Consider the following 57,671-nt stretch of genomic DNA (forward strand, 5'->3'; position numbering starts at 1 on the left):
GCGGCCGCTTTCTGGCCAATTTATGATGAGTTTCAGGAAGAGATATTTGAACTTGATCAGCAACGCTATCAAATTCTTACTCAATACACCCAGAATTACAAAACATTGACGGACGAGCAAGCCGATAGAATTCTGGACAGCATGTTCGAGATCAAGGATCAGCGTCAGTCCGTTTTAAAAAGGGTTTCTTTGTCCCTTGAAGAGGTCCTGCCGGCAAAAATAGTGTTCAGGTACCTGCAAATAGAAAACAACATGGCGACCCTGGAAGCCTATAGCCTGATTGAAAAAATTCCTTTATTGGAATAGCTCAAAACAATCCTCAAGAAGAACTTAACAGCTTTTTGTCAACCCGATAGATAACTCAATCTAGCGTAAACGTCTCTGCTGTTCCTTACGACAAATTCGTTAATCCACTCACAGATTAACGGCATATCCATAGCATCTTTACCCCCATACGGGCTCATCTATGATGAGCCCGTATTCCAGCAAGATAATCTGACCAGCATCTAAGTGAAACAGGACAATCTGCCATAAAAGGGAGAATGCCTCGTTATTAAACAAACTTTTGAATCGAAACCTTGAAGATCTCTGAACCTGACTTTTTAGTTGCGACCAGGTACAGCAAATAGTGCTGTGTTTATCTGTCATCATAACTTTAGGCTTGAAATGAAACGATCTGTATAAATCGTTAGCTGAAATCGACTTAAATCGTTACATATCAAACACTACAAATACAAAACGACTATATAAAGTCGCAGGGTAAAGACGATAAGAACAACAGCCGGATAACCATTGCTAATATTCTATTTATTTTGTGGAGGTCACTTTGAAAACGTTCTTATTCCTTTCAACTATTCTGATGCTTACGGCTGGATGTTCGTTAAAACTACCAACACCCCCATGGGTTGAAACCTCTTTGGAAATAAACCCTGTCACTAGGACAGACTACGATTCATCAGTTGACGCCCAACTGGCGACATTGGTCCGTCAAGTCACAAAACAATTATCCGGTCTTTCATGTAAAGACATTGGCATCCTGCAAATCGTCAATCTGCAAGGCGAAGAAGGGAACTTTGAAAAGTATGTTAAAGACGAACTCACCAACAGGCTTTCCAGAACCTATAAGTTCAGAGTGTTTCCGATTGATGAATTGACAGATGACCTAATTGATAGCAATCAATCTATTCTGGATGAAATCATCTATTTTTTCAAAAGAGAGCCAGTATATCTAACGGGAACGACCGTTGATCTTCCCAAAGGAATTAAAGTCGGTATTCAGATTACTTCAATAAAATCAGGACAAGTATTAGGGACAGCTTCAATGTTGTTCAGTAAAGACAGAAGCCTCCTAACCCTCATAGGAAAGGGAGACACTATCATAAAGGACACGATGAGAAACAGTTCATCAAGAATAAGCCATTATGAAGATCGGATGACCGGTAGAATCATTAAAGTCAGTGACAATGATTATGTCGAACTTATCCATGGGACATACACTCTCTATGTAAAACGAATCAATTTTGAATACAGCTTATTTACTGATGAAGAATCAACGGTTGAGATATTTTTAAATGAAGATTACCGCGTGATGAGTGCGGGGGATATGGTGAACTTTTCCTACGGCAGTCATCAGTTTGTTTTATCGTTACAAAGAGTGACAAATCACAAAGCCCTTTTCACCTTTGCCAACCTGAATGAAACAGAAAACGATGATGACAGTGAGACAACGACCAGCATTGACCTGAAGCAAATGGACGATCAACCTATCAGCCAGAACCTTTTATTGAGTGGCTTCGTAACCCCGATCAACACAACGGACAGATCAAAGCTATTCGAGTTTCCGCTTGAATACAGATTGCTCTTCATTGCCGGTATGAGCTTGCCTCGCAGACGAAGGAATTCACATAAAACGCTGACGAAAAACCTCGCATAAAACTTATCTCAAGGTAGAGATCTCAAAAGAGCAGAATCATCAAAACGCTTATAACTCGACATGGAGGTAGCACCGATGGACATAAGCAGTGTAAGCAGCAACCCTTTTCGTCAATATGTTTCTGCGTACAAGGAAAAAACTGAAGTCGTTTCTGAAAAGACTGTCGACCTGAGCAGTGACGTTAACAATGCCGTAAACGATGTCAGTAATGTTGTAACCGATGGCATAAGCGATGGCATAAGCGGTACAGAAAAAATAATTGATTTCACCTACGGACTTCTAGGGATCGATCAGGTAGAAAATGATCCTCAGGAGGTCTCCAGCAATGACGAACAAGGGGATGGATTATATAAACTGGGCCAATATATTAAAGCTGCCGGAACTGTCGGCACTTTTGTCTCGTTTTTAATTTAACGTAAACAGCTCAACCGCAATGAGTCAGCCCAGGATAGAAAAGGTTTCTGTCCTGGGCATGACATCCATTATTTCAACCAATCGCAGACCAACTGAATAGCCGTAAGCACTTTTTCACAGTGCAACGTTAAAAACTCATCATCCAAAGGATGATCGGCCGGAATTTGTCTTGCAGCCGCAAGCACTTTGGCGCCGTCAAAATCGACAAAAGCCAGCCGTGCTGTCAACTCCTCAACTGGCCGTCCGAAACAATTCCCCGGCAGAATCGCCACTCCAGTATCTTCGAGCAACCGGTTACATAACTCTTCACCGGTGTTTATGCCGCGTTCAGCCAGCTTTTTTCGTAACGGTTCGAAATCTGGGAACATGTAGAAAGCCCCATCTGGCAGTGCGACTGAGACTCCGGCACTATCCAGACGGCTCCAGATCCAATCGTTCAAGGCTTTGAGGACCCGTCTCGATTGTTGCAGATAACCTTCCAGATCAGCTCCCCCTTGGAAAGCTCTGACCGCAGCATATTGAATCGGAGCGCTGGTCGCGGTAAAGGTTTCACTGGCGACGACCGCCATTGCATCCAACAACCATTTCAACTCGGTGGGGAAAGCAAAGGTCCCAAGACGCCACCCACCGGCGCCAGCCCACTTACTCAGACCACTGGCAATAATGGTTCCCTCAGGATAATAACGGGCAATCGAACGATGAGCACCAGAAAAGTTCAGTTCACCATAGATCTCATCCGAGAGCATAATGATGTGATATTTTCGAGCCACAACAGCGAGTTCCTGTAATTGTTGCTCAGAGTATGAACAACCCGTTGGATTGTTGGGATAGTTGAGGATTACAATCCTCGGCTTTGAGGGATCGTCTTGACAGTGTCTTTCCAGTTCTTCTGGCGTCAGTAACCATTTGTTCGCTGCTGAAGTTTGCAGCCAATGGACATGGCGGCCAATAATATGCGCCTGCGGCGCGTACGAAACCCAGCTGGGTGTCGGGATCACCAAATCACCATAATAGACCAGCTGCAAAATAAACATCAGCTCTTTTGAACCCGGTCCTATGAGGATATTTTCCTCCAGAAAGGCAAGATCCTGGGTCCGTCGATAGTATTTAGCAACAGCATCACGCAGCGCTGCAAGCCCGCGAACCGGAAGATAGTCTTTTTGGTGAGCATTATTCTGCAATTCACGGACGACAGATTCTGGAACTGGAAAAGGTGACTGCCCTAGACCTAGCTTATAAATCTTTTTTCCTTCAGCAAGTAATTGATTGCTCTTCTCATTGATCCCCAGTGTTGCCGAAACCGGCAAACCGCGAATATTGAGGTTTAAGTTAATTTCATGCTGCCCATTGACCATTGTGAATCTCCTTCCCTGTGTCTTTGAGGGTCGTAAATCATGCTTGCAAAAAATGCCTTATTGAAGGGCAGCGATCTTGGCCCCGGTTTCGGCATAGTGTTGGCGAATAACCGTCTCTATTAACGGACGATCCTGTAACTTGACGCTCTCCAGGATGGTCCTATGCCGCTGACCAATTTCAATTGGGCTGTAAAGTTTGCTCCAGTTTTTAAAAAATAAAACGTGCAACTTAAGACTGAGTCGATCTGTATATTCAAGCAATTGAATATTATCGGATTTACTGATTAATAGATCGTGAAATTCTCCACCGGTCTCGACCACCATTTTATGATTGTTCTTATGGGCATAGATCTCCATTTGGTCAAGAAAATGGTCCAACCGATCAATCTCTTCAGGAGAAAATTTTGTGCATGACTCCATGACAGCATATCCTTCAAGGACACCTCGAGTCGTATAGCTATCCACGATCTGTTTGGGAGAAAGGATGGGGACAAAGTTTCCCACCTGAGGCCGGTAATCGACCAAACCGTTCATAATCAACTCTTTCATCGCTTCACGAATCGGAGCCCTGCTAATCCCCATCTGTTCAGCAAGAAGAGTCTCTTTTAACTGATCACCCGGACTTAAAACGCCATCCAGCAATAACCCGTAAACATAGTCAACGACTTGATCTTTATATGTTGTTTTAACAATAGGCATAAAAATTGTCCTCAAATCCAAACAGATGTCGACATTAGACATTTAACGGCAAAGTGAAGTCAAGAACAAAAGATGATCGGCTAAAAAGATATCGTTACCGATATATATAAAAATCAGAATTTATCTATTGACAATAAAAGTGATCCTCCTATAGTGTGCCATTGCACAAAACAGGATGGGTTTCGACCTTGTTATTTTGCCGATATAAAAAATAACGACAACATGATTCAGGAGGCAAGCGAAGTGAAAACATATGATGTACTAATTATCGGTGGCGGACCAGCGGCCATCACAATCGCGAAGATTCTAGGGAAAATCAAGAAAGTGGGTGTCATTCGGCCTGAAAATTATTCAATGATTTATTGCGCCATGCCCTACGCCATTGAAAAAGTTGTTGCTCTGGAAAAAACCTTTAAACAAGATAGTATTGTCACTGAATCTGGAGCAGACTTAATTCGCGATAAGGTTGCGAGCGTCGACTTTGAAGCGAAAACGGTATTGACAGAGCAGGATCAATCTTTTGCTTATGACAAACTGGTTATCGCGACCGGTTCCGTCCCCTTCCTCCCGCCGATAGAGGGTATCGATTTCGAAGGAGTCTTTGTCTTCAAGTCAGAAGACGATCTCAAATGTTTAAACGAAGCAGTAAGAACGAAAAAAATTAAAAAAGCAGTTGTCGTCGGCGCTGGAGCAATTGGGGTTGAACTGGCGTTAGCTTTAAATAATTCCGGCCTGGAATGCCACTTGGTCGACATGGCAAAAACAGTGCTTCCAAACCTGCTTGACCCGGAAATGGCCGTTGAGGCAGAAGCTGAACTAAAAAATGCTGGCTTGAAATTACACCTGGGTAGCAAGACAGAAAAGATCGTCGGCAATCTACAGGCAGAAAAAATTATTTTAGATTCTGGCGAAACAATTGACCTGACCGATGCAGATAACTCTCATGGCATTGTTGTTTTTGCCGTAGGAATGCGCCCCAAAGTGAGAATTTTCGAAGGATCCCGATTGGAAATCGGAAAACTCGGAATCATTGTCAACAGTAAAATGCAGACCAACATTCCAGATGTCTATTCGGTTGGTGACTGCGCTCAATTTATCAGTGGGATCACGGGTGAGTTAACGGAAGGAAAACTGGCGACCAATGCGGTCCCAATGGCGCGACTTTTAGCCAAAAACATGCTCGGTGCCAACCGTGAATATTCGGGGTTCTTCAACGGTGCTGCCACCAAAGCAGGGAATTTATTTATTGGTGGAACAGGATTAAGTGAAGAGGCCGCCAAAAAGAAATACGATGTCATCACCTGTCACTCAGAACTCACCACGACCTTTCCCATCATGCCGGAAGCCAAGCCGGTGAAAATGAAACTTGTTGCGGACCGCAAGACCTTGAGAGTTTTGGGAGCACAAGTTGTCAGTGGCAACCCGGTGGCCGACAAAATTGACATTATCACTTTGGCGATCCAGAGTAAGTTAACCGTTGTCGATATGGCCAACTTCAGCTATTCAGCACAACCATATCAATCATTCTTCCCTGCAAATAACCTGATCGTCGCCTGTTCAGAGGGAATTCTCGACAAAGTTAACTCAGACAACTTAGTCTATTAGAGACAGACACGCCCCATTTATCTATCAAGACAAGATAAATGGGGCGATTTATTCCGCTTGGTTGCCCAAAACACAATTCATAAAATTTCAGTCGCTGCTGGCGACAACAGCCTCATCTTCCTCGAAGATCAAAACAGACTGACAAAATCCCCATAAGGTGGAACCTGCCCCCGTTGTAAGTGTTGCTGAAATTGGTCTCTTGAAATTTCCTCAGCACCCATACTGAGAAGATGATCCGTCGTCTGCTGACAGTCAAGAAGCTCGAACTTTTTCTCACCTAAGTACTCAAGAAGATGAACTAAAACCACTTTTGAAGCGTTCTGACTCCGACTGAACATGGACTCCCCAAAAAAACAACGACCGATACAGATACCATACAGGCCGCCAATAAGTTGATCACCATCCCAACACTCAACTGAATGGGCAAAACCAAGTTTGTGCAAGCGGATATAGGCCTGTTTCATTTCAGGGGTAATCCAGGTGCCACTGCCATCAAGACCGGCACGCAGGCGACGACACCAGTAAATAACTGCAGAAAAATCTTCATTAAAACTGATTCGATAAGAAGTACGGCGGATAAAGCGCTTTAGAGATCGAGAAATATGCAAGTTTTCGGGAAAAAGGACGCAGCGAGGGTCGGGAGACCACCAAAGAATGGGGTCACCCTGATTATACCAAGGAAAGATTCCTAGACTATAAGCCAGCAACAAACGCTCTGGCGACAAATCACCACCGACAGCCAGCAAACCACAATCCTCTGCTGTTTCTACAGGGGGAAACCAAAGGTCATCACTAAGTCGTGAGCAAGGCATTAATCAAATCGAAATGTAAACTTACCGGATTGGTAGCCAACCCGTACATGGCCGCCACCGCGTAAATCACCAAAAAGAATTTTTTCGGCCAAGGGGTCATTTAATTCCGCTTGGATTAAACGGCCAAGAGGTCTGGCTCCAAATAACGGGTCATAGCCTCGACGACTGAATTCTCGTCGTGCCGCGGCGGAGACTTTTATGCTGACATCTTGCTCTGCCAACTGCACAGAGAGTTCGGTCAAGAACTTATCAACAACCTTCAACATGACCTTTTCTTCAAGGGGAGAAAATTTGATCACCGCATCAAGACGATTGCGAAATTCTGGCGAAAAAACTTTTTCAATAAGATTCTTAGGCGCTTCAGCACTGCGACTGCCAAAACCAATAGGGACGATATTCATATCCCGTCCGCCAACATTACTGGTCATGATCAGGATAACATTACGGAAATCCACCTCTTTACCATTGTTATCAGTCAAGGTCCCGTGGTCCATAACCTGCAACAGGATATTGAATAAATCAGGATGGGCTTTTTCAATCTCATCAAGAAGTAACACCGACCAAGGGTTCTTACTTACTTCTTCAGTCAATAGTCCGCCCTGATCAAAACCGACATAGCCAGGGGGAGAACCAATCAGTCGCGAGACCGAGTGCTTCTCCATATATTCACTCATGTCAAAACGCAAGAATTTGATCCCAAGTTGCTGTGCAAGTTGCTTCGCTACTTCGGTTTTTCCAACCCCTGTCGGGCCAGTGAACAATAAAGAGCCCACAGGTTTATCCGGGTGCCCCAGCCCTGCCCGGGATCGATGTATCGACTTGACCAAGCATTCAATTGCCGGATTTTGACCAAAAACAACCCGCTTAAGATCCCGTTCAAGATATCTGAGACGATGACGGTCGCTGCCAGCAATGGTGCGTATTGGCACCCGGGCCATGCGCGCCACAACCCGTTCAATTTCATTGATCCCTATGGAATGCTTAGGATAGCCATCCAAACGGTGCTGTGCTCCAGCTTCATCAAGCACATCAATCGCTTTATCCGGCAGATTCCGCTGAGGTAAATGTTTGACCGCAAGCTGCACTGCAGATTCCAAAGCCTCTTCAGTGTAATGGGCATTATGATGTTGTTCGTAGTGGAGGCATAACCCTTTTAGAATCTCAATGGTCTCATCGTTGGTCGGTTCATGAAGGTCGATCCGCTGAAAGCGGCGTGACAAGGCGCGGTCCTTATCAAACAGATTGCGATATTCCTCATATGTCGTCGAACCGATACAGCGAAGCTCACCCGATCCAAGTGCCGGCTTAAGAATATTGGAAGCGTCTAAAGAACCGCCACTGGTTGCACCCGCACCGACAATGGTATGAATTTCATCAATAAAAAGAATAGCTTGCTCACGCTTCTGGAGGGCTTCGACAATGGCCTTAAGCCGTTCTTCAAAATCACCTCGAAACTTTGTTCCTGCCAGCAATGCCCCCATATCCAGAGTGAATATTTCAGCATTTTTGAGCAGATCAGGGACATCTCCTTCGGCAACTCGAAGGGCCAGACCTTCAGCCATCGCAGTCTTTCCAACCCCGGGTTCACCGACAAAAATAGGGTTGTTTTTACGCCGCCGGCAGAGAATCAAAATCGTCCTTTCAAGTTCTGCTGTACGCCCTATCAAGGGATCAATCTTGCCTTCTTTGGCCCGAGCAATGAGATTAATGGTAAAGGATTCGAGTGGATCTGAGGGTTGTTGTTTGGGCTTGCTCCGCTCTCCTGGCGCAGGCTCCACGGGTTGCTGCTTTGGATTCTCACTGGCATTTCCAGAGATGTTGCCATGCGAAATCCGATCCAGCAAATCGACCCTCTCAATCCCTTGTTGCTGTAAAAAGAAACAGGCATGGGAGTTCTCTTCTTGCAGTATCGCCGCAAGCAGATCTCCAACGCCGACCGCATCTTGCTGAGACGCCTGCATGTGCAGAACCGTCCGCTGTAACAGCCGTTGTAAGGCCAATGTCTGCCGCGGAACATCCTCAGCCCCGGAAATTTCAGTGTCGACAGGGAGAGATTCAAGATGATCCTCAAAGAAGGTTTCCAGATCTTTTTTTAAGGCGTCTATATCACCACCGCAAGAGGCTAAAATCTGTGAACCAACCCCTTCAAGTAGCAACGCATAGAGGACGTGCTCAGTCGTCAGATACTCGTGCCTGCGTCGTTGTGCCTCACGAACTGCTAAAGTAAAAGCAATCTGAACATCTTGTTTAAACATTTCTGCCACCGGTTATCAGGCCTCCTCAAGGGTGCATCGTAGTGGAAATCCAGCTTTACGCGCCTTTAAGCGTGCCCGTCCAGCTTTTGTTTCTGCTATCGCAAAAGGAAATGTTCCACAACATCCAACGCCTTGAAAGTGAATAGTTAACATAATTTTTTCTGCTTCATCTGCCGGCTTACGGAAGACTTCACGTAAAACTTCAATGACAAATTCCATCGTTGTATAATCGTCGTTATGCATCAACACTTTAAACAGTGGTGGTGTCGATACCTGCTCTTTGATTTTTTCACAGACCTTGGTTTTCTGTCCGCTATTGGTGTCTGACTTTTCCATCAATTTAATTTTTCCTGTTCCGAATAATTCAGGTTATAATAGCACAAATAAATATCAACTAACAGTCCCGCGCACCCTTAAGGGAGAGTGAATAATGAGTTTGAGGTTAAACAACCGACGCAAACAACCAGATCTCATTCTTCGTTGCCTTGCCTGGTCGAACGGCATCGCGGTCATATCCCTGTTTGTTGCCATCTGCCTTGTCGCCATAGCCAAACCCAAACAGATGAACTTCCTTGACCACTTCTATGGCGTCCAACGCTTGAGTCCCGCCTGGGATACAAGCTTGATCAGCTATATAGGGGCGATGCTTCTCATCAGTTTCTTCGCGAGCCTTATCGGGCTTTTCCTCAACAGCAACAGACTCAGACGCAAAAAGGATCACGTTCATGCAACCTTATTTTTAACTCTGGCGGCATCGACTATCAGTCTGTTTTTTTACCTCAGATTCACGTTAAGTTGAAAACATTATAATCTAAATTAAAAAATAGCTTCCTACCCCTTGAATTTGCACTTTTATGCCTGTAGTATCCAGCAAAAGAATGCTCAACCAACTTGATCTAAAGAGAGCGTGAGATGAAACCCTTCCGAAACTATATTCTTTGCACATTATTATTTGTACTTTTAGCTTCTTCGGCGTATGCAGCCACTGGCTATATTTCTGATCAACTCATAGTGACAGTTCGAAGTGGCAAAGGCAACGAATACAAAATCCTCGAAACTCTTCCGACAGCGACACCGGTAGAGATTCTAGAAGAGGACAACGCCTACGTCAAAGTGATCACCCCAAAAGGGACAGAGGGATATATCCAGCGTCACTATGTCAGCAAGACTTCACCAAAAAGTGTTCAAATCTCCCAGCTTAAAAACACAATCAAGACGTTAGAGGAAAAACTACAGGACGAGCAGCAACGCCTTCAAACCAATGAAGAGGACACCAATACCTATCAACAACAGATAATTGACCTCTCAACACAACGAGACCAGATCCGTAAAGAGCATGAAAAGGTGGCCAGTGAATATAAAAACCTTCTGAGTAAGTCTGATAATGTCCTTAACCTGAGTACAGAGAATGATAAATTAATCGAAGAAAACAATCGATTGAATAGTGAACTTCTGCTTTTACGCGAGGAAAACCAAAACTTTCATCGTTCAAATATGATTCAATGGTTTCTAGCGGGTGGCGGCGTCCTCTTTCTTGGTTGGATCATCGGCAAGTTTTCTCAAAAAAGACAACGACGATTTTAAGCCCATAAAACAATGACCAGAAGTGATCTTTTACCCCGTAACTTATTTATCGTCCCAAAAGAGCAACTACAGCTGTGGTCAGTGTTCGCCATAAGGCCGACTATTTTCAGCGCTCTCTTGTCCTATTCTGATTAAATATCCCAACCTAAAGACTCCGGTTTTACCCATCAGCTTCAATACGTCAACGCAAAGATAAAAAACGGTTAACAAATACTCCTATTTGTGACACAATGAGGGGCGTTGGTCACAGTTCCATAGTGCTCCAAGACCATTGGCATCTTGTTGTAGCGCAAGGAATTATACGGATGGATTTTGTTATATGAATCAAGGCATTCCCACAATACTGTTTGTCGATAAAAATCAACACATTCGTGACCAGTTACAACAGCTGCTGCACGAAGAAACGTGGGTTTGTCAATTCATCTCCAGTGCCCCAGAAGCCATGGTGTTTCTGGAAAACCATCGTGTTGATCTCATCGTCTGTGACACTCAAACAGGGAACGTGGATCAATTTCAACTGCTCACCAAAGTACATAAACAGTATCCCGCAGTTGTCCGCATTGCCATGAACGGGAACAACAAACAGGATAATTTGGTTCAGACATTATCTGAAGGACACCCCCAGCAAGTCATTCCAAAACCCTGGGTCGACCAGGAGTTCAAAGAAATCATCCGTAGCGCCATACGTCAAAGCTCTCTGCAAAAGCAACATAGCCCCAAATTTCAAGCCCTGATTAATTCGACCACATTGCTTCCAGCCCTTCCGGAAAGCTATACAAACGTGCGCTCCTGCATTGGTGAGGATGAGGTTGATATAGAAAGGATGGCTTTTTTCATCGGTCAGGACGTTGCCATTTCCAGCGCCCTATTGCACTGGGCGAACTCAGCCTTGTTTGGGCAGCGTTTTCAAGTCGACACAATCAAAAAGGCAATCATTGTCCTTGGAACTGATATCGTCGAAAACCTGGTTCTCGCAGAGGCCATTACTCAAGCGATAGCGCAGAAACTGCCCAAAATTGAAGGATTTGACCTAGGCCAATTCAAAAAACATGCAATGGCATCTGCAGTTCTCGCAAGGTTGCTCATTAAATCCCTGTTCCCCTCAGACATTGTCCAACAGGATCGCGCCTTTGTTGCTGGGCTTCTGCATGATCTGGGGAAATTGGCCGCAGTGAGTTTTTTTCCGACTCAGTTCGAAGCAGCGATAACCCTTGCTATTACAAGAGAATGCCCCTTACCGGATGCTGAAGTTGAAATTTATGGAACGCAGCATGCCGAGCTTGGTAGTTTTCTCGCTGAATGGTGGACATTACCACCGTTTATTGTCAGTGCGATTCTATGGCATCACTATCCTCACGAAACGCCGATGGACAAAGAGGTTATTATTGCTGCATATGTTGCCAACCTGCTCAGTTATCAGTTTGGCTATGGTTCAAATGGAGAGACCTGTCCGCGTGTCATTACTGAAAAGTATCGTGAGAAGTTCTATCTGTCTGAAGAGGAAAATGAAATCCTCCGTTCTGAAACTGAAAAAACCGTCAACGCGCTAGCATCATGATTTGTAACTTTTTTATTGATTCATCACAACCGACTGGTTAGGGACATTACTTATGGAACCACGCAAGAGCCCAACGATCCTGACAATTGACGATGAAGAAAACATTCGTGACGGTTTGCGGATGTTTTTAGAGGATTACGATTATCGAGTCATCGAGGCTAGAAACGGTCAAGAAGGTTTGGAAATTTTTGCCCGCGAAAAACCCGACCTGGTCCTCTGTGATTTACGGATGCCAGAAGTTGATGGACTGGAAGTCATAGAAAAAATTAAAAGCGCTTCCCCCGACACCCCGATCATTGTGGTTTCTGGAACAGGTGTCATCGGCGATGCCATAGAAGCTATCCGCTGTGGCGCGTGGAATTATCTGTTAAAACCAATACAGGACATGCCCGTCCTCCTCCACGCCATCAATCAGGCTCTGGAACGTTCCCGGTTGATCATCGAAAATCGTGTGTACCAAGAACACCTGGAGGAAGAAGTCACCAGACGGACACATGCGCTGCAAAAAGCAGTCAAAGACCTGAATCAATCCAATGTAAAATTAAAAAATAGCGAGCAGAAATATCGACTCATCTTTGATAACTTGCAGGACGTTTACCTGGAAATGCGTCTGGATGGGACCATCACCGAAATCAGCCCCTCAATTTCGCACATATCACAATACCATCGCGAAGAAATTATTAATCAGAATATCGATAAAATTTTTCCCAGCTTAAGAGACCGAGAGCGTCTGTTCGACCGCTTGAGAGCTGATAATAAAATTTATGATTACGAACTCCATTTGCAGGACAAAGACGCAACACTCATTCCCTGCTCACTCAATGCCAGCTACCAACAAGGGTCAGAGCAGACCGGTGACAAGCTGTGTGCAACGCTGCGTGACGTCACCGATCGCAAGCTCGCTGAAGCTAAAATTCAACATCTCGCCTTTTATGACGCCTTAACCGAACTGCCCAACCGCCGCTTGCTTCTGGATCGCTTGGAACAAAATATTTCTCGCGCACGACGTTATGGCCATTATGGTGCGATGCTTTTCCTCGATCTGGATCGGTTCAAAAATATTAATGATTCACTGGGACACCCGGTTGGAGATTCACTATTAAAAGCGGTCTCCGCGCAACTACTCAAAGATCTGCGCAGTGACGATACGGTTTCGCGACTCGGTGGAGATGAATTTGTCATGCTTCTCTCCGACCTTGGCAACGATCCAACCGTCGCAGCGGCACGTGCACAACAAAAAGCGGAACATATCAAAGTTAAACTCTCAGAGAAGAATATGATTGACGGTCATGAGCTCCATATCACGCCAAGTATCGGTGTGGCCATGTTCCCAGCAGGAAAAAACAGCCAAGAAACCGGTGATGATATTCTCCGTTATGCCGACACGGCTATGTACCGGGCCAAAGATGATGGCCGCGATACAATCAGGTTTTTTCTCCCCAGCATGCAGGCGGCAGCAGACAACCGTCTCGCCATTGAAAAAGAATTACGTCACGCCTTGGACCGGGGAGAGCTCTCTCTTAATTTTCAACCCCAGGTCAATAGCCGTGGGACAATCCTCGGAGCAGAGACGCTGGTACGCTGGAAACACCCGGAAAAAGGCTATATTTCCCCGGCAACATTCATCCCGATTGCAGAGGCAACAGGTCTGATTCTGCCTATAGGTGAGTGGGTTTTACAGACCGCCTGCGAACATTTAAAGGATTGGAACAATCAGGGTTTATCGGTCCATCACCTTGCCGTCAATGTCAGTCCCCGGCAGTTTCGTCAGCCCAATTTTATCAGCCAGGTGCAAACCATTCTTGATAAGACGGGCGCGGACCCACGGCAACTCGGTCTTGAGTTGACCGAAGGGATGGTCATTGACAACATTCTGGACACTATTGAAAAAATGGAAGCACTTAAAAAGATGGGGATCGAGCTCTCAATTGATGACTTTGGAACAGGCTACTCATCATTGACTTATCTGAAAAAAATGCCCTTGGACATCCTCAAAATTGATCAATCATTTGTTCACGATATTGAAACAGACAGCAACGATGCAGCAATTGTCGATACAATCATCTCCATGGCAACCCATTTAGATCTTAAAGTCATTGCTGAAGGGGTAGAAACCAAATATGAGCTTGAGTTCCTGGAAGGAAAAGGTTGCCCCCTCTTTCAGGGATATCTGTTCAGCAAACCTGTGGCAAATGAGACATTCGTCGAATTGCTAAAAACCGGCAAGACACAGGGTTGAGCTCGACAGACTACGTCTTATACCGAGAATACAATTCTAAATCCCCTTATATTTCTTATCCATCATTCAACAAAATATGGTATCAACTGCATTCTATAAGAGTCTGTCTATTGAGCTAGCGTCCAAACAGGATTCTAAGTGACCACGATTTTAAAGGGAGGTACACATGAGCACGCAACCAATTGTAGAAATGCAAACCAACAAAGGGCTGATTATTATTGAATTAGACGCAGAGAAAGCCCCCATCACCACTGAGAATTTTCTTAGTTATGTTCGCGATAACTTCTTCGACCAAACTATTTTTCATCGCGTTATCCCCAATTTCATGATTCAAGGTGGAGGGTTCACCCCCGAAATGGGGCAGAAGAAAACCAAAACAGAAATCAAAAACGAAGCACACAACGGGTTGAAAAATCTGCGGGGGTCGATTGCCATGGCTCGGACTCAAGTTGTCGACAGTGCCAGCAGTCAGTTTTTTATTAATTTAGCCGACAACGACTTCCTTAACCATCAGGGGAAAACACCCAACGGTTACGGTTATGCCGTTTTCGGGCAAGTGATAAAAGGAATGGATGTTGTCGATGAGATCGCCAAAGTCAGTACTGGCAATAACGGACACCATCAGGATGTTCCCACAGAAGCAATCATTATTGAAAGTGTATCAATTCAGGAAGCGGCGGAAACGAAGTAAGTCGTTTTTTTGGAGCAAGAGCAAAATGAACTTTCCCCCGGTAACGACGCCTCGGCTCCCCGCTGAATGGGAGCCGCAGGATGCAGTGCTACTGGCCTGGCCACATGTGCAGACAGACTGGCGACCTATTCTTGATCAAGTGACAAAGGTTTATATCGAGCTTATCCGTCAGATCAGCCGATTTGAAACAGTCATTGTGATTGCGCCAGAACTGCAGATTGTTCGTGATGCGGTCAAACAAGCCGGAATTGACCACTCCCGTCTTATTCTCATCCAAATTGATACCAACGACACCTGGACGCGTGATTTCGGGCCAATCACCATATACACAGGCAACAAACCCCAACTCCTTGACTTTACTTTTAACGGTTGGGGCTTGAAGTTTCCGGCAACCAAGGACAACCAGGCGACCTCACAATTATACAATACGGGGAGATTCAGCAACGCCTTGAAAACCACCATCGACTTCGTTCTTGAAGGTGGCAGTATTGAAACCAACGGTTCGGGAACGATGCTGACAACATCGGCATGCCTTCTCAACCCGAACCGCAATCCACACATGGATAAAAAAGCCCTGGAATTAACCCTTTCACAATATTTTGGATGTGATCACGTTCTCTGGCTCGAACACGGCTGGCTCGCAGGAGATGATACCGATTCACACATTGACACCTTAGCCCGCCTTTGTCCTGATGATGTCATTCTCTATGTCCGTTGTAACGACAGCGAAGACGAGCATTATTCAGAACTTAAATCCATGGAACAACAACTGCAAACATTTAAAACCCCCGATGGACGCCCTTACCAGTTAGTGCCCCTTCCCTGGCCACACGCATGCTATGACGACGGTGACCGTTTACCAGCATCCTACGCCAACTATCTGCTTATCAATGCGGCAGTGCTGGTTCCGACCTATAATGACCCTGCGGACTCCCAGGCCATAAACATTATCGGCAAAGTCTTCCCAGATCGAGAGATTATCGGCGTTGATTGCCGCGCTCTGATCAAACAGCATGGTTCCCTCCATTGTATTACGATGCAAATACCTCAAGGAGTTTTAGCGTGAGCCGTCTAAAGACCGCCTTGGTGCAACAGAGTTGCGCTGCGAATCAAGAGGAGAATGTCAGCAAAAGTTGTGAACAAATCCGGCTTGCAGCAGCAGCTGGGGCCGAACTTATTATATTGCCGGAGTTACACTGCACCCCTTATTTTTGCCAAACAGAAGATCTGGCTAATTTTGATTTAGCAGTAAATGTTCCTGGTCCTATCACCCATAAGTTTGCTCAACTGGCAGAAAAATTGGGCATCGTCCTCGTCATTTCACTGTTTGAGAAGCGTGCAGCGGGGCTGTACCACAACACTGCCGTTGTTTTGGAAAAGGACGGCTCCATTGCCGGCATCTATCGAAAGATGCATATCCCTGACGACCCTGGTTACTACGAAAAATTCTACTTCACCCCCGGGGATCTCGGCTTCACTCCGATTCAAACCTCTGTAGGGAAACTTGGTGTTCTTATCTGTTGGGACCAATGGTACCCCGAAGCAGCTCGATTAATGGCTTTAGCGGGCGCAGAAGTATTGATCTATCCAACCGCCATTGGCCACGACCAAAGAGACGACTGCGAAGAACAGCAACGGCAGACAACCGCCTGGATGACCGTACAGCAAGGACACGCTATAGCCAACGGGACCCCAACCATTGCGGTTAATCGAGTCGGTTATGAAGCTGATCCAAGTCAGGTCACGCCAGGGATACATTTTTGGGGAAACAGTTTTATTGCCGGTTGTCAGGGAGAAATACTGGCTCAGGCGAGTGCAAATAAGGAAGAAATTTTATACGGTGATATCGACCTGACCCAAAGCGAGAAAGTCAGGAAGATCTGGCCATTCTTCCGTGACCGGAGGATTGATCAATATCAAGAAATCTTAAAACTATATCGCGAGGAGTGATACGAAAGAAAAAAGGGCAAACCAGCAGGAGCTTGCCCTTTTTTCTTATCCTCGGTTGACGCTACGATCTGCTTAGATTCAGAGTCCAGCGCGAGAACGGAGTGAATCCACGCGGTCGGTTACTTCCCAGGTAAAACCAGGCAATTCTCGCCCAAAATGACCATAGGCTGCGGTCTGCCGATAAATAGGCCGGAGAAGATCAAGCTGTTGGATAATCGCAGCAGGTCGCATATCAAATTCTTCCCGAACAATTTTAGCAATTTTATCTGAGGGAACCTTTCCGGTGCCGAAAGCATTGATCATCACCGAAACGGGCTCAGCAACTCCGATGGCGTAAGCAAGTTGAACTTCACATTTACTGGCTAATCCAGCAGCGACAATATTCTTGGCAACATAACGTGCCATATAAGACGCACTGCGATCAACCTTTGAAGGGTCCTTGCCACTGAACGCCCCACCGCCATGAGACCCTTGACCACCATAAGTATCAACAATGATCTTCCGCCCCGTTAAGCCACAATCGCCCATTGGACCTCCGACAACAAAACGACCGGTCGGGTTGATGAGATAACGGGTTTGACTATCCAGAAGATCGGCTGGCAAAAGAGGCTTAATGACCTCCTCGATAATGGCATCTCTCAGATCTTCGTAGGCAACTTCGGGACTATGTTGAGTCGAAATGACAACTGTGTCAATGCGGGTTGGTTTGTCATCAACATACTCTATAGAAACTTGTGATTTACTGTCTGGACGCAAAAAATCAAGGGTATTGTTCTTGCGAACATCGGCCAGCTTTTTTGTTAATTTATGCGCGAGGGTAATCGGCATCGGCATGAGTTCTGGGGTTTCATCACAGGCAAAACCAAACATCAGCCCCTGATCACCAGCCCCTTGTTCGACAAAAAGACCTTCCCCCTCACTGACTCCTTGAGAGATGTCGGGAGATTGTTGATCAATTGAAGTCAACACTGCACAAGTTTTATAATCAAATCCAATCGCGGAATCGTTATAACCTATATCTTTAATAGTTTGGCGGACAATTGCCGGCAAATCAGCATAAGCTGTTGTCGTAATTTCACCAGCAATAACAGCCATACCGGTTGTAACTAATGTTTCACAGGCCACCCGGGCCTTTGGATCCTGTTCTAGAATAGCATCCAGAACAGCATCGGAAATCTGATCTGCAACCTTATCGGGGTGCCCCTCTCCAACAGATTCAGAAGTAAATAAAAAATCGGTCATTGCCATATCTCAGTACCCTTTCAATTTCACTTTATTATTCGCTTTATTGTATTGGTGGTTGCGCGAAAATCGCTGGCAACCGTCTACGCATTTCTGCTTCAATTATTGTAGAGACTTCTTTACTTGTCGACAACAATAATAATTGTTTGACTAGGGTGGCACCATCTTGCTTGGAAACTTGACGTAAAACCCGCTTTACCCTGGGAACACATGCTGGATTCATGGAAAGCTCATGAAACCCCAAACCAACAAGGACAAGAGCATAAAGCGGTTCTCCTGCCATCTCACCGCAAATACACACCTCTATCCCTGCTTCATTTGCAGCATCACAGGTCATTTTCAGAGCTCGCAATATTGCCGGATGCAAAGGGTCATACAGGTAGGCGACATGTTCATTACCACGATCTACAGCGAGGAAGTATTGGATCAAATCATTTGTCCCAACCGAGAAAAAATCGACCTCTTTGGCTAACAGCGGAGCAATCATCACTGCTGAGGGCGTTTCGATCATAATTCCAATAGCAAGATCGGGATCATAGCTGATCCCTTCCTTGTCCAACTGAGCCTGGATATCGCCAAGCATTTTCTTACAGGCACGAATTTCGGCAACGCCACTGATCATCGGAAATAAAATTCGAACACGTCCACAACTAGAGGCCCTCAATATGGCCCTTAACTGGATTTTAAACAGTTGTTCTTCATGAAGAGAGAAACGGATCGCTCGCAATCCCATGGCCGGGTTTGCCTCATCATCAAGATTAAGTTCAGGGACAAATTTATCACCACCGATATCGAGAGTTCTAATCGTAACGGGATCACCTTCAGCCTGTTTAAGAATTTCACAATACGATTGGAATTGCTCCTCTTCATCTGGCGGGGCACTACGGCCAAGATAGAGAAACTCTGTCCGATATAGACCGATCCCTTCGGCAGCATGTTTTTTAATCTGGATCACATCACTGCTAATCTCAAGATTTCCGCGCAAAGGGATATGAACCTGATCTTTAGTGATTGACGGAAGGTCTCGATATTGTTCAAGGTCTTGCTCCAAACAGTCATAAGACTGCTTGTGGATGAGGTATTCCTGCAGGGTCTTTTCCGAAGGTTTAAGAATAACGACGCCAGAAAAACCATCAACAATGGCTGTCATCCCATCGACGACCATTGCGGTTATCGACTCCAGACCGACGACGGCAGGAATGTCTAATGACCGTGCAAGAATTGCGGTATGAGAAGTTCGCCCTCCCTTACCGGTAATAAATCCGAGGACATGAGAGCGGTCCATCTGTATCGTTTCAGCCGGTGACAGGTCATGAGCAACGACGATAGACGAGCTCCCAATCTTGTCAATGTTCCGTTCGCTGACTCCCATCAATATTCGGAGTAGCCGATCACCGACCGCGTCAACATCTGAGCGTCTCTCGCGCAAATATTCATCATCAATACTATCAAACAGCGCACGCAGCTTCTCAAGGACCCGCGTCAACGCACCCTCAACATTGACCAATGCACGGATCTCTTTCTTTGTCCCTTCGACCAACATTTCATCTTCAAGAATAAGCAGATGGGTATCAAGAATATAGAGATGTTCACGTAAATGAGGTTGCTTCGAAACGGTTTTTTTAATTTTTTGTAACTGCTCACGGGCTTGATCGATCGCCTGTTGAAAGCGGGATATTTCCGCATCCACCTCAGATCCGTTGATGAGGGACTGGTCCACCAATGGGCGTTGGTCAATCAAGTTGACCTTGCCGATAGCAATTCCCGGTGAAACCCCCATGCCAACCAGGTATGTATCTGTTGCGACGTTAATCTTCCCCAAAACCATCCTCAATCAATTCTGTTATAATTTTCATTGCTTGCTCTTCGTCGGCACCTGTCACGGTCACAGAAATGTCGGTGCCCTGTGGTGCTGCAAGAAGTAAAATTCCCATAATACTCTTGCCATTTACTTCCACATCATCCTTAACCAGAGCGATCTCTGAATCAAATTTATTCGCCGCCTGCACCAGTTGAGCAGCAGCCCTAGCATGCAATCCAAGTCGATTTCTTATTGTAAAACTTTTATTTTGCATAATTATTTCAACCCCCAGGATTCCAGCAAACAAATCATGTCAGCCCCAAATAAACCAATCAAAAAAATGCTGCCTCCGGTGATAAGAATGAGCAATAAGGGAGACAAACCCTGTCGAGCCACAAGCACTAAGATCACCATCGGGATAAGAGTTAGCATCCCTAACCAACTCGGCAAACCCACTTGGTTTAAATGAGAATAGACCATAAAGGCACTCAGGCCACCAAGGACAACAACAGCAGCTTCTTTCGTATGGATGGCCCAATCAGGAAGCCTGTGTTGTTGGATAAATTCAACTGACCTCATCCCCTGACGGTAACCCCGCGCGAAAAAAACAGTACGAAACCACATCGGCAAAATATTGTACACAAGAAGAAAAATCAGGGGCGCCCACAATATCCCTTTAATGGCAAAGAACAGCGCAACACCCGCTGCGAGTGGACGCACTCCCCCCCAGAAAAGGGCATCACCAATCGCAGCGTATGGCGCTGCCACCATCTCTTTAAAATCATCAGCCTCAAGTGCCGGATCCACGATTCCTTGCGCACGATCTTCTTCTAACTTTAAAACAGCGCCTGCAACCATAGGGGCAAGATAGACATGGGTATTAAAATAACCGGCATATTTGCGACTGACAGTTAGCAGTTTTTCTCCACTATAGAGCTTTTTTAACCCCGGTAAGAGACAATAGAAAAAACCAATCCCCTGGAGACGCTCGAAGTTCCAACTCGCCTGCAATAGGAGCAAGCGAAACCAGATATAAATACGGGTCTTTCGAGGGATAGCCATCTCTACACCAACCACATCAGCAGAAAAGCCATACCAAACGAGGTACAAAACAGTGTCAACGCCCTACTGACATTAATTGTTCCAAGGATAACGGCGATACCAACCAGAGGAAAAGCTAACTGAATCCAACCCGATGAATGGCTCAAAGGGTGTTGCAGAAACGGCCACAGTAAAGGAATCGTCAATAATCCACCGAGCATAATGACCGCGTAAGTCCCGATTGCTGCGAGTGAAAAGCTTCCCAAGCCTCGCAAGTGCTGTAATTCTGCTGTTAACAATGAACCATTCTCAAGGGCCGAATCCACTTTTTTGGTTAAGCGAATATTGTATTGTCTGGCATAGTGATCGAAATATTGACCGACTTTTCCAAGCGGAATAGCTATCAACAAACATAAGAGAAACAACTCAGTCCCTGAAGCCGATAAGGTCTTTGCCATGATAATGGCCAAGACACTTGAAGAGATCGCAACTTGAGTATCATCGGGTGGAATAGCGGCCCCAACAGGTAACCGGGCTAACCATAATAATTCCACCATAACACCGATCTGTAAACCGATCAGAGGTTCGCCCAGCAACAAAGCCGTCAGCGGTGCGGCGACAATAGGTCTGGAAATCATAATCTGGAGGATCGCGACACGATCCAAGCCGCAAACTAAAGAGACCAGGGCACCAATAGTCAAGCTAGCAACCATTATTTTTTCCCTTTACAAGCAGGAATCAGCTTCCTCCAAGAGCGCTCACTCTCAGCAGGAACACAACGTGAGGTAATCTTGATACCGGCCTGATCCAGTATTTCCAAGTCATCCAGATCGCTTGGATTTAAGAACAAAGTACAACTGAACCGTTCCTTACCTTTGTCTGCCTGCAAATTACCAAGATTGAGGCGGCTATATACCAACCCTTCGCGATATGCAGAGACAGCATCTGCTGTGGTACCGAACAGCAAGAGAACCCGGCAGCAGTCAAGCTTGGTAGATTTCAATAAAGCAACAGACTCTGCTACGGTTCCTATTTCTACCCGTATCCGGCTGGGAACAGAGACTTGCATCATCATTTTTTTAAGAGGATTGCCAGCGATATCATCATTCGCGACAACAATACAGTCCGCCCTGACAAACGGGACCCAAGCCTCTAAAACTTGACCATGGATTAATCGGTTATCAATGCGAGTCAATACAAGATTCATCAATTCTCCAGGATGTTGACCTATCGAACCGAACGTAGAAGTTCAGAAGGACGCATAATTGCATTTTGAGCATAGTCTTTAAGGAGTGTCGCCAATCCATTTAAGTCGTGATCTTCGCGAGAACTGATCCCTTTGAGAAGCATGGGTAAATTAACCCCGGTCAGAATTTCTATATCACCGTCCTGCAAAAATTCAGCACTGAGATTCGTAGGGGTTCCACCGAACAGATCAGTCAAAATAATCACCCCGTCTTGATTGTTGTTCACCGCCTTTAAAGCCTGCTGGAGTTTCTCTTTGGCAACATCAATGGACATGTCACGACTGATGCTGACAGCTGCAATAGACCTGACTGGCCCGAGTATTAACTCTGCAGCGTGCAGGAGCTCATCAGCGATTCCAGCATGAGAAACCAAGACAATACCAATCATCGGCTATCCTTTTTCAATATCACGATGATTGATACGCAAGGCAACCTCTGGAGCAGGAAAACTTCGGTAAAGGTCCTCAACAATTGATACGCTTCTGTGCCGTCCACCGGTACAACCAATGGCAATAGTCAAATAACTCTTCCCTTCATCTCGGTAATGAGGCAGTAAAAAAGCCAACAAAGGGTCGAGATAATGGCGAAAATCACAGCAAGCCTGTTGGGACGTAACATATTGGCGTAACCGCGAATCCAACCCCGTAAGTGGCCTTAACTCTTCTATATAATGGGGGTTAGGTAAAAAACGGACATCAAAAACCAGATCTGCTGCAGGTGGAAGGCCGTAACGATAGCCAAAAGACTCCAGGTTGACAATGAGATGAGAGGTGTTTTTTTCACCGATAAAAGCCAGCATCAGATCGCGTAGCTGCCGGGAATTCAAGCTACTGGAGTCGATCACCTTGGTTGCGCTATCCCGCAACATCCGCAGTTGTTGCCGCTCTTTATCGATCCCCTTCTGAACAGTCTGTGACTCTGCCAGTGGATGGGCACGACGGGTCTCTGAATAACGCCGCTGCAGGACTTCATCTGCAGCTTCAAAAAACAAGATATCCAGTTTATATCCATTGTGGGTTAATTGCTTGAAGGTCTCTTGGTAATCGGTCAGGAAGCCTCGATTCCGGACATCAATAACAACGGCAACATCTGCGTTCGGGTTCAGCCCCTCACCAACCCGGTGCATAAAATCAGGGAGCATCACCAAAGGCAAATTGTCGACGACAAAAAAACCCTGGTCTTCAAAAACATGAGCGGCGGTACTTTTCCCAGAGCCAGACAGGCCGGTGATGATCAGAAGTCGCCGACTCATTCAAGATCCTCCCCAATGATGGAATGAGAATGAAGATGCGCCGCTGCTGCCATCCGTTTTTCTAAAAGTTCCTGAAACTCCCGCGCACTATGATAGCCCATCTCTTTCAAGAGTTGATTCCTTGCTGCCACCTCAACAATTGTACTGATATTCCGCCCTGGTGCGACAGGTATGCGGGCAAACGGGAGATCAACCCCATGGAGACTAAAAGTCTTTTCATCGACACCGAGTCGATCATATTCTTTCCCATCTTCCCATTTGACCAATTCGATAACCAGATCAATTTTTTTACGTTCCCTGATTGCCGCGACACCAAATAGATGCTTGATATTCAGAATCCCCAAGCCCCGTATTTCCATATGATAATTGAGCAGATCCATTCCTTCGCCAAAAACGACGGCAGGGAGTTTAAACCGCACCTTAATGATATCGTCAGCGACCAGACGGTAACCGCGTAAAATCAACTCCAGCGCACATTCACTTTTACCGACACCACTTTTCCCCTGTAACAAAACCCCAAGACCAAGGACATCCACCAACACGCCATGCAAGGTCGAAGTCGGTAGCAACCTCTCTTCCAAAAAACGGGTCAGCAACGCAATAAAGTTTGAACTGAGGTGCTTAGTCCGCAAGAGGGGAGTCCCTCCCACCTCTGAAAGTTCAATAATGTAGTCTGGAACTTGTTGATTTTTAGTGACAATCAGGCAGGAAAGATTGTTGCTGCAGAGGCTCCGCAACACTCCAATGGCTTTATCTTCCGGCATCATTTTCAGAAAACTCAATTCAGTTGAGCCAATGATCTGCACCCGTTCTGGATGCAAGCTATCGGTATACCCGGCGAGGGCAAGACCAAGTTTCTGAATTCGCGGAACAGAGACAGTCTTCGACAATCCAACAGCCCCTGACAACAGCTCAAGGTCAAGGCCTGCTTCTTTTTCATCAAGGATTTCCTGGATTGTCAGTTTTGTCATAATATTATGGGCTGATCACCATCGCATTGATATCAGGTCAGGCAATCAGTCTTATCCTTCGGCATCAAGAATAACCTGATAAATCGCTTTTTGGTCAGCAGCCTCTAGCAATTTTTTTCTAACAGCAGCGTCTTTCAAGAGTTTGGAGATTCTAGCCAAAGTCTTCAAATGAATGCCAACCGATTCTTCAGGTGCAATTAACAAAAAGAACAGATAAGCCGGTTGACCATCCATTGAATCAAAATCGACCCCAGAACGGCTACGGCCAAAGACTAACTTCAGCTCAGGAATGCCAGCGAGTTTGCCGTGGGGAATAGCCACACCATCGCCAATGCCAGTGCTACCGAGTCTCTCTCGTTCTTCGAGTACAGCAATAACGTCATCACGATTCAAGGTAGGTTCACAAGAGAGCAACGAGTCCGTCAGCTCACGAAGTGCATTGGGTTTATCTTTAGCCTGCAGATCGGCGACGATAGCCTTTGGGTCAAGAATCTCTGATATTTTCATAATCACAATCTTATTTGGACAGCAAATAAACTACGGGCCCCCTCCTGTTACGGAAAAGGCCCGTTCACAAATGATTAACTTCCCTGGGGAACAATTAATCCATAGTTTCCATCTTTACGACGATAAACAACATTCATCTCTTCAGAATTATCATCGGTAAAAGCGAGAAAATCTTTATCCAGAAGATCCATCTGCATCACCGCTTCTTCGACCGACATCGGCTTCACAGAAAATGAATGACTACGGATAATTTCTGGACTGCCATCTCCCTCATCAACGCTGGTTGCTGCAAATATCGTTTTTTCAAGTCGGCGTTGAGTGCCACTATCAACTTTATGTCGCTTTAATTTGTCTTTATAACGCTTCAACTGCCGCTCAATTTTATCAACCATTAAATCGATAGCAGCATACATATCTTCCCTGCTCTCAGTGCTTTTCATGGTCAGCCCTTTAGCGACCATAGTAACCTCTGCGCGGTGATTTATTTTTTTTTGCACCGACAGAACCACTTGTGCATCAATAGGTTCTTCAATGTACTTTTTAACTCGATCAAGCTTTTCTTCCACATAGTTGCGAATAGCATCACTGCTTTCCATGTGACGGAAGGTAACGGCAATTTGCATAAGGCAACCTCCTTGCTTCTACAGATTTCGGAATGAAATCTGGCTTAGTCTGATTATAACGCAAATTCATCCATGAAACATCTCTATCTCACGGAAAAATCAAAACAGCCTTTTTCGCTCTGTTGACGACCCTAAACCGAGCATCTCCCGATATTTGGTCACAGTACGACGAGCGATATTTATATCTTGTTCTGCTAAAAGATGAACGATTTTCTGATCAGAATAGGGCTTTTGGGGGTTTTCTTCAGCAATAATCTCTTTAATGCGACTTTTGACGCTCTCTGAAGCAATGGATTCACCATCGGCAGTATTGATGCCACTGTTGAAAAAATATTTTAGTTCAAACAGCCCTTGTGGGGTTTGCACATATTTGTTGGTTGTCACTCGACTCACGGTTGATTCATGCATTTCAATATCATCAGCAACATCGCGCAACACCAAAGGTTTCAAATGTTCAATCCCATGATCGAAAAATTCTCTTTGGAATTTAACAATACTTTTTGTAACTTTATAGATAGTTCGTTGGCGCTGATGAATACTCTTTATCAACCAGAGCGCACTCCGCATCTTGTCCTGAATATACTCTCCGGCTTTCTTGTCCACGACCTTTGAATCGGTTAACGCATTACGATAAAAAGAATTAATCCGTAAATTGGGTAAGCCATCATCGTTTTGCGTTACAACATATTCATCGCCGACCTTATGGACAAAAATATCGGGAGAGATGTAGTGAACATCCTCTTCATTATAAGCCCTACCCGGACGCGGATCTAAACCGGAAATCAGTTTGGCAGCACTCAAAATATCGGCTAAAGACACTTTTAACGCTTTGGCGATCACTGAGTACTTACGTCCTTCCAACTCTCCAATATAATCACGCAAAATGGTTGCAGCCAGAGATTCAGACAAATCCAGCCGCTCAAGTTGCAACAACAAGCACTCCTGAAGATTGCGACATGCGACCCCTGCAGGATCAAATTGCTGTACCAGTTTGCAAGCTGATTCAAAAATTTCCACCTCACGACCGGAAGCAACCGCCATCTCTTCAAGGCTTGCATGGAGATAGCCGACATCATCCAGGTTACCGATAATTTCAGCGGCAGCTAAACGTTCTTCTTCTGGAAAGGATGAAAGATTCAGCTGCCACATCAGATGGTCATTAAGGCTGCTATGTCGCGTCAACAAACTCTCAAAAGAGGGGCGGTCCTCATGATCTTCATAACTGTTGCGGCTATCACTGCTATTCAGATTGTAACCTTCTAGATAGGTCTGCCAATCAATATCGTTCATCCCCTCGGAGTCGGCCTTAACTTCCTGCTCAGGAGTAGATTCTGCAAGAGGACCCTCTTCTCCCTCTCGGTTGGAACCCCCATCTTCATGTTCTTCCTTGCCCTCGACACCCTCTTCAAGTAATGGATTCTCAGCCAGTTCCTCAGTGACAACATCAACCAATTCCATCCGTGACAACTGCAAGAGCTTAATTGCTTGTTGCAGCTGAGGAGTCATCACCAACTGTTGACTGAGTTTAACCTGAAGTCGAAGATCAAGAGCCATAAATTAATTATTCCACCGATGAGGTCAGCCTCACCAAAGTCGTTTCAATATCAATCAGGGTGAGGGCCATCCCCACCGTCCCATGTTATTATAATCTAAACTTTTCTCCCAGATATATTTCCTTTGCAACTGGACTTGCCGCAATCTCTTCCGGCGTTCCGAACTCAAGCAGTTTGCCTTGATTTAAAATGTAAGCCTGATCGCAAACTCCAAGTGTTTCCCGGACATTATGGTCAGATATCAAAATACCGATGCCCCGCTCTTTGAGATCAGAAATAATATTTTGAATATCGATAACCGCGATCGGGTCAATTCCCGCAAAAGGTTCATCAAGAAGCAAAAAAGCGGGATCAAGAACCAGCGACCTGGCAATTTCGACTCGGCGCCGCTCACCACCAGACAGAGCATACCCTTTTGAATCACGAATGTGGGAAATATTCAAATCATCAAGTAATTCTTCCAACCGCTGTTGTTGTTCACCACGAGTCAGTTTCAGCGTTTCAATAATCGCTAGAAGATTTTCTGCCACCGTCAGTTTGCGGAAAACCGATGCTTCTTGCGGCAAATAAGATATCCCGGAACGCGCTCGCTGATACATGGGCAGATTGGTAATTTCCTGCTCATCGAGGAAAACAGCACCTGAATCCGGCTTGGCCAAGCCAACAACCATATAAAAACTGGTTGTCTTACCAGCACCATTGGGCCCCAAGAGTCCAATCACCTGGCCGGAATGAACTTCCAGACTGACACCGGAAACAACCTCACGACCAGCATAGGATTTATGCAACTGAGTGGCTTTAAGGATTCTACTCACTATTATTCCTGCCCCTTTTCGGGAATAATGGTCGCCTTAACCCGGCTTTTCTCTAAGCTTTTAATCACCGTGCGGTTATCTTTTAAATAGACCGTAATCTCATCGCCTGCAACCTTATTGTTCCCTTGAGTCACCTCGGCATCACCAACCAGCACCAACGTCTCTTCCATCTGATGGAAAGTGGCCTTCTCTGCGGTTGCAACCCGATCAAGTTGGAGAACGCGCACGCCACCGATGGCGTCCAACCGTTCGACCTGATCCTGATCCTGCTGAAAAACAACGATGAGTTTTTCGGCATAAAGGGTCATCTCCCCCTGCTTGGCAACAACTTCACCGGTAAAAATAGACTGCCGTTGCTGCTGCAGCACTTCCAGTTGTCGAGACGTGATAACGATGGGTTGACTCCGGTCAATCTCGGAACCAGCCTCAACAGCAAAAGTCAGAGGAATATCACATAGGGCAATCGTAAGCAAAGTCAGTAATAGCCACCTGAACATCATTTATTTCTTCTCACTGTTAACGGGGTACAGCTTCATCCAAACGTTATCCTTGACCAACATCCGGCTGAGACCAATGTCGACCTGCAATCCTACACCTTTTAATTCCATTTGCGGCGAAACAAACCTGATGGGTTCCTCAGTACTTAACTGGCGCGCCTGATCATCATAATGCAACCGCTCGGTAAACAGTTGTTCCCCTCGTGTGGTCTCTAAAATGACATTGCCCCAAACATCGACCTGCCCTGTATCTTGAGCTAATTGTCCTTGATCAGCCCGCAGGCTGATATCACCACTCTCTTCTGTACTGTAAAACCATAACTTAACTGCATCCAACTTTGCCAAGCTATTCCCACGCTGATACTCTGCCTTGTTGGCATCTAAAGTCCAACGCCGGTGTCCCTCTTCATTCTGCGTATAATGAAGATCTTCTAAGGCCAAATCAATATCATCTGGCAGCATCTCGAGAATTTCTCTTGGACTTTGTTGCTGCAAATGTCGGTAGATAACTGCTGTTAGCGCAATCACGGAAACCATGATTATTAGAGCCAGTAAGCGACGCAAATTAAACACCCGTTCTCTACTGATTCTGAGGAAAATAACGTTCTGTCAGTCCATCCCACTTGCCTGATGCTTGCAACAACAGATCACAAACCTCTCTGACCGCCCCACGACCGCCAGCCCGCGTAGCCACATAATCAACAAAAGGGACCACGTCAGGGACAGCATCAGCGACAGTGGCACTAAATCCAACACGACATAAAATCGGAAGATCAACAATATCGTCACCGATGTAAGCGACCTGATCATCGCTCAAATCGAGGAGCGAGAGGATCTCCTGATAAGGATCCAGCTTTTGTAAAGCCCCCTGATAAAGGATTTTAATCCCCAATTCTTCGGCACGCAGGGCAACAACAACAGATGAACGTCCGGTGATAATGCCAATCTTGATACCGGCACGTTGGAGCATTTTCAGTCCGTGCCCATCTTTAACATCAAAGGCTTTTAACTCATTACCAGAATTGTCGTAAATAATCCGGCCATCAGTCAAAACGCCATCAACATCAAGGAGCAACAGCTTAATTTTAGCTAATTGTTTCCGCATCACACAACACCGGACTTGAGCAAATCGTGGAGATGGACAATACCAATCGGTTTTTTACTTTCATCATCAGCGAAAACAAATAGCGAAGTGATTGAATGTGATTCCATGATTTGCAACGCTTTTGCTGCGAGATTCCGGCGTAAAATCCGTTTTGGCTTGGTTGACATCACCTGATGGATCGGCCGTTGTAAACCTTCCAAACCCAATTCCATAATCCGCCGCAAATCGCCATCGGTAAACACACCGGTCAAGGCGCCTTCAGCGTCGACAACACCAGTGACACCCAACTTCTTACTGGTTATCTCAAATAAGGCTTCACGTAATAGAGTATCAGGCGAAACCAGCGGAATTTCATCACCCACGTGCATCAGGTCTTCAACCCGTAAAAGCAGCTTTTTACCGAGAGCTCCACCGGGGTGGAAAAGGGCAAAATCTTCAGCCTTGAATCCTCGCTCATTTAACAAAGCAACTGCCAGAGCATCGCCCATAGCCAGAGTTGCTGTCGTGCTGGCAGTTGGTGCCAAACCGAGAGGACATGCCTCTTCAGCCACGCTGACATCAAGATGGGTATCTCCGGCAATCCCTAAAGTACTCTGTGGATTTCCAGACATGGCAATCAAAGGTAGCCCCATTCGCTTGATGACCGGCAGGATGCGACACACCTCTTCGGTTTCACCTGAGTAGGAAACTGCGATCACAACGTCCCCCTTTGACAACATCCCCAGGTCGCCATGGATTCCTTCAGCCGGATGGAGAAAGAATGTCGGCGTCCCAGTAGAGGCCATGGTTGCAGCTATCTTCTGACAAATCAATCCAGATTTCCCCATCCCAGTGACAACAACTTTCCCCTGGCAGGCCAGAACCATCTTAACCGCCTTTGAGAACGTATCATCGATCCGCGATTGCAGTGCCAACACAGCATCGGCCTCGATCCGCAGTACTTGCTTTGCAGTTTCAATCATCAGAAATATCTCCCTGCCCACCTTGTTTAAAGGCGGCATCAAATTCCAAAATTTGCTGGAGTAAGGCCTTGACCTGCTTCAACGGTAATGAATTGGCACCGTCGCACAGAGCATGGTCAGGGTCTTCATGTACTTCCCAGAAGAGACCATCAATCCCTGTTGCTGCTGCCGCACGGGACAAAGCACCGACATACTGACGTTGCCCTGAGGAAGAACCGCCTGCGCCACCTGGCAATTGCACTGAATGGGTCGCATCAAAAACAACGGGATAACCCATCTCACGCATAATCACCAACGAACGCATATCAACCACAAGGTTATTGTAACCAAAGGAAACACCACGCTCAGTCAACAAAATGTTTTCATTCCCGGTAGAGGCTATTTTACTGACACCATGTTGAATATCCCATGGAGCCAAAAATTGCCCTTTTTTCAAATTGATCGGCTTTCCTGTCTGTCCAGCGGCAACTAACAGGTCAGTCTGACGACTCAAAAAAGCAGGAATCTGAAGGACATCAAGGACAGCAGCAGCGGCATCCATCTGACTGACATCATGAACATCAGAGATAATAGGCAATTCGAACTCGTTGCTGACTCGTTCCAGAACGCGCAGGCCCCGATCGACCCCGAGACCGCGAAAAGAGGTAACCGAGGTGCGGTTAGCTTTGTCATAGGAGGCTTTAAAAATCAACTCACACCCGAGGGAGGTGGTGATCTCTTTCAGCCCTTCCGCGATGCGCAAAGTAAGAGCTTCATCTTCAATGGCACAAGGCCCGGCGATCAAGACGAGCTGTTTAGAGCCACCAAAAGAGACCGGACCGACATTGACTTGTTGCATTTAATCCTCCTGATTCTGCTTTAAGCAAGCGCCAACGAAAGATTCAAACAGCGGATGTGGCTCCATCGGCCGAGACTTAAATTCAGGGTGAAATTGACAGCCAAGAAACCAAGGGTGATCGGACAGCTCAGCAATTTCAACCAGGTTCAATTCAGGATTGAGCCCGGAAAAAATCATCCCTCCAACTTTCAACTTTTCAATATAAGCATTGTTAAATTCAAACCGATGCCGATGCCGTTCCAGAAGATGATCCTTGCCGTAAATCCTCCGCGCCAGGGTTCCCTCTTCTAAATCGCAAGGATAAGCGCCCAAACGCATGGTGCCTCCTTTGCCTTTGATCTTTTTCTGCCCTTCCATAATATGGATAACCAGATTTTCAGCTTCTTCGTGAAACTCAGAAGAGTGGGCGTCTTTTATTTTGCAAACGTGACGGGCAAACTCAACAGCAGCCATTTGCAATCCCAGACAAATGCCAAAAAATGGGACCTTATTCTCCCGCGCATACTGTATAGCGGAGATCTTCCCTTCACTCCCCCTCTCACCAAAACCACCGGGGACGAGAATACCATCGACGTCATCAAATGAATTCTGAATGCCGTGGCGCTCCAAAGCTTCAGAATCAACATATTTCAGATTAACGCGACAATCATTGGCAATACCGCCGTGCGTCAGAGCTTCCGACAAAGACTTGTAACTTTCAGTCAAGCCCACATATTTACCAACAATGGCAATGGTTGTTTCACTTGCTGGATGCTTAATCCGTTCAATGATCCGCTCCCAACCTGACAGGTCAGGAGCTTTGGTCCAGATATTCAAATAATCAACAATCCGTTCATCCAAACCTTGAGCATAAAAGGCAGAGGGTAGCTCATAGATCGTTGCAACATCACGAGCAGTGATAACGGCATCTTCAGGAACGTTACAAAACAGAGCGATCTTTTCCTTCATATCTCGGGGAATTTCACGATCACAGCGACATAAGAGAATGTCCGGCTGAATACCAATCTCACGCAGGTCTTTGACACTGTGCTGCGTTGGTTTGGTTTTCAATTCTCCGGCAGTCGCAATATAAGGGACCAGAGTGAGGTGAATATAAAGAACATTCTCACGACCGCGATCAGCTCGAAATTGACGGATAGCTTCGAGAAAAGGGAGGGATTCAATATCCCCGACAGTGCCACCAACTTCGACGATCGCGATATCGACACCATTGGCGTTATTAAGAATCTTCTTTTTAATTTCATTGGTGATGTGAGGAATAACCTGCACAGTCCCACCAAGGTAGTCACCACGACGCTCCTGACGGATAACAGAATCATAGACTTGACCGGTGGTAAAATTTGACCCCCGTGATAACGTCGCCGAAGTAAAGCGCTCATAATGACCGAGGTCCAGATCGGTTTCAGCCCCATCATCCGTAACAAAAACCTCCCCATGCTGGAAAGGACTCATGGTTCCAGGGTCAACATTGATATAGGGATCCATCTTCTGCATCGAAACTTTCAGTCCCCGAGCCTCCATCAGAGCCCCAATCGAAGCGGCTGACAACCCCTTACCAAGAGAAGAAACAACCCCACCAGTCACAAAGAGAAACTTTGTCTTCATTTACTTTTTCCGTCCTTCATAAATAGATGGCTACACAGCCACCAGAGTAAGCACCAATCTCCACTGCCAAAAGGATGATTCTACACAGAAACAGAGGCGAAAGAAACCCTGATCATGCAAAAAACCATCCATATTTACAATGGAGAAGAAGATTCTGCTTTAACCGTTTATTCTATCGACATAAGAGTGGCAACACGTTCGAGATCTGCGGGCGTATCGACCCCATGACAATTGAATTCAGTCTCTGCCACATGTAATCGAACTCCCCGCTCCAGAGCACGTAATTGTTCCAGATTTTCAAGGCTCTCCAGTGGAGTTTTGGGCCAGGAAGGATAATCCAGCAACAGCTCCCGACGATACACATACAAGCCGATATGGCGCAGCAAACCGAGCTGCGGCAAAGCGGCAGCAAGTTGCTCAGAGCTCAAATCACGTGGCCAAGGGATCGGCGCACGCGAAAAGTATAAGGCCAGTCCATTCAAGTCCTTAACAACCTTGACGACATTGGGGCTATAAAAATCCTCAATTTGATCGATCTTAGCAGCAAGCGTCCCCATTTGAATCCGCGTATCTTTTAACAGCGGAGCGATCGCTTGGTCAACCATCTTTGGATTGATAAGCGGTTCATCTCCCTGAACATTGACAATTAACTCGGCATCAATCTTTAAAGCGACCTCAGCTAAACGATCCGTCCCCGTGGGATGATCAGCACGCGTCAACATCACCTGGACGCCAAAACTCTCAACAGCAGCAACAATCCGGTCATCATCCGTTGCGACAATCACCTGATCGACCATCTCCGCCTGAGAGACTCGCTGGCAAACATGTTGAATCATCGGCAAGCCATTGATTAATGCCAGGGGTTTACCAGGAAATCGGCTGGAACCATAACGGGCAGGGATAATTGCTGTAGCTTTCACAATAAAGACCTTTCACGACAAACAAGGGGAAACTTCTGCCATTTTTTTGCCAACAACAATGCAAACAGAAAAACAGCGCTGATACCGATGCAGATATAAGCAAATAAATCGCCAAAGCGCGTATAAAATGTTTCTCCAGCTCCCAAACCAACCGAACCAGTCAATTCCAAGGCTTCAAAGATAGGCCCAGATATGACCACATTCCCTGAGGGGGCGATCAACGCTGAGACCCCGGTATTTGCAGCCCTAGCAATCCAAACACGATTTTCTATCGCTCGAAATCTGGTCATCGCCAGCAATTGGTAAGGGGCGGAAGTGCGGCCAAACCAAGCGTCATTGGTTAAATTCACCAACAAGTCACTCCCGTTGCGAATATAATCGCGTGCCAACTGCGGAAAAATCGCTTCATAGCAAATTAAAACACCAAGGGCATGACCATCAAGCGGCAAGGATCTAACCTGTCCCGATGAAAAATCCCCCACCCCGACAACTAATTTGTCAACAAATCCAAGCAAATCCCCCAAAGGGACATATTCGCCAAACGGAACCAGATGTCGTTTATCTGAACGCCCCATCTCCAGTCCTGAGGGGGAAAAAAGATAAGCACTATTAAAATATCGATAGTTATCGGCAGCCAGTTGCTCATAAGCAGGGCTGCCAACAAGCAAAAACGCATTGAGCTTTGGGGGCAATTTTCTGACCTGGGTCGCAAACTGCGACCGATCTTGCAGATAAAATGGAGTCGCAGCCTCTGGCCAGATCACCAGCTCCGGACGATTTTCCAGCGCCAGCAATGACAGATCATGATAGATGTCAATGCTGGTCTGACGATACTCGGGATCCCATTTCTGCATCTGGTCAATGTTCCCCTGGATCAGGGATACACGTAAATGATCAGTTTGCTCATCAAGGGGTTGTGACTCCCTCCAGAAACCATAACCAAAGTGACTGATAGAAATACCGAGAGCAACAACAGCCCCCAACCAGGCTAAACGGCTTTTAGGCGCGGCGATCATTCCGGCAACGGCGCAATTCACAACGATCAGGATGAAGCTGACGCCGTAAACACCAGTGACATCACAGCTCTGGATGGCCAAAGAAAAATCTTGCTGTGAGTAACCAATAAGCGCCCAGGGAAACCCGGTGAACATCACTCCGCGCAAATACTCCAGAGCCACCCAGATAAATGGCAGGGTCAACAAAAACGGAAGCTTAAAAGTGACCTCAAGACGACTGGAAAGCCAGGTGGCCAAACCGATATAACTGGCGAGATAGACGACTAAAAACAGATAGGCAAGAACGGCAAACGGAAATGACAGTCCGCCATAGGTGATCATGACAAAATTCAGCCAATAGAGGACGATGGCAAAAAAAACGCCTCCGGCCGTAAATCCAGCGGCAAAAGGGCGACGACGCATCACCAGCAAGAGAGGGACCAATGCTACCCAAGCCAGCCAGAAGAGGTTGGGTCGGGGAAAAGCTGCCGCCAACAGGACCCCCGAAGTGGCGGCGAAAAATAAAGTCCGATCAAGCCTTGCTAGATTCATTGTTAATCATCCTGCGGGGAATTATCCACAGCTAGCGGAAAAACCTGAAGTTGACGAACGGCTCGCTGATCGCCCTTCTCGACCCGCATATCAAAATCACCGACCTTGATCCGTTCCCCGACAGCTGGAACTCTGCCATGCTGCTCAACCACATAACCGCCAACCGTGTCAAATTTCTCACGGGCGACCTCAACATCAAAGTATTCTTCGAATTCTTCTATACTTAACCGGCCATCAACCAGCAAAGTGCCATCCGGCTGTTCTTGTAACCACTCTTCCTCACGGTCATATTCGTCCTGAATCTCACCGACAATTTCTTCAATCAGATCCTCAATCGTCACCAGACCTGAGGTCCCTCCATACTCATCAATGACAATGGCGATATGAATACAGGCCTTCTGAAATTCCTTCAGTAAAACACTGACCTTTTTTGACTCTGGCACCAAATAGGGGGGCCGCATGATCTCATCCAGAGTGATCGCATTAATCGGGCGGCCCCAAAAACGGAGCAGGTCCTTGGCATAAACCAGACCAATAATATTGTCGATATTGTTTTTATAGATTGGGATACGGGAATGACCAGAGTCGAGGATAACGTCAAGAACATGGCTGAAAGGATCTTCAGCGTCAGCACACACCATATCTGTTCGGGGAATCATGATTTCGCGAAGAATTGTCTCATCCAGCTCCAGAATTGACTGAAGCATATCCCCCTCTTCCTCATCAATAATCCCTTGTTGCTCTGAAGCGTCTATCAACTCCTGCAACTCTTCTTCGCTGTTGGCCTGGGGACGATTACTCAACCTGCGTCCCAAGCGCTTTATCCAACTAGCAGGTTCCTGTTCGTGATCGGTGTCCACTTCTTTCCTGTTCTCCTTTTCATTGATAAGTTTAAACTTTTATAAAGAAAATTCTCGCTGCAACAGGGCAAATATTTCCGCCTCTCGGGCTTCCATCCGCTCAGCCTCTGCAGCGGTTCCACGCTCATGGTCGTAACCTAACAAATGGAGGATACCATGAAGCAGAAGAAACCAGAGTTCATGTTCAAAGGGGATATTGCTTTCGGCGGCGTCTGTCGCCGCTCTCTCTGCGGAGATAACGACATCACCAAGCAACAAAGGAGACACCCCGACATCCTCCCCTTCCTGCATAGCGAAAGAGATAACATTTGTCGGCCGATCTCGCTGTAAATATTTGCGATTGATTTCCTGAATTCCAGCATTATCAAGAATCAGGATCGAGAGCTCTGCATCAGGATATCCCGAGACGCTTAAGATCTTCTGAGCTACCTTCCGGAGTGGCCGCTTCAGGATCTTGTGTTGTCTTTGACTGTTTTCTATCTGAATTCGCACTTTTTATTTTCGCCTTTTCTTTTGTTGGTAACTTTTCTTCCACATCGCCCTCTTCTCGAACAATATGGACCGGTTCGGGATAATCGACACGCTGGTGAAACGACCCCGCCAGAATCCGGTTAAAGCTCTTCGCGATGAGATTCAAGTCCTTCAAGGTCAGATCACATTCGTTTAATTGCCCATCAATAAAAATATTATTAATCAGCTTTTGCACCATCCCCTGGATTCTTGCAGGAGTGGGGTCTGACAGGGTGCGGCTCGCCGCTTCGACAGCATCAGCCAACATAATCAGCGCCGCCTCACGGGATTGTGGCTTCGGCCCATGGTAGCGGTAGTCACGCTCGTCAATCTGCTGTACTCCTGGATCAGCTTGGCTCTTCGCCCGGTCATAGAAAAACTTGATCAATGTTGTTCCATGATGTTGCTGAATAATATCAATCAACTCGGACCCCAGCTTATGCTCCTTGGCCAGGTCGACGCCATCCTTGACATGGGAAGTCAAAATCAGCGCGCTCATAGACGGCGCCAGCTTGTCATGTTTATTGCGTTGTCCTCCGGAATTTTCAATAAAATAGAGGGGTTTTTTGATCTTGCCAATATCATGATAATACGCAGAGACACGGGTTAGCAGTGGATTGGCGTTAATTGCTTCAGCCGCCGCTTCACCAAGGTTTCCAACCAGAATGGAGTGGTGGTAGGTTCCCGGAGCTTCAATCATCAATTGCCGCAGAATCGGCGCATTCATATTCGCCAATTCCAGCAATTTAATATCGGTGGTGTATTTGAAGAAGTATTCGACTAACGGGACGGTGCCATTCACAACAACGGCATTCACCAACCCACCAAAGAATCCGAACCCGAGCTTCCAGAGTAACGAGAGCTCAAAGCCGCGACCGGATAAGAAGTGGAAGCCGACAAGCAGCACAATGTTGCCTAAACCGATCCACAACCCCGCCCGGTAAAGAGTCGTCCGCTGCTGACAATGCCGGACACCATGCGAACCGATCAGACTGCCGACCAAGACATAGAGGGCCATGAGCAGGCTGTTGCCAAATAAAACCCCTACCAGCATTGCGCTACAAACCGCAAACAGAAAGGCCGTTTCTGAATTGAGGACAATCCTCACCAGCATGGCCCCAAGGGCGAAGGGGACGGCATAGAAATAGACGGAGGATTCAAAATAGGAGAAGGTATTCTCCATCCCTGCAGCGACGAAAATAGAGACTTTTATCATCATAAACAGGAACAGAAACACGCTCGCTAAAAACAGGAGATCGCGTGAATCAGGACGGAATTTGCTGATATTCGTATAGGCAAAAGTGAAGCCAACATAAATCAGGAGCAACGAACAAATCAGGAGCCCCGCAGCCATCTGCAAACTGCGATTATCACGTCCAGATTGCCTGATCTCTTGCAACTTGAGGATTTGGTCAGCCGTAATCCGCTCCCCTTCCCGGACCACCATCTCCCCTTTTTTTACCTGAAAGAAAACCGGGGCAATCTGCTCACGAGCCAACACCTGCCCTTGCTTGGTCTTAACCTGATCAAACACCAAACTTGGTCGTAATTGTTGCTGTACCAGCTTTAATAACGTCTCTTGTTGTAGCGCTGTTATCCCGGGAATCAGCCCCAAGTCATTTTTGACCTGCAGCAGCGCCTCATTTAAACCGAGGACTTGGTCCAAAATACGGGGGTCGACATCAGTGCCCCCATCGGTCTTAACAACCAGAATGCCTCGCGCCTTATCCCCTGCAAATGCCTGAAAATTAGCGACGATAGGTCGCTGCAGGATGGGGGTTAATAAATCCCCGGTTAAAGTGGCAATATTATGATTGAGAGCCAGATTAAAGAGGGGAAGAATTTCATCACCGTCCAGCGGCACGCCAAAATTCGACTCGAGCTGTAGTTGAAACTCCTCTGATTTTAAAGTTTCAACATCCTCTTGTAGTTGGAACAACAAATTGAGCCCTTGGCGAATTCTGGCAACAGCCTGGTCTCCGGCAGTACTATCCAAACTATAAACAAGGGGGGCCTTTTTTTCAGCTTCATCCCGTTTTGCTTGAGTCAAGTGAATGTCTTCCACCAGCAGATCACGAGGAGATTTGATATTCCGCGTTGCGATATCTCCCGGAGCGTAATGGTCGGGAATCAATCCCCCTTTGGGGATAATGATGAAGGTGATCAAAGTGGCAACAAATAACAGCAACCATCCCCCCAATCGAGGCTGCTGCCGGTTACGTAAACCCTGAACACCGCTGGTTAAGATAGAGGTCCGGTTATGCAGTGACTTATCTTTTTCTTCCTTAGTCATACACCCTCGATAGCATCAGAACCAGTACCCCTGGTCATTCTGATGGTTAATTACTTCCGATCAGCTTGCTGATACGCTCTGACAATAGCTTGAACAATAGGATGACGAACGACATCCACATCACTGAAGTGAGTAAAGGCAATACCAGAGACACTGCTCAAGACGGCTATGGCATGCAGCAAACCCGATTGTTTATCGTGTGGCAGGTCAATCTGGGTCACATCCCCAGTAATAACGGCCTGGCTGCCGAAACCAAGACGGGTCAGAAACATCTTCATCTGCTCAGCTGTCGTGTTTTGCGCTTCATCCAAAATCACAAAAGCATCATTAAGGGTCCGTCCACGCATAAAAGCCAATGGCGCAACCTCGACAACCCCGGTATCAAGCAGGTTTTGCACCTTCTCAAGTTCAAGCATATCGTAGAGAGCATCATAAAGGGGACGGAGGTATGGATTGACCTTTTCAGCCAGGTCTCCGGGGAGGAAACCCAGTTTTTCGCCTGCTTCAACGGCTGGACGGACCAGCATGATCCGGCTCACCTCTTTGCGCATTAAAGCTGCGACCCCCATCGCCATCGCCAGATAAGTCTTCCCCGTTCCTGCAGGACCGACCCCGAAAACGACATGGTTTGAGCGGATATTATCGATATAGCTTTTTTGTGCCAGACTCTTGGGAGAGATATATTTGTTCCGAGCCGAGACAAAGACCGTATCACAAAAAATATCTTGCAGAGATGTAGTCGAATCGGAAGAAAGAATCCTGATGGCATAATCAATATCACTGGGATAGAGCGGCAGCCCCTTATGAATCAGGAGGCACAGCTCCTCAAGGAGGCGAAAGCCAACACGAATCTGAGCGGGATCGCCGGAAAGATGGATCACCGTTCCCTGGCTACCGAGGCGAATGCCCAGTTTTTTCTCAATTATTTTTAGATGCTTATTCTGCTGACCGAACAATTGGGCGGCCAGAGCCACATCAGCAACATCAAAATGCTTGCTGGAACTCATACGCAGATATCCGCTGGTTTATTATTAATTTTCACGAGGCGGAATTTATCACCATAAGCAGACAAATGCAACTTATGAGCGACAACCATCTTCTCTTCGCCCCCCCTCCATATTTTTTTTAAACCCTGCTATACTCAGTCGATATTGGTTTCACCAATCTTAACGCGAGGAAGCAGTGACCAAACAACCGACTCATCAAGCAACAGAAAACGATGACAAACCACTCCTGTCGGTATTTCTGCATGAACTCAATATTTCCCGTCAGAAATTGTCACTTTATCCGCCAGAACACCCGCAGATTGTTGCAAGCTGCGAAAGCACCCTGAATATCCTCAATGAACTGTTTCAAACGAATGCTATCATCACTCTGGGAATTTCTCCCGACGCCCTTTATTTTGAACAAGACTGGCTGGATAAAGAGAATGTCAGCAATCAACAATTTGCCCGGTTCTTCTCTGCAATGGGGATTGCTTCAATCAGCTTCAAGCTCGGTTTAAAACCGCAGGAACTGATCCGTTTCAACCAGTTAATTCGCTCTGATCGCAAAACTATAGAATCGTTCGGGGGCTTTGATCGACTTCTGGAACAACAACTGATCGAGCACATTTCGGTGGTCCCGATCAACTATGATGCTTTCCAGACAAATCAGAACAATAGCGAAAAACACCCCGAAGTGGGGGGACAGCTCTGGGAAAATTTTATTCTTGGGCTACACAATGGCATTCTCGATTTCGGGAGCGCGGCCGACATCGACACTGTCGCAGACATTTTCAACCAGAGGCTCACCGGAACTGAGCTCGAACGTGAGCAGTCATCCCACTCGATCAATTTATTCGTCGAAAACAGTCTGCACCAGCAGCAAGACTCCTCAGCACAGAGCAAAAATGACGCGAATCTGATCTCTCTGCTTGAGCAATTAACTCCTGAAGCACAACAGCTCTTTCTCAGCAGTGCACTCCCAGCTCTGGATCGCGATCATAACGCTGCGTCTGGGCTGCTAAAAAAAATTCCTGCACATTTATTGCAAAATACCATTGCCGGGAAAAATCGTCAGGATCTGAACCTCTCTTCCCGACTATTTGGCCTGATTAACACCTTGGCAACATCGCCACAGCAAGACTTTCACCACACCATCAAAACCAAACCGGCTCCCCCTTCTGAAGACATGGTGCGCGCCCGCCTCGATGTCTTGTTTACTGAAGAGAGGCAAGACCTATACATGCCTGACAGCTATCAGGCCGCGCTGTACAATATCCTCGGGGACAATGTTATTGGGACGATCCCAGAAGATGAAAAACAGAAACTGAAAGACCAGATTGAAACCCAGTCTATTGAAATAAATTGCGCCGCTATCATCTTTGAGGTGTTGCAGCAACAATTAGATGCGGAACAAGAAATAGCGATACAGCAAAATCTCCTTGATTTGTCCCGCTACTTTCTTGACACGGGGAACTTTAAACTGCTGCAAGAAATCCACAATCACTGGTCAAAGTATCTCTACAGCGGGAACTCTTCTGCCAGTATTTTTAATGAAATGGTCTTATCACACCATGTGCAATCAACATTCATGGCTGAAGTTCTCGATGGTATGGACCTTTGGGGAGAAGAGAAACAGCAACAAATTGCTGACTATATTGTCGCGGTCGGTGAGCCCTACACCGAGCTGGTTATTGAGTATCTAGGGTTGGCTCCAAATTGGTCTGAGCGGCAGACATGGATGAAAATCCTGGCAGACATCGGTGGGGACGCACAAAAAGTTATTGTCCGCTTCCTCAAAGATGACCGCTGGTATCTGGTGCGCAACCTGCTCATGATTTTAGGCGAGAACCTTGACCCACAGCACATCAAAGCCATCCATCAGCTGATTGATCACCCGCACCCCAAAGTACGGGTTGAGGTGATACGCATCCTTTTTTCCTGTAATCCGGCAACCGCCAATCGTCAATTGTTGCAAGAATTACAAAGTGAAGAGTTTGAAGCTCGCGCTTCGGCTGTGCTTATCGCTGATCTGAGTCGGGACCCTACGGTCTTATCGATCCTGCATAAAAATCTGGCAGGCACGCCAGAAAATGAGAACGATCTCGAATTAAGAAAACAGACCATTCAGACCTTGACCCGGATCGGCAACAGAGAGAGCATACCAGTCTTCAGACGGGTATTGCGTAAGCAAAGCCTGCTGCCATCGCGGCGGATAAAACAGCTGCATCGCGAAATCTTCGAAAATCTGGCGTTATTTCCCGGGAGTTCGGCTGAGAAGCTCCTGCAAGAACTCGTCTCTGGAAAACATAAACACCTTGCCGGACAAGCGCTGGAAAAACGGCAGGAACTGACAAGGAGTTAAAGATGATCAGTCCTCAAGAAGATCACCTGCAAAAGCTGATCAGACTATTAACAACCGCCGCTGCCAATGTCGCCCTCTATCATCCCGAGCACCGCCAAGTTTTAAGATTAAATAAACAGGCTTTAAATGAATTACAACAACTCTTCAATATCCACAATGATATTACTTTAAAAGTCATTGATGGGCTGCTGATTTTTGCTAACAAACCGGTCAGCAGAAATCTGGCCATTGACCGCCTACTTGAGTCGCTATCCAGAAATGGAATAAGTTATGTGCAGATAGAGTCTGGCGTCTATGCAGAAGAGTTACTCAACCTCATCAATATCCTCAGTAAAGCTCCAGAGAAGCAGATCGACATCAAAGGCAGTGAGAATATTCATTTTGGTCAAGTTGAAATTCGTTATAAAGATAATCGCTTAAATCAAAGTCCCGAAATTCAATTCGAGGAGATTTCAGGCTATGAAGCCGACCGCTTTATGGATCTCTATCAAACGGTGCGGAGCAAAAAAAAGTTAGAAATGGCAGGCATCAACGAAATCGTCAATGGTTTTGTCCATGCTTTCAACAGCCAGAGCGACGCTTTTATGGCCATTGCACCGCTTCGATCTATGGATGAATACACCTATACCCACTCAACGAATATTTGCATGCTTAATCTGGCGCAAGCAAAAGTTCTTGGAATTGAAGGGCAGCTTCTGAACGATATCGGCATCGCGGCCATGTTGCATGATGTCGGAAAAATGTTCATCCCCCCGGATATTCTCAGCAAAACAGGGAAACTTACTGCCGAAGAGTGGCAGATCATGGAGCAACATCCCCGCCTTGGTGCTGAGTACCTGCTGAACACTCCAGGGGTTCCGCGCTTAGCTGTCGTGACTGCCTTTGAACATCACATGCGTTATGACAATAGCGGCTACCCAAAAACAAAAGTGCCATGGACGCAACATATATGCTCCCACATGACCGCAATTTCAGATACTTATGATGCCATGAGGACCCACCGTGCCTATGATGATTCGATGGAGATAGAGCAAATTATCTCCATCATGCTCGATCTTGCCGGGACCAAACTTCACCCGCAATTGACGTATAGCTTTCTCCAGGTTCTCAGTGAGCTTGATAAAAAAAACGCCCCCAGCAACTATACATCGTCGTAAACGAGTGTTATACAGTCGCAACTCCCATGGAAGATATCAATGATGGAATCTCGGCAGAGATAGATGCGGATAAAAATCAAAAGGAATAATTATGAGTGAAGATACAAAAAAAATTATCTATTCAATGATGCGGGTCAGTAAAAGTTACAACAAACAACCTATCATCAAAGACATTTCTCTCTCTTATTTTTATGGGGCGAAAATCGGCGTCCTCGGCTTAAATGGCTCAGGAAAGTCGACATTGCTGCGAATCATGGCGGGTGTTGACAAAGAATTCAACGGTGAAGCGGTGTTGTCCGAAGGCTACAGCGTCGGTTACCTGGAACAGGAACCACAACTGAATGGTGAAAAAACTGTCCGCGAAACCGTCAAAGAAGGGGTGCAGGAAGTGGTTGACCTGCTCGCTGAATTTGAAGAGATCAACAACGCCTTTGCTGACCCTGACTGCGATATGGACAAGCTCCTTGCACGCCAGGCGGAGGTTCAGGACAAACTGGACGCTGCCGATGCCTGGGAACTTGATTCCCGCCTGGAGCTTGCGGAAGAAGCACTCCGCTGCCCGCCGCCGGAAACCTTAATCGCGACCCTCTCTGGTGGAGAAAAACGGAGAGTGGCTCTGTGTCGTTTATTACTGCAAAAACCTGACATCCTGTTGTTAGATGAGCCAACCAACCATCTGGATGCTGAAACCGTCGCTTGGTTGGAACAACATCTGCAACGTTATCCGGGGACAGTCATTGCCGTCACCCATGACCGCTACTTCCTCGACAACGTTGCTGGCTGGATTCTCGAACTGGACCGTGGTCAGGGGATCCCGTGGAAGGGGAACTACTCAAGCTGGTTGGAGCAAAAACAGGAACGACTACGTAAAGAAGAGAAGGCAGAGAGCAAACGGCAGCAGACCTTACAACACGAGCTTGAGTGGATTCGGATGTCCCCCAAAGGGCGTCATGCAAAGGCTCAAGCCCGAATCAAATCCTACGAACAGCTCCTCGGTAACGCCGGACTGGAAAAAGAGAAAACTCTCGAGCTCTACATCCCACCAGGTCCCCGTCTCGGTGACATTGTCGTTGAGGCGAAAGGGGTGAGTAAGGGTTTTGGAGAGCGGCTCTTGATGGACAACCTCAGCTTCAACCTTCCGGCAGGGGGAATTGTCGGGGTCATCGGCCCTAACGGTGCAGGGAAGTCAACCCTGTTTAACATGATCACCGATCAGGAAAAGGCCGATAGCGGCGAATTCAAGGTCGGTGAGACCGTCCAGCTCGGATATGTTGATCAGGCCCGGACTTTGGATACCAGTAAATCCATCTGGGAAGAGATCACTGGCGGTCAAGACACGCTACAGATTGGGGGACAGTCGGTTAATTCCCGGGCTTACGTCGCCCGTTTTAACTTCTCTGGTTCCGATCAACAGAAAAAAATCAGTGTCCTCTCCGGCGGTGAACGCAATCGCGTTCATCTGGCAAAAATGCTCCGTGAAGAAGCCAATGTTTTACTCCTTGATGAGCCAACTAATGATCTAGATGTCAACACCTTAAGGGCCCTGGAAGAGGGGTTGGAAAACTTTGGAGGTTGTGCGGTCGTTATCAGTCATGACCGCTGGTTTTTAGATCGAATTGCCACCCACATCCTCGCCTTCGAAGGAGATTCTCAGGTCGTTTGGTTTAATGGGAACTATTCGGAATATGAGGAAGATCGCAAACGTCGCCTCGGTAAAGCAGCGGATCAGCCTCACAGGATCAGATACCGCTCTTTAACCCGCCAATAGAAAACTCACCTCAACATATTTTTCATGGGGGAGGGGCGTTTCCTTCCCCATGAAAAACAGAATAAACAGTCGTCCCGAATCATCGCTATCGCCCTAAAAATTATCCAGTCTGAATAGATACTTTCCAACAATCCGGTCATACAAGGTCAAGCCATCAGCTCCGGGGCTCTTCATTTGATTCAGACAATTTTGTAGACTCTGCACCAGATTGCGATCCGTATTTTTATGTAAAGCAAGGTAGAGTTCAGCATATTTCAGCACAAAAACGGTTTCATAATCATCAGGATTTATCCCCAACTGGAGCATCAGATAGTGGGTTGTCTGTACATTAAAGACAAACACATCAATGCGTCCGGCTTCCAGTTTCTTAATATTCTGTTCGGGACCGGTCAGTCTTTCCAGGCCTTCCTGCGGGACCCCTCTCCCGATTAATAATTGTTCAGGGGCACCATCACGCACGGTACCAATGCGGTATCCTTCAAGATCATCGACAGAATCGACGCTTATATGGTTTTTCTTTTTTGCAACCACCCCAATCGTTACATTATGCAGTGGGCCGACCCAACGAAACAGTTCTTCCCGCGCCTCGGTTCTTGCCATACTGAACAGGGCCGTTCCGGGAATCGATTTAACGCGACGGTAAGCTCTGGCCCATGGGTAAATGTGAATATCCTCCTTCAGAGTAACCCCCGATTGCTTAAGAATATGTCTGACAATCTCCGTTGAAAGACCGACAACTTGATCGTTATCACGAAAATTAAAAGGGGGGAGTTCCTCAGCCATCACCAAAAGCGACGGTTGAGCAAAAGCCCAACCAGGGAAGAAGACAAAAAGGATCAGTAAGCAAGTCATTTTTTTCATCATTTGTCCGCTAACACGGCTCCAGAACCTGACGCACAAAGAGAGAGAGATCTTCAATCTTAAACGGTTTTTGCAGTAGCTTGTCAATGACCCCGGATTGCAGAGCCAATTCGTCCAACAAGTCAAAGTTGCCACTATAAAGAATAACCGGCATATCGGGCTTGTCCTGTTTTAATATGGTTGCAAATTCAACACCAGTCATCGCCGCCATATTCAGGTCGGTCACCACCAGATCAATCCTGTCCGTTTTTTGTAATAACTGCAAGGCAGCTACGGCACTGCTAGCAACACTGACCTGGTAACCGAGTGATTGCAACATGTCCTGCCCCATCTTAAGGACAATGGCATCGTCATCCACCAATAAAATATGCTCGTCTCCTCCGAGAAGAGCAGAGGAATCATCCCGGTGTGGAGTTTCTGATTCTGGAACTCCCATCTGTTGCGGGAAGTAGATGGTGAAACAGCTCCCTTTGTCTACCTCGGGAGAGAGGATAATTCTACCACCATGGGCCTGCACAATCCCATGAACAACAGCTAACCCCATTCCAGTCCCCTTCCCGGTTTCTTTGGTGGTGAAAAACGGATCAAAAATCCGGTCCTGTATTTCAGCCGGAATACCAGAACCATCGTCACAAAAGACCAGACGCAGGTAACCCCCAGCATCCAGACCCAAGATTTCAGCCTGACGTGATTGTAACTGGCAAGAGGTCAGAGATATTTGGATCTTTCCACCCGTTTCAGCAAGTTCATAAGCGGAGTTGGTCGCAAGATTCAACAAGACCTGATGAATTTGGCTGCTATCACCAACCATTCTGAGATCACTATCCAAATGGGTCTCGATAGTCACACCATCGGGGAGTGACGCCTGAACCAACTCAAGGGCTTCGTTGACGATATCGGCAAGACAAAGTGTTTTTGTATAGGTCTCAGCCTTACGACTAAAAATCAAAATTTGAGCAATAAGATCTTTAGCCCGTTCACCCGCAACCATCACCCGCTCCAGACGCTTATGGGTCTGCGATCCCTTTTCTTCGGCATTGTAACAAAGCTGTACGTAACCAAGCATTGCAGCCAGGATATTGTTAAAATCGTGAGCAATCCCCCCTGCCAGAGCCCCCAGAGCTTCCATCTTTTGCGCCTGGTTGAGCTGCTGTTCGAGTTTTTTACGGCAGGTAAATTCGTCTTTCACCCTTTGGATGAGACCATTGATCGAGGTGACAAGACGATCGACCTCATCCATCGATGCATTGTTTTTATCAAAAGTGAGGGGCTGGATTTTCTCCATCGCCGTCAAATCAATATTCTGAGCGTAGTTGGCGACACTGACAACGCGTCTGATTGCCTTTAAATGGAATAATAGAAAAATACTGATGGCGACCCCGAACACACCGAGACCATTCGTTAGAAATTCACTAAAGATATATTGTTGAAACAGACGTCCAAAAGGCTGATGGTTTAATTGCAAATAAACAGTTCCGACATTAACCCCTTCGCCAAAAGAAGAGGTGCGATACTCAACCACCCGAAAATACTCCTGAAAAGGTTCCTTCTTCCGGATTCCTCCCCGACCACAATCCAACTTGTCAGAATCACAAATCTCAATATAGGTCAGTAGCTGACTCACTTGACTGGTCGCAATCGTCTTCACCATTGAGTCGTTGTAATTCCAAAGAGCTTCACGAATGCTCGGCATAACACTGTGTTCAAAACTGGCAATCTGTTGCTCGACCAGCTCATGCTCTCGCTGCTGCAAGCGACTGATTTGATAGACGGATATACAGAGTGTAATTGACAAACAGATAAGGATGGAGCCGAAGAGTAGGCGTCTCTTCAAGCTAATATGTTTCATAGGTAAAGCCCTCTTTTCATTTACAATGTAGAAATCTTCAACTATGAATGATACCTAAAAAGACCCTTCGAAACTGAGGTTCATCGCACAAACAGTGTTAGGATAGCAAACAATTTGCGCTCTTTAAAGAAATAATTTTTATTTAATTAGTCGTTGATAGCCGCAAAGGATAAAATATCCGTTGCCCTTGACGCAGATACAGCTCGGGTAAGTCAATGATTTGTCGACCGTTTAAAGCAGTCGAATCTACCTCCAGCTGCAATTTATGCCGCCCAGCGGGCAACGGAATCCGCACCAGAGTTAAGCGTCCCGGTAAGGTTTGCCAGGAGCGGGTATCGGGTTCCTCCAACAAAAACAGGGCAACGCGGACAATAGCCTCAGCGGCAGCATCATTTTTATTGCCAACCGACTGAGCAATAGCTTCCTTAGCTGCAACCCGAAGGCTCTCTTTGGCGATGATACGAGCTTTACGAGCATCCAGTGCTTTGCGAGCGACAACTCCCAAATCCGTTGACAGCGGTGGCAAATACCGCCAGTTAACTGGGCGAATATCGATCCTTGGCGGGGAGATCTTTGTTGCCGGGTAGTAAGGGAAGGCAAACCGGATTGATGGCGGCAAAACGACGTTGCCTGGCCGCTTCAGAGGGATTCGCCCATTGGCGACGAACAACACCAGCTCGGCTTCGCCTTGAGGCAGATTCTGAGGAATATAAGGTTGATATTTTTCTACTTCATCAACCATTCCCAATCGCTTGGCGTATCTGACAATATCTGCAGCGACCGGAGCTGGGCTCGGCAAATCATCTGCCAGCTGCCGGTAAACCAGATAAGCATCGTTATCCTCAGCAAGATTCGCAAAACAAAGGGCAATCAGAGATCGGGTAAAATAATCGGCTTGCAGCTCTGGATGATCTTGCAGCCGCGTTAATGCCTGTTTTGCTTCAACCAGAGCATCATCATACTCACCCAGCAGCAGGTAATTCATCATCAAATAGCTGTGCACCCATAGCCGTTCGCTAGACTCTCCCTTGTACCGGGTCAGCCATTCATTGGTGACCAGTGAACCGGCCTGTTCGCTGAGACTGACAATCTCAAACTGGTCAATCAGCTGCGCCGCTTTAAGGAGTTGAGAGATGCTCTGGCGGTATTCCCCCAGCTGATGTAACACCACTCCACGTTCAAATAGAAACAGAAGCTGGTTCCGGTTCCCCGCACTCTCGCCTTTATCAAGCAGATCCAAAGCCTGTTGAGGTTGACCAGAATAATAGTAACGACTGGCTCGATTCAGCTTGCCGACACAACCATTCAAGAGAAGGAGGAGCAGCAACAAAAGCAACCAACGGTAGCCGGGTCGGAAAATACCTCCGAACCCGGCTTGAAAGAAAGATATCATCAGTGCAATACCGAATGGCTTACCAACCGATAAACGGCTTGGATGCCTCACGAATCACTTCGGCACTATCGGCCCATTCGATCAATCCGGTCTCAATATCTGTCAGCTCCATATTCAAACTGTAGTACATCAAGGTTTTCTTTTTCAGCCGGAACTGTCGCGGTTGCTTTTTCTCGATAGAACGCAACGTTCCGGTCAACATATATTGAGCACCAACCTGACGGGCTCGTTGGATGCGGGTTTCAGCAGCAACGTTGCCGCCATACTGATAACTGGATTCCTTTTGGATGTTGTCGCGTTGAATCTTATTGATAAAACGCACTCGACCAGAGCTGAGCAACGCCTGACGCATGTCATCGGTCATCGCACTGGTGCTGATATGTTCACTGGTTCGATTGGCAATCCCATAGACAATCAGCACCGGACGGTCCGTTGCGCGCACTAAAGGATATTTGGTCAACAGGGATGTCACCATGTTGTCGACAATTGCCTTTTTATCTGAGAAGTGATAACCCTCATCGTAAATAACCTGCTCATCCGATCCGACTTCGCGGGTAGTCACCGAGCAGCCCGCCGCGACAAAAACAAGCAGACCAACCAAGAGCATTTTTAATAACAATGAAACTCTGTTCATAACGATCCTCCAAACTAGAAAAACTTCAGACTACGATTTTCTGTCATTTTAGCGCACTTTTAACCTTTGTGCAGCAGGGTCATTTTAATCCTGTTTCAGTAAATCAGCAAATGCAATTGCGGTCGCCTGTCTCAGCACCTCGATTTCCTGTTGCGGATAAGGGACTGCGGGACGATGCCCCCAAACCGGACCGGGCCATGCGGGGTCACTTTTTCGCCGTCCGACATGATGCAGATGCAATTGACTGACAATATTTCCTAACTCGGCAACGTTGAGTTTATCAAAATGGAAATACTGATCCATCCACAGAGACAGCTGGATGGATTCAACCCAGAGCTGTTGCCGATCAGCCTCTTCCAAATGATAAAATTCACGCAAATTTTCACGCTGAGGAACCAGAATAAACCAAGGATAGCTACAATCATTCATCAACAACAACCGACTGAGGGGAAAACTTCCACAATCGATGGTATCCTGGCGTAAACGTTGGTCAAGTTCAAACATTTCAAATTCCTAAATAGCTTGCAGTTTAAAGTTTATAAGATTAATTCCGGGCGTCCATTCCTATAGGACACAGCAGGATAGGTTCTTTGGAAACACCAAGAGGTAGCGGCGTCGAATGGGGCTACAACCCGACCCATGCCATTTACGACCTCTTGATCAACCAGCAATTATGAATCCTCGGATTGCGTTCAAAATCGAGGGGGATCGTCTTGGCACTCATGTCTTCAATGTCCAGCCCAGTCAAGGCTTCACGATCCATGTTGAACTTACGCAGATTATTGGAGAAGATCAAAGCTCCCCCAGGAGACAATAAGCGAACTGTTTTTTGTAGCAACGAGACATGGTCACGTTGGACATCAAAGGTTGCATCCATCCCTTTGGAATTGGAAAAAGTCGGGGGATCAAGGAAAATCAGGTCATATTCTCCGGTTGCTGTCTCAATCCAGCTCAAGCAGTCAGCCTGAATAATTTCCTCATCAGCGGGATCAAAATGATTCAGAGCGATGTTCTTTTCTGCCCAGCTCAGGTAAGTCTTTGACATATCGACTGTTGTGGTTGTCAGGGCGCCCCCCATCAAGGCATGTACGGTGGCAGCACCAGTATAGGCAAACAGATTGAGAAAACGACCGCCGCCAGCCATTTGCTGAATCAACTGCCGGGTTAAACGGTGGTCAAGAAAAAGACCGGTGTCGAGATAATCGGTCAAATTAACCAGAAACTTGCAATTTCCCTCCTGAACCTCTTTCAGGACACCTCGACGCGCCTGTTTTTCGTACTGCCAATTGCCTTTTTGCTGCTGCCGGATTTTCAGATGAATCTTATCCGCAGGGAGATCTAAAACCAGCGGCAGAGCATCCTGAACGTCACGCAACCGCTCAGCGCTCTTATGCTCGTCAATCTCTTTCGGAGCGCGATACTCCTGCAGATGGACTTCATCGCCATAGAGATCGACGGCCACCGCATATTCGGGAAGGTCAGCATCGTAGAGGCGATAACAATCAATCTTCTCACGGCCGGCCCATTTCTTCAGTTTCTTAGAGTTCTTGCGCAACCGGTTGGCAAACATTTCAGCACCCGCTGAAAGTTTTTTCTTGACCGCTTTTCCGGCTCCATCCTCGAGGGATTGCCAATGGTTGCTATCTTCCAGATCAAACTGTAACAATTGACACTTCAAGGCACCGTTATAGAGGACATTAATTTTCCCCGCCCGCAAACCGATACTGCGACCGAGCTGGGGACTTGAAGTGATCACCGCCGCGTGCCAGCCAGGGCATTGCTTGGCCATTTTTTCGCCCAGCAGATTATAAAATACCGGCAACTCACTGGCGACACCAAGGCGCTCGCCATAAGGGGGGTTCGCCACCAGTAGCCCCGTTGATGCTCCCGCAGGTGGGGTAAATTCTCGCAAGGTCCGCCGCTCAAAGTGAATGACCTTATCCAGCCCGGCATTCTGAGCATGTTGCCATGCGGCTTTAATCGCCCGGTGGTCGCTGTCATAACCGACAATCGGGGCAATCTTTCTCTCTAATCCCCGCGCCTGACGCTGTCGCGCGGCTTCAACCACAGCATCCCAAGCAGCAACATCATGTTGTTTCCAGCCAGTAAAACCAAAGTAAGAGCGCAACAATCCCGGAGCGGTATCGGTCGCTATCAGCCCGGCTTCAAGGGGGAGCGTCCCCGAACCACAAAGTGGATCAACTAATGCCCCACCGGCGGCACAGATATCAGGCCAGCCAGCACGAATCAGAATCGCAGCGGCCAAAGTTTCTTTTAACGGCGCATGGACACCATCAATCCGGTAGCCTCGTCGATGCAGACTATCCCCGGAAAGATCGATGCTCAAGGTCGCCTGATCCTTATAGATATGGAGATTGAGTCGCACATCGGGACGTTCCACTGAGACGGAAGGACGCTCACCACTTCGAGAACGGAACTGGTCAACAATCGCGTCCTTGACACGTAAAGCCCCATAACGAGTGTGGTTGATTTTAGAGCTGACCAGAGTGCAATCAACAGCCAGAGTACTGGTCACCGCCAGATGCTCTGACCAATCAACTTTCAACACTTCATCATAGAGTTGATCAGCATCCAAAGCGGCAAAATTGGCGAGCGGCAAAAGCACACGATTGGCTAAACGGGACCAGAGACAGGCATGATAAGCCATCTCAAGATCACCGGAGAAACGGACACCAGCACGTTCCTGCTTAACATCAGCCGCACCCATATTTTCTAATTCTGTTGCCAACAAAGGCTCTAAACCGAGCGCAGCTGTGGCAAAATATTGTTGTTGCATGATCACATTAATCCATTAATTAGTAAGGGCAGACTGAGTGCCTGCCCGGTTTTTTACAGCAGATTTCTGATCGATACCCCACGATCAATAAACGCCACGCGGGCGACCACGAAGGGCCGCCCCTCAAGAAAAAGCTATATTTTACGTAACTCCAGAGCTTGCGCCCCCAACTGTTCATTCGCCTGTTGCAGCGCCGCTTCACCTGCCAGAACGGCGACTGAACTTTCCCCATTCTTGAGATATTTTTCTGCAACTCGCTGTAATGCTTCGGCATCGACAGCCAAAAGTTGCTGACGCATCCGGTTTCGCATATCTAACGTCATCCCCTGACGCAGATTGGCAAATTCATCCGCCCCTGCCCCGGCCGGTGAATGGGGTTTATCCAGATCACCAAAAACCGCCAGGATAGATTCTTTGATAGAATCCGCAGGGAAATCGCCAGCCACAGCCCAATCAATCGCCTGATCATAGACCTGCAAAGTCCGCAGCAGCTGAGGATCTCGGTAAGAGAGCATACTGAACAGTCCAGACTCGGAATTGTATCCCGCCATGCCGCCGTAAGCCCCCCCTTTTTCACGAATTTCACGGTGCAGAAATTCGGACCGTAACAATTTGGCCAGGACGGTTAAGGCAGCACTATCCGGATGGGTGTAAGCGACAGCACTGAAAACCCGGGTCACATAGTTCACCGGAATAGACCAGAGCAACCCCTGTGACGCTGATTGAGGAGTCAATGTTGCAACCGTAGCGTTATCCGTTGTAGCCCCGGCAGGGAGGTGCTCAAGCAGTTGCCTCAAAGCGACTTTAAACGGAGGGAAATTTTCTGCTTCGACAGTCACCGCCGTCTGTAACTGACTCTGCGTGAACAGCTGTGTCGCGATCCCTTTGAGCAGCGTTGCCAGCTCAGCTAAATCTTCAACTGATTTCGCTGCCAGTTCACGAATCAGAGCGACCTGAGAGAGCCCGGACCACTGTTCACGTTGCCACCCGGACAAAGATAGCGAGGCCGCTGCAGCCCTTGCGGCATAGGTGTGCCCCGATTGGGGAACGGAATTTTCAAGGGAGACCTGAAGCTGGTTCAATACCGTGTGAAGCCGTTGTAGATCACTGAAGTCAGGACTCAGCAACATTTCTTGCAGCAAAGCAAACAAGGGCTGACAATTCCGCACCAAAGCTTTGCCCTTCAGTTCAAAGCTGGCCGCAAACTTATCGACATCCTGCGGGTCATCCAGCAATGAGGTCCGGGCGAAAATGCCACCGGTAACCGCCTCCATCGCCTCAGCCATTTGCAGATAATCGCGTTGACTGGTACCAACCTGGGTCAACAGACTACTAAAGACCGGAAGGTATTTATACTGTTCAGCCGTGAGTCCCTGAAGACCGAAATTCAGAGCGACGACACCAATACCATTGGTCGGTTGAGCAAACCAAAAAGTTTTAACAGACGCCTCCAGCTGTTGTTCAACCGGCACCGCCACCTCATGGGTGGGGATATCACTTAACTCCAAGGTTGGTAAACAAGAGAGATCCTCTTCCTCTTCCTGAGCGGTTTGTAACTCTTTGGCCCGCGCTACCAATTGTTGCTTTTCTGTATCACTGAGCTGTTGCTCAATTTTATCCAGCTCAGCACGGGTAGCCGCATCCTGCTGGGCGCCAAGATCGGTATCGGGTTGCAGCAACAGGGTAACCCGGTGTTGGTTATTGAGAAGTCGGTTGCGGATTAAATTCTCAAAAAACGGTTCAGCTGCTACTTTTTGCTGGATTTTTTGCAAGTCATCTTCAAACTTCAATGCTGCCAGCGGATCTCCCCCATGAATCCAGGGGCCAATCAGACGCATCAACAATAACAAGGAGTAAGGATAACTATCACCGGTCACTTCGCGGTTGGAAAATTCGAGTCGATGGATCGCGGCATCAATCCGCTCCGGACTAAAACCTTCCGCCGCCACCTGTTCGAGAGTCTCCAGAATCAGCGTCTCAATAGCCTCAACCTGCTCTGGATCTGTCCCCTGTAAACCTGCAGCAAAATAGGTGGTACGGATATCGTCATGATAACCAGTCCCTGGAGCCAGATTGGCCCCCAGACCAGAATCCAACAGCGCCTTATAAAGCGGTGCCGCTGGATTTCCCAGCAGAAGAGCCGACAGCAATGACATCGCCAGCCGCTCAAAACTATCGTTAACGTCACCGTCGAGCCAGGCGATCTCAACCAGCGAACGTTTTTCAAGAGGCTCACCAGCATCCAGAGGATATTTTTCTGTCACCTTCAAGGGGGCGTCCAGCCGTTGTTCAACTGGAACTTCACTATCCAGATCAAGGCGGTCAAATTTTGTCAGCACCCGATCTTCCACGATAGCCAACAGTTCTGACAAATCGAGGTTGCCGGAGCTGAAGAACCAGGAATTGCTGGGATGATAATAGCGAGCATGAAAATCACGCAGCTCTTGCCAACTCAAAGCCGGGATATCTTCCGGCTCACCACCAGAATTATGCCGATATGTCGTCGTCGGGTAGAGATGCTTATCCAGCCGTCGAGATAACAGCGATGAGGGGTCTGACATGGCCCCTTTCATCTCGTTATAGACAACCCCTTTGTACTCCAGTGGCGATGTTGGGTCGTCACCGACGGCATACTCAAGGCGATGTCCCTCCTGGCTGAAATCACGTTCCGTCAAACGGGGGAAAAAAGCGGCATCCAGATAGATATCCAGCAGGTTATGAAAATCTTTGCGATTCATGCTGGAAAAGGGATAGAGGGTCCAGTCACTGGCGGTCATCGCGTTCATAAAACTGTTAAGACTGCGCTTGAGCATCGAGAAAAAGGGATCGCGGACTGGAAACCGCTCTGATCCGCAAAGCGCGGTGTGTTCCAGAATATGGGCGACACCGGTTGAATCATCGGGGGGAGTCCGAAACCCGACTGCGAACAAATGGTTATCATCATCCCGATCGAGATGCATAAAACGCGCACCGGTGACCTGATGATGCAAACGAATCATGGTCGCGTTAATCGCTGGGAGGGCATCGACCTGATCGACAATAAAACCGTGAATAGACTGTCCGGGAGAAAACTTACAATTGCTCATAACTATCCTGACTGCAGAGATTCGCTAACGCGATCCCGCACACTAAAAGTTTTGATTAATACTTAATCCACTGATGACGCAATAACCACTTTTCTAATTCCACAGCAACAAAAACGATCGTCGCCATGACAAAACAGAACGCCAACTCGACAATTCCAAGAGCTTGCGTATGAAATAACATTTGCAATGCGGGAACATATATGATTCCCAGCTGGACTGCAACACTGACCGCCACCGCCAACAGCAGCAACCGGTTCGATGTCACCCCTTGACGGAACAACGACTGTCTTTCAGAACGCAGCGCTAGAGAGTTAAATAACTGACTATAACAGAGTACGGTAAAAACCATCGTCTGCCAATGCCACCCCAACACAATCGCAATTTTTTGGGTCACGAGACAGCTGGCCGCCATCAACAATCCAATCCAGAGAATTTGTTGCCAGATGCCTCGGGCGAACAAACTTTCATCGGGAGGAATGGGGTTCTGCCGCATGATCCCCTTTTCAGCCGGTTCGATCGCCAACGCCAGTCCGGGAGCACCATCGGTCACCAGATTAATCCAGAGGATATGGATCGGCAACAACGGCAGTGGCAACCCTAGAAACGGAGCTAAAAAAATCGTCCAGATTTCACCGGCATTACAGGCCAGAATATATTTAAAAAATTTACGCAGGTTGGCGTAGACGACCCGCCCTTCACGTACCGCCTTGACAATCGTGGCAAAATTATCATCCAGCAGCACCATTTCCGCCGCCTCTTTCGCAACATCGGTTCCGGTGATCCCCATCGCAATCCCGATCTCTGCCCGCTTCAACGCAGGGGCATCGTTCACTCCGTCCCCGGTCATCGCGACAGACTCACCGCGTTCCTGCAATGCCGCAACAATTCTGAGCTTCTGCTCCGGCGCAACCCGGGCGTAAACCCTGACCTCACCAGCCACATCAACCAACTGCTCATGAGACAGAGCCGTAAGTTCAGAACCGCTGATAACCCGTGCATCGACAGAACTGACAATACCGATCCGCGCCGCAATTCTGATTGCGGTCAAAGGATGATCGCCGGTAATCATCACCGGTGTAATTCCTGCTTCTCGACATTGCCGAACCGCAGCGGCACTCTCCTTTCGGGGAGGATCAAGAGCACCACTCAGACCGATAAAGTGCAGATTTGTCTCCAAATCCAGAACAGCTAAATCCGACGGGACTTTTTTCAACCGATTCCAGGCAAACGCCAGAATCCGCAATCCATCGGTTGCCATCGTCGTAAGACAAGATTCCGCTGCCACATGATCAAACCACTGGCAGCGTGCAGAAACCGCCTCAAAGCTCCCCTTGCAGAAGATCAAAACCTCCCCTGACGGGGTGCGGTGCAGCGTACTCATCGCCTGACGTTCAGAACTGAAAGGGATCTCCCCGATCCGCGGATATTCCTGCTTGAGGCGCTGCGGATCGTAGCCCAGCTGCTGCACGTTCAGATAGAGCGCCACCTCAGTTG

General features: G+C 47.1%; 52 protein-coding genes (2 of these 52 running past the window's edge). 13 read left to right on the forward strand and 39 right to left on the reverse strand.

Annotation, left to right across the window (positions count from 1 at the left end):
- From BLU87_RS07900 to BLU87_RS07910, 3 genes are all read left to right on the forward strand, one after another.
- A protein-coding gene (locus tag BLU87_RS07900; protein ID WP_092346460.1) for a hypothetical protein crosses the window boundary here: on the forward strand, positions 1 to 306 show its 3' portion. It extends 150 nt beyond the left edge of the window; 306 of the gene's 456 nt are visible here — the last part of the coding sequence; the start codon falls outside the window, past its left edge; it ends in the stop codon at positions 304 to 306.
- A 610-nt stretch (positions 307 to 916) separates the two neighbouring features.
- The gene (locus BLU87_RS07905; RefSeq protein WP_139167496.1) at positions 917 to 1,933 is read left to right on the forward strand and encodes a hypothetical protein; all 1,017 of its coding nucleotides are present in this window, start codon (positions 917 to 919) and stop codon (positions 1,931 to 1,933) included.
- A gap of 75 nt (positions 1,934 to 2,008) precedes the next feature.
- On the forward strand, positions 2,009 to 2,347 hold the full coding sequence (locus tag BLU87_RS07910; RefSeq protein WP_092346464.1) for a hypothetical protein: 339 nt from the start codon (positions 2,009 to 2,011) through the stop codon (positions 2,345 to 2,347).
- 68 nt (positions 2,348 to 2,415) lie between these two features.
- On the opposite strand, the gene BLU87_RS07915 is transcribed toward BLU87_RS07910, so the two are convergent.
- Positions 2,416 to 3,702, reverse strand: coding sequence for a pyridoxal phosphate-dependent aminotransferase (locus BLU87_RS07915; RefSeq protein ID WP_092346466.1), 1,287 nt, complete (start codon positions 3,700 to 3,702; stop codon positions 2,416 to 2,418).
- A gap of 57 nt (positions 3,703 to 3,759) precedes the next feature.
- Entirely contained in the window at positions 3,760 to 4,401 is a 642-nt protein-coding gene (locus tag BLU87_RS07920; protein ID WP_175498302.1) for a GntR family transcriptional regulator, read from the reverse strand.
- 243 nt (positions 4,402 to 4,644) lie between these two features.
- Between BLU87_RS07920 and BLU87_RS07925 the strand changes: the two genes are divergently transcribed.
- Positions 4,645 to 6,006: an FAD-dependent oxidoreductase gene (locus BLU87_RS07925; protein ID WP_092346470.1), complete on the forward strand. Its 1,362-nt coding sequence runs from the start codon at positions 4,645 to 4,647 to the stop codon at positions 6,004 to 6,006.
- 128 nt (positions 6,007 to 6,134) lie between these two features.
- On the opposite strand, the gene aat is transcribed toward BLU87_RS07925, so the two are convergent.
- From aat to BLU87_RS07945, 4 genes are all read right to left on the reverse strand, one after another.
- Positions 6,135 to 6,818 carry a leucyl/phenylalanyl-tRNA--protein transferase gene (gene aat, locus BLU87_RS07930; protein ID WP_092346472.1) on the reverse strand — a complete coding sequence of 228 codons (684 nt, stop codon included), beginning with the start codon at positions 6,816 to 6,818 and terminating at the stop codon, positions 6,135 to 6,137.
- Positions 6,818 to 9,073, reverse strand: a complete 2,256-nt coding sequence (gene clpA, locus BLU87_RS07935; RefSeq protein WP_092347043.1) for an ATP-dependent Clp protease ATP-binding subunit ClpA — start codon at positions 9,071 to 9,073, stop codon at positions 6,818 to 6,820. The genes aat and clpA overlap by 1 nt, the downstream gene beginning before the upstream one ends.
- A 15-nt stretch (positions 9,074 to 9,088) precedes the next feature.
- The gene (locus BLU87_RS07940) at positions 9,089 to 9,409 is read right to left on the reverse strand and encodes an ATP-dependent Clp protease adaptor ClpS (protein WP_092346474.1); all 321 of its coding nucleotides are present in this window, start codon (positions 9,407 to 9,409) and stop codon (positions 9,089 to 9,091) included.
- A 106-nt stretch (positions 9,410 to 9,515) separates the two neighbouring features.
- The gene (locus tag BLU87_RS07945; protein WP_092346476.1) at positions 9,516 to 9,800 is read right to left on the reverse strand and encodes a hypothetical protein; all 285 of its coding nucleotides are present in this window, start codon (positions 9,798 to 9,800) and stop codon (positions 9,516 to 9,518) included.
- 185 nt (positions 9,801 to 9,985) lie between these two features.
- Here BLU87_RS07945 and BLU87_RS07950 point away from each other — a divergent pair, with 185 nt between their 5' ends.
- The 6 genes from BLU87_RS07950 (at position 9,986) to BLU87_RS07975 (ending at position 17,095) form a co-directional block, all read left to right on the forward strand.
- Entirely contained in the window at positions 9,986 to 10,657 is a 672-nt protein-coding gene (locus BLU87_RS07950; RefSeq protein WP_092346478.1) for a TIGR04211 family SH3 domain-containing protein, read from the forward strand.
- Between the two features lie 319 nt (positions 10,658 to 10,976).
- Positions 10,977 to 12,215, forward strand: a complete 1,239-nt coding sequence (locus tag BLU87_RS07955; RefSeq protein WP_092346480.1) for a response regulator — start codon at positions 10,977 to 10,979, stop codon at positions 12,213 to 12,215.
- 52 nt (positions 12,216 to 12,267) lie between these two features.
- Complete coding sequence (locus tag BLU87_RS07960; RefSeq protein WP_092346482.1) at positions 12,268 to 14,454, forward strand: EAL domain-containing protein; 2,187 nt, start codon at positions 12,268 to 12,270, stop codon at positions 14,452 to 14,454.
- Positions 14,455 to 14,620: 166 nt separating this feature from the next.
- A complete protein-coding gene (locus BLU87_RS07965) occupies positions 14,621 to 15,145 on the forward strand; it encodes a peptidylprolyl isomerase (RefSeq protein ID WP_092346484.1) in 525 nt (174 codons plus the stop codon).
- Positions 15,146 to 15,170: 25 nt separating this feature from the next.
- Positions 15,171 to 16,211, forward strand: a complete 1,041-nt coding sequence (locus tag BLU87_RS07970; protein ID WP_092346486.1) for an agmatine deiminase family protein — start codon at positions 15,171 to 15,173, stop codon at positions 16,209 to 16,211.
- Positions 16,208 to 17,095, forward strand: coding sequence for a carbon-nitrogen hydrolase (locus tag BLU87_RS07975; protein WP_092346488.1), 888 nt, complete (start codon positions 16,208 to 16,210; stop codon positions 17,093 to 17,095). Before BLU87_RS07970 ends, BLU87_RS07975 begins: the two co-directional genes overlap by 4 nt.
- Positions 17,096 to 17,173: 78 nt before the next feature.
- Here the strand turns inward: BLU87_RS07975 and metK are convergent, their stop codons facing one another.
- From metK to BLU87_RS08100, 25 genes are all read right to left on the reverse strand, one after another.
- Positions 17,174 to 18,343 carry a methionine adenosyltransferase gene (gene metK, locus BLU87_RS07980; protein WP_092346490.1) on the reverse strand — a complete coding sequence of 390 codons (1,170 nt, stop codon included), beginning with the start codon at positions 18,341 to 18,343 and terminating at the stop codon, positions 17,174 to 17,176.
- Positions 18,344 to 18,380: 37 nt separating this feature from the next.
- Entirely contained in the window at positions 18,381 to 20,159 is a 1,779-nt protein-coding gene (ptsP, locus tag BLU87_RS07985) for a phosphoenolpyruvate--protein phosphotransferase (RefSeq protein WP_281242525.1), read from the reverse strand.
- Entirely contained in the window at positions 20,146 to 20,412 is a 267-nt protein-coding gene (locus tag BLU87_RS07990; RefSeq protein ID WP_092346494.1) for an HPr family phosphocarrier protein, read from the reverse strand. Before BLU87_RS07990 ends, ptsP begins: the two co-directional genes overlap by 14 nt.
- Positions 20,413 to 20,414: 2 nt before the next feature.
- Positions 20,415 to 21,200 (reverse strand): PTS system mannose/fructose/sorbose family transporter subunit IID, encoded by a 786-nt coding sequence (locus tag BLU87_RS07995; protein WP_092346496.1) that lies wholly within the window; start codon positions 21,198 to 21,200, stop codon positions 20,415 to 20,417.
- Between the two features lie 2 nt (positions 21,201 to 21,202).
- Positions 21,203 to 21,892: a PTS sugar transporter subunit IIC gene (locus BLU87_RS08000; protein ID WP_092346498.1), complete on the reverse strand. Its 690-nt coding sequence runs from the start codon at positions 21,890 to 21,892 to the stop codon at positions 21,203 to 21,205.
- Entirely contained in the window at positions 21,892 to 22,386 is a 495-nt protein-coding gene (locus tag BLU87_RS08005; RefSeq protein WP_092346500.1) for a PTS sugar transporter subunit IIB, read from the reverse strand. Before BLU87_RS08005 ends, BLU87_RS08000 begins: the two co-directional genes overlap by 1 nt.
- Before the next feature lie 20 nt (positions 22,387 to 22,406).
- On the reverse strand, positions 22,407 to 22,814 hold the full coding sequence (locus BLU87_RS08010; RefSeq protein ID WP_092346502.1) for a PTS sugar transporter subunit IIA: 408 nt from the start codon (positions 22,812 to 22,814) through the stop codon (positions 22,407 to 22,409).
- A gap of 3 nt (positions 22,815 to 22,817) precedes the next feature.
- Positions 22,818 to 23,678 carry an RNase adapter RapZ gene (rapZ, locus tag BLU87_RS08015; protein ID WP_092346504.1) on the reverse strand — a complete coding sequence of 287 codons (861 nt, stop codon included), beginning with the start codon at positions 23,676 to 23,678 and terminating at the stop codon, positions 22,818 to 22,820.
- Positions 23,675 to 24,649 (reverse strand): HPr(Ser) kinase/phosphatase, encoded by a 975-nt coding sequence (gene hprK, locus BLU87_RS08020; protein WP_092346506.1) that lies wholly within the window; start codon positions 24,647 to 24,649, stop codon positions 23,675 to 23,677. Before hprK ends, rapZ begins: the two co-directional genes overlap by 4 nt.
- A 51-nt stretch (positions 24,650 to 24,700) precedes the next feature.
- Positions 24,701 to 25,156 (reverse strand): PTS sugar transporter subunit IIA, encoded by a 456-nt coding sequence (locus BLU87_RS08025; protein WP_092346508.1) that lies wholly within the window; start codon positions 25,154 to 25,156, stop codon positions 24,701 to 24,703.
- A 74-nt stretch (positions 25,157 to 25,230) separates the two neighbouring features.
- Positions 25,231 to 25,779, reverse strand: coding sequence for a ribosome hibernation-promoting factor, HPF/YfiA family (gene hpf, locus BLU87_RS08030; protein ID WP_092346510.1), 549 nt, complete (start codon positions 25,777 to 25,779; stop codon positions 25,231 to 25,233).
- Positions 25,780 to 25,878: 99 nt separating this feature from the next.
- The gene (gene rpoN, locus BLU87_RS08035; protein ID WP_092346512.1) at positions 25,879 to 27,333 is read right to left on the reverse strand and encodes an RNA polymerase factor sigma-54; all 1,455 of its coding nucleotides are present in this window, start codon (positions 27,331 to 27,333) and stop codon (positions 25,879 to 25,881) included.
- Between the two features lie 88 nt (positions 27,334 to 27,421).
- Entirely contained in the window at positions 27,422 to 28,147 is a 726-nt protein-coding gene (gene lptB / locus BLU87_RS08040) for an LPS export ABC transporter ATP-binding protein (RefSeq protein ID WP_092346514.1), read from the reverse strand.
- Positions 28,148 to 28,149: 2 nt separating this feature from the next.
- Positions 28,150 to 28,647, reverse strand: a complete 498-nt coding sequence (gene lptA, locus BLU87_RS08045; protein WP_092346516.1) for a lipopolysaccharide transport periplasmic protein LptA — start codon at positions 28,645 to 28,647, stop codon at positions 28,150 to 28,152.
- The gene (gene lptC / locus BLU87_RS08050; protein ID WP_092346519.1) at positions 28,648 to 29,217 is read right to left on the reverse strand and encodes an LPS export ABC transporter periplasmic protein LptC; all 570 of its coding nucleotides are present in this window, start codon (positions 29,215 to 29,217) and stop codon (positions 28,648 to 28,650) included.
- Between the two features lie 7 nt (positions 29,218 to 29,224).
- Positions 29,225 to 29,749 (reverse strand): KdsC family phosphatase, encoded by a 525-nt coding sequence (locus BLU87_RS08055; protein WP_092346522.1) that lies wholly within the window; start codon positions 29,747 to 29,749, stop codon positions 29,225 to 29,227.
- Positions 29,749 to 30,714: a KpsF/GutQ family sugar-phosphate isomerase gene (locus BLU87_RS08060; RefSeq protein WP_175498325.1), complete on the reverse strand. Its 966-nt coding sequence runs from the start codon at positions 30,712 to 30,714 to the stop codon at positions 29,749 to 29,751. Before BLU87_RS08060 ends, BLU87_RS08055 begins: the two co-directional genes overlap by 1 nt.
- Positions 30,704 to 31,549, reverse strand: a complete 846-nt coding sequence (kdsA, locus tag BLU87_RS08065) for a 3-deoxy-8-phosphooctulonate synthase (protein ID WP_092346528.1) — start codon at positions 31,547 to 31,549, stop codon at positions 30,704 to 30,706. The genes BLU87_RS08060 and kdsA overlap by 11 nt, the downstream gene beginning before the upstream one ends.
- The gene (locus tag BLU87_RS08070) at positions 31,550 to 33,154 is read right to left on the reverse strand and encodes a CTP synthase (RefSeq protein ID WP_092346531.1); all 1,605 of its coding nucleotides are present in this window, start codon (positions 33,152 to 33,154) and stop codon (positions 31,550 to 31,552) included.
- A 167-nt stretch (positions 33,155 to 33,321) separates the two neighbouring features.
- Positions 33,322 to 34,074, reverse strand: coding sequence for a 3-deoxy-manno-octulosonate cytidylyltransferase (gene kdsB, locus BLU87_RS08075; RefSeq protein ID WP_092346534.1), 753 nt, complete (start codon positions 34,072 to 34,074; stop codon positions 33,322 to 33,324).
- Positions 34,071 to 35,621: an apolipoprotein N-acyltransferase gene (lnt, locus tag BLU87_RS08080; RefSeq protein ID WP_092346537.1), complete on the reverse strand. Its 1,551-nt coding sequence runs from the start codon at positions 35,619 to 35,621 to the stop codon at positions 34,071 to 34,073. The genes kdsB and lnt overlap by 4 nt, the downstream gene beginning before the upstream one ends.
- 2 nt (positions 35,622 to 35,623) lie before the next feature.
- Positions 35,624 to 36,481, reverse strand: a complete 858-nt coding sequence (locus BLU87_RS08085) for a hemolysin family protein (protein ID WP_092346540.1) — start codon at positions 36,479 to 36,481, stop codon at positions 35,624 to 35,626.
- Between the two features lie 39 nt (positions 36,482 to 36,520).
- Positions 36,521 to 36,973, reverse strand: coding sequence for an rRNA maturation RNase YbeY (ybeY, locus tag BLU87_RS08090; RefSeq protein WP_092346543.1), 453 nt, complete (start codon positions 36,971 to 36,973; stop codon positions 36,521 to 36,523).
- A complete protein-coding gene (locus BLU87_RS08095) occupies positions 36,873 to 39,284 on the reverse strand; it encodes an HD family phosphohydrolase (RefSeq protein WP_092346546.1) in 2,412 nt (803 codons plus the stop codon). Before BLU87_RS08095 ends, ybeY begins: the two co-directional genes overlap by 101 nt.
- Before the next feature lie 50 nt (positions 39,285 to 39,334).
- A complete protein-coding gene (locus BLU87_RS08100; protein ID WP_092346549.1) occupies positions 39,335 to 40,291 on the reverse strand; it encodes a PhoH family protein in 957 nt (318 codons plus the stop codon).
- Between the two features lie 175 nt (positions 40,292 to 40,466).
- On the opposite strand from BLU87_RS08100, the gene BLU87_RS08105 reads away from it, so the two are divergent.
- The 3 genes from BLU87_RS08105 (at position 40,467) to ettA (ending at position 45,557) form a co-directional block, all read left to right on the forward strand.
- Positions 40,467 to 42,632, forward strand: coding sequence for a HEAT repeat domain-containing protein (locus tag BLU87_RS08105; RefSeq protein ID WP_092346552.1), 2,166 nt, complete (start codon positions 40,467 to 40,469; stop codon positions 42,630 to 42,632).
- 2 nt (positions 42,633 to 42,634) lie between these two features.
- Positions 42,635 to 43,789 carry an HD-GYP domain-containing protein gene (locus BLU87_RS08110; protein WP_092346555.1) on the forward strand — a complete coding sequence of 385 codons (1,155 nt, stop codon included), beginning with the start codon at positions 42,635 to 42,637 and terminating at the stop codon, positions 43,787 to 43,789.
- A 91-nt stretch (positions 43,790 to 43,880) separates the two neighbouring features.
- Complete coding sequence (gene ettA, locus BLU87_RS08115; protein WP_092346558.1) at positions 43,881 to 45,557, forward strand: energy-dependent translational throttle protein EttA; 1,677 nt, start codon at positions 43,881 to 43,883, stop codon at positions 45,555 to 45,557.
- A gap of 93 nt (positions 45,558 to 45,650) precedes the next feature.
- Here ettA and BLU87_RS08120 read toward each other — a convergent pair whose 3' ends face one another.
- The 8 genes from BLU87_RS08120 to BLU87_RS08155 all read right to left on the reverse strand — a co-directional run.
- Complete coding sequence (locus tag BLU87_RS08120) at positions 45,651 to 46,409, reverse strand: substrate-binding periplasmic protein (protein WP_175498303.1); 759 nt, start codon at positions 46,407 to 46,409, stop codon at positions 45,651 to 45,653.
- 19 nt (positions 46,410 to 46,428) lie between these two features.
- On the reverse strand, positions 46,429 to 48,267 hold the full coding sequence (locus tag BLU87_RS08125) for a hybrid sensor histidine kinase/response regulator (protein ID WP_092346564.1): 1,839 nt from the start codon (positions 48,265 to 48,267) through the stop codon (positions 46,429 to 46,431).
- A 142-nt stretch (positions 48,268 to 48,409) separates the two neighbouring features.
- Positions 48,410 to 49,660, reverse strand: a complete 1,251-nt coding sequence (locus BLU87_RS08130; RefSeq protein ID WP_092346567.1) for a COG3014 family protein — start codon at positions 49,658 to 49,660, stop codon at positions 48,410 to 48,412.
- Positions 49,661 to 49,679: 19 nt separating this feature from the next.
- Entirely contained in the window at positions 49,680 to 50,294 is a 615-nt protein-coding gene (gene lpoB, locus BLU87_RS08135) for a penicillin-binding protein activator LpoB (protein ID WP_092346570.1), read from the reverse strand.
- Between the two features lie 84 nt (positions 50,295 to 50,378).
- A complete protein-coding gene (locus BLU87_RS08140) occupies positions 50,379 to 50,798 on the reverse strand; it encodes an HIT domain-containing protein (protein ID WP_092346573.1) in 420 nt (139 codons plus the stop codon).
- 142 nt (positions 50,799 to 50,940) lie between these two features.
- Positions 50,941 to 53,091: a bifunctional 23S rRNA (guanine(2069)-N(7))-methyltransferase RlmK/23S rRNA (guanine(2445)-N(2))-methyltransferase RlmL gene (rlmKL, locus tag BLU87_RS08145; protein WP_175498304.1), complete on the reverse strand. Its 2,151-nt coding sequence runs from the start codon at positions 53,089 to 53,091 to the stop codon at positions 50,941 to 50,943.
- Between the two features lie 134 nt (positions 53,092 to 53,225).
- Positions 53,226 to 56,177 carry an insulinase family protein gene (locus BLU87_RS08150; RefSeq protein WP_092346579.1) on the reverse strand — a complete coding sequence of 984 codons (2,952 nt, stop codon included), beginning with the start codon at positions 56,175 to 56,177 and terminating at the stop codon, positions 53,226 to 53,228.
- Positions 56,178 to 56,232: 55 nt separating this feature from the next.
- Positions 56,233 to 57,671, reverse strand: the 3' portion of a protein-coding gene (locus BLU87_RS08155) for a cation-translocating P-type ATPase (protein ID WP_092346582.1). It continues 1,159 nt past the right edge of the window; only the last 1,439 of its 2,598 coding nucleotides appear in the window; its start codon lies off the right edge, out of view; the stop codon is at positions 56,233 to 56,235.

Source organism: Desulfuromusa kysingii, assembly GCF_900107645.1.
Classification (GTDB): domain Bacteria; phylum Desulfobacterota; class Desulfuromonadia; order Desulfuromonadales; family Geopsychrobacteraceae; genus Desulfuromusa; species Desulfuromusa kysingii.

Bases quoted from the DNA above. Each gene is read 5' to 3' on its own strand.
- kdsA (WP_092346528.1), bottom strand. From the start codon at position 31,549: ATGCAACAAGTCAATGTCGGTCCGGTCTCTTTTGGTGGCTCTAAACAG.
- hprK (WP_092346506.1), bottom strand. From the start codon at position 24,649: ATGACAAAACTGACAATCCAGGAAATCCTTGATGAAAAAGAAGCAGGC.
- aat (WP_092346472.1), bottom strand. From the start codon at position 6,818: ATGCCTTGCTCACGACTTAGTGATGACCTTTGGTTTCCCCCTGTAGAA.
- BLU87_RS07970 (WP_092346486.1), top strand. From the start codon at position 15,171: ATGAACTTTCCCCCGGTAACGACGCCTCGGCTCCCCGCTGAATGGGAG.
- BLU87_RS07940 (WP_092346474.1), bottom strand. From the start codon at position 9,409: ATGGAAAAGTCAGACACCAATAGCGGACAGAAAACCAAGGTCTGTGAA.
- rlmKL (WP_175498304.1), bottom strand. From the start codon at position 53,091: ATGCAACAACAATATTTTGCCACAGCTGCGCTCGGTTTAGAGCCTTTG.
- BLU87_RS08070 (WP_092346531.1), bottom strand. From the start codon at position 33,154: ATGAAGACAAAGTTTCTCTTTGTGACTGGTGGGGTTGTTTCTTCTCTT.
- rapZ (WP_092346504.1), bottom strand. From the start codon at position 23,678: ATGAGTCGGCGACTTCTGATCATCACCGGCCTGTCTGGCTCTGGGAAA.
- rpoN (WP_092346512.1), bottom strand. From the start codon at position 27,333: ATGGCTCTTGATCTTCGACTTCAGGTTAAACTCAGTCAACAGTTGGTG.
- BLU87_RS08140 (WP_092346573.1), bottom strand. From the start codon at position 50,798: ATGTTTGAACTTGACCAACGTTTACGCCAGGATACCATCGATTGTGGA.
- BLU87_RS08130 (WP_092346567.1), bottom strand. From the start codon at position 49,660: ATGATATCTTTCTTTCAAGCCGGGTTCGGAGGTATTTTCCGACCCGGC.
- BLU87_RS07990 (WP_092346494.1), bottom strand. From the start codon at position 20,412: ATGCAAAATAAAAGTTTTACAATAAGAAATCGACTTGGATTGCATGCT.
- lptA (WP_092346516.1), bottom strand. From the start codon at position 28,647: ATGATGTTCAGGTGGCTATTACTGACTTTGCTTACGATTGCCCTATGT.
- BLU87_RS07945 (WP_092346476.1), bottom strand. From the start codon at position 9,800: ATGAACGTGATCCTTTTTGCGTCTGAGTCTGTTGCTGTTGAGGAAAAG.
- hpf (WP_092346510.1), bottom strand. From the start codon at position 25,779: ATGCAAATTGCCGTTACCTTCCGTCACATGGAAAGCAGTGATGCTATT.
- BLU87_RS08125 (WP_092346564.1), bottom strand. From the start codon at position 48,267: ATGAAACATATTAGCTTGAAGAGACGCCTACTCTTCGGCTCCATCCTT.
- BLU87_RS08100 (WP_092346549.1), bottom strand. From the start codon at position 40,291: ATGAGTTCCAGCAAGCATTTTGATGTTGCTGATGTGGCTCTGGCCGCC.
- BLU87_RS07950 (WP_092346478.1), top strand. From the start codon at position 9,986: ATGAAACCCTTCCGAAACTATATTCTTTGCACATTATTATTTGTACTT.
- BLU87_RS07920 (WP_175498302.1), bottom strand. From the start codon at position 4,401: ATGCCTATTGTTAAAACAACATATAAAGATCAAGTCGTTGACTATGTT.
- BLU87_RS07995 (WP_092346496.1), bottom strand. From the start codon at position 21,200: ATGGCTATCCCTCGAAAGACCCGTATTTATATCTGGTTTCGCTTGCTC.
- BLU87_RS08150 (WP_092346579.1), bottom strand. From the start codon at position 56,177: ATGAGCAATTGTAAGTTTTCTCCCGGACAGTCTATTCACGGTTTTATT.
- BLU87_RS08000 (WP_092346498.1), bottom strand. From the start codon at position 21,892: ATGGTTGCTAGCTTGACTATTGGTGCCCTGGTCTCTTTAGTTTGCGGC.
- BLU87_RS08055 (WP_092346522.1), bottom strand. From the start codon at position 29,749: ATGCGGAAACAATTAGCTAAAATTAAGCTGTTGCTCCTTGATGTTGAT.
- ettA (WP_092346558.1), top strand. From the start codon at position 43,881: ATGAGTGAAGATACAAAAAAAATTATCTATTCAATGATGCGGGTCAGT.
- lnt (WP_092346537.1), bottom strand. From the start codon at position 35,621: ATGAATCTAGCAAGGCTTGATCGGACTTTATTTTTCGCCGCCACTTCG.
- BLU87_RS08095 (WP_092346546.1), bottom strand. From the start codon at position 39,284: ATGACTAAGGAAGAAAAAGATAAGTCACTGCATAACCGGACCTCTATC.
- metK (WP_092346490.1), bottom strand. From the start codon at position 18,343: ATGGCAATGACCGATTTTTTATTTACTTCTGAATCTGTTGGAGAGGGG.
- lpoB (WP_092346570.1), bottom strand. From the start codon at position 50,294: ATGAACAGAGTTTCATTGTTATTAAAAATGCTCTTGGTTGGTCTGCTT.
- BLU87_RS07910 (WP_092346464.1), top strand. From the start codon at position 2,009: ATGGACATAAGCAGTGTAAGCAGCAACCCTTTTCGTCAATATGTTTCT.
- BLU87_RS07915 (WP_092346466.1), bottom strand. From the start codon at position 3,702: ATGGTCAATGGGCAGCATGAAATTAACTTAAACCTCAATATTCGCGGT.
- BLU87_RS08025 (WP_092346508.1), bottom strand. From the start codon at position 25,156: ATGAAAATATCAGAGATTCTTGACCCAAAGGCTATCGTCGCCGATCTG.
- BLU87_RS08005 (WP_092346500.1), bottom strand. From the start codon at position 22,386: ATGAATCTTGTATTGACTCGCATTGATAACCGATTAATCCATGGTCAA.
- BLU87_RS07955 (WP_092346480.1), top strand. From the start codon at position 10,977: ATGAATCAAGGCATTCCCACAATACTGTTTGTCGATAAAAATCAACAC.
- clpA (WP_092347043.1), bottom strand. From the start codon at position 9,073: ATGTTTAAACAAGATGTTCAGATTGCTTTTACTTTAGCAGTTCGTGAG.
- BLU87_RS08010 (WP_092346502.1), bottom strand. From the start codon at position 22,814: ATGATTGGTATTGTCTTGGTTTCTCATGCTGGAATCGCTGATGAGCTC.
- BLU87_RS07965 (WP_092346484.1), top strand. From the start codon at position 14,621: ATGAGCACGCAACCAATTGTAGAAATGCAAACCAACAAAGGGCTGATT.
- BLU87_RS08110 (WP_092346555.1), top strand. From the start codon at position 42,635: ATGATCAGTCCTCAAGAAGATCACCTGCAAAAGCTGATCAGACTATTA.
- BLU87_RS07960 (WP_092346482.1), top strand. From the start codon at position 12,268: ATGGAACCACGCAAGAGCCCAACGATCCTGACAATTGACGATGAAGAA.
- BLU87_RS08120 (WP_175498303.1), bottom strand. From the start codon at position 46,409: ATGACTTGCTTACTGATCCTTTTTGTCTTCTTCCCTGGTTGGGCTTTT.